The sequence below is a fragment of the Actinomyces sp. ZJ308 genome, from assembly GCF_011752065.1.
Taxonomy (GTDB): domain Bacteria; phylum Actinomycetota; class Actinomycetes; order Actinomycetales; family Actinomycetaceae; genus Actinomyces.
This window is the reverse complement of the sequence record NZ_JAAIJY010000012.1, coordinates 55,466-100,067: the sequence shown is the minus strand read 5'-3', so window position 1 is coordinate 100,067 and position 44,602 is coordinate 55,466. Positions and strand designations below refer to the sequence as shown.

40 protein-coding genes (1 of these 40 only partly in view) are annotated in these 44,602 nt (G+C 69.7%); 18 read left to right on the top strand and 22 right to left on the bottom strand.

All coding sequences use genetic code 11. The features are described from left to right. The first annotated feature begins 567 nt into the window (after positions 1-567). Positions 568-1,125 carry a DoxX family protein gene (locus HCR68_RS07030; RefSeq protein ID WP_167148049.1) on the top strand — a complete coding sequence of 186 codons (558 nt, stop codon included), beginning with the start codon at positions 568-570 and terminating at the stop codon, positions 1,123-1,125. A gap of 139 nt (positions 1,126-1,264) precedes the next feature. Here HCR68_RS07030 and HCR68_RS07025 read toward each other — a convergent pair whose 3' ends face one another. The 4 genes from HCR68_RS07025 to gatC all read right to left on the bottom strand — a co-directional run bounded on the left by HCR68_RS07025 (position 1,265) and on the right by gatC (position 6,318). Beyond that, positions 1,265-2,653, bottom strand: a complete 1,389-nt coding sequence (locus tag HCR68_RS07025; protein WP_167148047.1) for an NADP-dependent malic enzyme — start codon at positions 2,651-2,653, stop codon at positions 1,265-1,267. 328 nt (positions 2,654-2,981) lie between these two features. Continuing rightward, positions 2,982-4,478, bottom strand: coding sequence for an Asp-tRNA(Asn)/Glu-tRNA(Gln) amidotransferase subunit GatB (gene gatB / locus HCR68_RS07020; protein ID WP_167148045.1), 1,497 nt, complete (start codon positions 4,476-4,478; stop codon positions 2,982-2,984). Continuing rightward, positions 4,475-6,016 carry an Asp-tRNA(Asn)/Glu-tRNA(Gln) amidotransferase subunit GatA gene (gatA, locus tag HCR68_RS07015; protein WP_167148043.1) on the bottom strand — a complete coding sequence of 514 codons (1,542 nt, stop codon included), beginning with the start codon at positions 6,014-6,016 and terminating at the stop codon, positions 4,475-4,477. The genes gatB and gatA overlap by 4 nt, the downstream gene beginning before the upstream one ends. Further along, complete coding sequence (gene gatC / locus HCR68_RS07010; RefSeq protein ID WP_075248934.1) at positions 6,013-6,318, bottom strand: Asp-tRNA(Asn)/Glu-tRNA(Gln) amidotransferase subunit GatC; 306 nt, start codon at positions 6,316-6,318, stop codon at positions 6,013-6,015. Before gatC ends, gatA begins: the two co-directional genes overlap by 4 nt. Before the next feature lie 400 nt (positions 6,319-6,718). On the opposite strand from gatC, the gene HCR68_RS07005 reads away from it, so the two are divergent. Further along, positions 6,719-8,581, top strand: a complete 1,863-nt coding sequence (locus HCR68_RS07005; protein WP_167148041.1) for a L,D-transpeptidase — start codon at positions 6,719-6,721, stop codon at positions 8,579-8,581. A gap of 85 nt (positions 8,582-8,666) precedes the next feature. Here the strand turns inward: HCR68_RS07005 and ligA are convergent, their stop codons facing one another. Next, a complete protein-coding gene (gene ligA, locus HCR68_RS07000; protein WP_167148039.1) occupies positions 8,667-11,123 on the bottom strand; it encodes an NAD-dependent DNA ligase LigA in 2,457 nt (818 codons plus the stop codon). Positions 11,124-11,410: 287 nt separating this feature from the next. Between ligA and HCR68_RS14205 the strand changes: the two genes are divergently transcribed. The 3 genes from HCR68_RS14205 (at position 11,411) to HCR68_RS06990 (ending at position 15,420) form a co-directional block, all read left to right on the top strand. Next, positions 11,411-12,493: an FHA domain-containing protein gene (locus tag HCR68_RS14205; protein ID WP_243858975.1), complete on the top strand. Its 1,083-nt coding sequence runs from the start codon at positions 11,411-11,413 to the stop codon at positions 12,491-12,493. A gap of 240 nt (positions 12,494-12,733) precedes the next feature. Continuing rightward, a complete protein-coding gene (locus tag HCR68_RS14200) occupies positions 12,734-14,965 on the top strand; it encodes an ATP-binding protein (protein WP_243858974.1) in 2,232 nt (743 codons plus the stop codon). A 206-nt stretch (positions 14,966-15,171) separates the two neighbouring features. Continuing rightward, entirely contained in the window at positions 15,172-15,420 is a 249-nt protein-coding gene (locus tag HCR68_RS06990; protein ID WP_003779481.1) for a WhiB family transcriptional regulator, read from the top strand. A gap of 103 nt (positions 15,421-15,523) precedes the next feature. On the opposite strand, the gene HCR68_RS06985 is transcribed toward HCR68_RS06990, so the two are convergent. Continuing rightward, positions 15,524-16,999, bottom strand: coding sequence for a PAS domain-containing sensor histidine kinase (locus HCR68_RS06985; protein ID WP_167148037.1), 1,476 nt, complete (start codon positions 16,997-16,999; stop codon positions 15,524-15,526). Between the two features lie 242 nt (positions 17,000-17,241). On the opposite strand from HCR68_RS06985, the gene HCR68_RS06980 reads away from it, so the two are divergent. The 5 genes from HCR68_RS06980 to HCR68_RS06960 all read left to right on the top strand — a co-directional run bounded on the left by HCR68_RS06980 (position 17,242) and on the right by HCR68_RS06960 (position 20,642). Further along, positions 17,242-17,811 (top strand): DUF2505 domain-containing protein, encoded by a 570-nt coding sequence (locus HCR68_RS06980; protein ID WP_167148035.1) that lies wholly within the window; start codon positions 17,242-17,244, stop codon positions 17,809-17,811. 118 nt (positions 17,812-17,929) lie between these two features. Continuing rightward, on the top strand, positions 17,930-18,364 hold the full coding sequence (locus HCR68_RS06975; protein ID WP_167148033.1) for an OsmC family protein: 435 nt from the start codon (positions 17,930-17,932) through the stop codon (positions 18,362-18,364). Positions 18,365-18,448: 84 nt separating this feature from the next. After that, positions 18,449-19,156 carry a hypothetical protein gene (locus HCR68_RS06970; RefSeq protein WP_167148032.1) on the top strand — a complete coding sequence of 236 codons (708 nt, stop codon included), beginning with the start codon at positions 18,449-18,451 and terminating at the stop codon, positions 19,154-19,156. Further along, the gene (locus HCR68_RS06965) at positions 19,153-20,055 is read left to right on the top strand and encodes a thymidylate synthase (RefSeq protein ID WP_167148030.1); all 903 of its coding nucleotides are present in this window, start codon (positions 19,153-19,155) and stop codon (positions 20,053-20,055) included. Before HCR68_RS06970 ends, HCR68_RS06965 begins: the two co-directional genes overlap by 4 nt. Next, positions 20,052-20,642, top strand: coding sequence for a dihydrofolate reductase (locus HCR68_RS06960; protein WP_167148028.1), 591 nt, complete (start codon positions 20,052-20,054; stop codon positions 20,640-20,642). Before HCR68_RS06965 ends, HCR68_RS06960 begins: the two co-directional genes overlap by 4 nt. An 11-nt stretch (positions 20,643-20,653) precedes the next feature. Here the strand turns inward: HCR68_RS06960 and HCR68_RS06955 are convergent, their stop codons facing one another. Genes HCR68_RS06955 through HCR68_RS06940 form a run of 4 tightly spaced genes read right to left on the bottom strand, consistent with a single transcriptional unit; the run spans position 20,654 to position 23,980 of the window. Beyond that, complete coding sequence (locus HCR68_RS06955; protein WP_167148026.1) at positions 20,654-21,661, bottom strand: ABC transporter substrate-binding protein; 1,008 nt, start codon at positions 21,659-21,661, stop codon at positions 20,654-20,656. Continuing rightward, positions 21,658-22,338: an ABC transporter permease subunit gene (locus tag HCR68_RS06950; protein ID WP_167148024.1), complete on the bottom strand. Its 681-nt coding sequence runs from the start codon at positions 22,336-22,338 to the stop codon at positions 21,658-21,660. Before HCR68_RS06950 ends, HCR68_RS06955 begins: the two co-directional genes overlap by 4 nt. Continuing rightward, the gene (locus HCR68_RS06945; RefSeq protein ID WP_167148022.1) at positions 22,335-23,063 is read right to left on the bottom strand and encodes an ABC transporter permease subunit; all 729 of its coding nucleotides are present in this window, start codon (positions 23,061-23,063) and stop codon (positions 22,335-22,337) included. The genes HCR68_RS06950 and HCR68_RS06945 overlap by 4 nt, the downstream gene beginning before the upstream one ends. Further along, on the bottom strand, positions 23,060-23,980 hold the full coding sequence (locus tag HCR68_RS06940) for an ATP-binding cassette domain-containing protein (protein ID WP_243858973.1): 921 nt from the start codon (positions 23,978-23,980) through the stop codon (positions 23,060-23,062). Before HCR68_RS06940 ends, HCR68_RS06945 begins: the two co-directional genes overlap by 4 nt. 250 nt (positions 23,981-24,230) lie before the next feature. Between HCR68_RS06940 and HCR68_RS06935 the strand changes: the two genes are divergently transcribed. Further along, positions 24,231-25,202: a zinc-binding dehydrogenase gene (locus HCR68_RS06935; RefSeq protein WP_167148020.1), complete on the top strand. Its 972-nt coding sequence runs from the start codon at positions 24,231-24,233 to the stop codon at positions 25,200-25,202. A 37-nt stretch (positions 25,203-25,239) separates the two neighbouring features. Here HCR68_RS06935 and HCR68_RS06930 read toward each other — a convergent pair whose 3' ends face one another. Then, positions 25,240-25,680 (bottom strand): VOC family protein, encoded by a 441-nt coding sequence (locus HCR68_RS06930; protein WP_167148018.1) that lies wholly within the window; start codon positions 25,678-25,680, stop codon positions 25,240-25,242. Positions 25,681-25,875: 195 nt separating this feature from the next. Here HCR68_RS06930 and HCR68_RS06925 point away from each other — a divergent pair, with 195 nt between their 5' ends. Next, a complete protein-coding gene (locus HCR68_RS06925; protein ID WP_167148016.1) occupies positions 25,876-26,643 on the top strand; it encodes a DeoR/GlpR family DNA-binding transcription regulator in 768 nt (255 codons plus the stop codon). 26 nt (positions 26,644-26,669) lie between these two features. Here HCR68_RS06925 and HCR68_RS06920 read toward each other — a convergent pair whose 3' ends face one another. The 6 genes from HCR68_RS06920 to HCR68_RS06895 all read right to left on the bottom strand — a co-directional run bounded on the left by HCR68_RS06920 (position 26,670) and on the right by HCR68_RS06895 (position 33,844). Next, on the bottom strand, positions 26,670-27,056 hold the full coding sequence (locus HCR68_RS06920; RefSeq protein ID WP_167148014.1) for a DUF1304 family protein: 387 nt from the start codon (positions 27,054-27,056) through the stop codon (positions 26,670-26,672). Between the two features lie 94 nt (positions 27,057-27,150). After that, the gene (locus HCR68_RS06915) at positions 27,151-28,992 is read right to left on the bottom strand and encodes a subtype A tannase (RefSeq protein WP_167148012.1); all 1,842 of its coding nucleotides are present in this window, start codon (positions 28,990-28,992) and stop codon (positions 27,151-27,153) included. A 162-nt stretch (positions 28,993-29,154) separates the two neighbouring features. Continuing rightward, complete coding sequence (locus HCR68_RS06910; RefSeq protein WP_243858972.1) at positions 29,155-29,841, bottom strand: DUF1345 domain-containing protein; 687 nt, start codon at positions 29,839-29,841, stop codon at positions 29,155-29,157. Positions 29,842-29,979: 138 nt separating this feature from the next. Next, on the bottom strand, positions 29,980-31,416 hold the full coding sequence (gene fumC, locus HCR68_RS06905) for a class II fumarate hydratase (RefSeq protein ID WP_167148010.1): 1,437 nt from the start codon (positions 31,414-31,416) through the stop codon (positions 29,980-29,982). A 101-nt stretch (positions 31,417-31,517) separates the two neighbouring features. Beyond that, positions 31,518-32,399: a purine-nucleoside phosphorylase gene (locus HCR68_RS06900; RefSeq protein WP_167148008.1), complete on the bottom strand. Its 882-nt coding sequence runs from the start codon at positions 32,397-32,399 to the stop codon at positions 31,518-31,520. Continuing rightward, on the bottom strand, positions 32,396-33,844 hold the full coding sequence (locus tag HCR68_RS06895; protein ID WP_167148007.1) for a cytosine permease: 1,449 nt from the start codon (positions 33,842-33,844) through the stop codon (positions 32,396-32,398). Before HCR68_RS06895 ends, HCR68_RS06900 begins: the two co-directional genes overlap by 4 nt. A 301-nt stretch (positions 33,845-34,145) precedes the next feature. On the opposite strand from HCR68_RS06895, the gene HCR68_RS06890 reads away from it, so the two are divergent. Beyond that, positions 34,146-34,334 (top strand): CsbD family protein, encoded by a 189-nt coding sequence (locus HCR68_RS06890; RefSeq protein WP_167148005.1) that lies wholly within the window; start codon positions 34,146-34,148, stop codon positions 34,332-34,334. A 70-nt stretch (positions 34,335-34,404) separates the two neighbouring features. Here the strand turns inward: HCR68_RS06890 and HCR68_RS06885 are convergent, their stop codons facing one another. From HCR68_RS06885 to HCR68_RS06875, 3 genes are all read right to left on the bottom strand, one after another. Further along, the gene (locus HCR68_RS06885) at positions 34,405-35,586 is read right to left on the bottom strand and encodes a hypothetical protein (RefSeq protein ID WP_167148003.1); all 1,182 of its coding nucleotides are present in this window, start codon (positions 35,584-35,586) and stop codon (positions 34,405-34,407) included. Positions 35,587-35,624: 38 nt separating this feature from the next. Beyond that, on the bottom strand, positions 35,625-36,275 hold the full coding sequence (locus tag HCR68_RS06880) for a peptidase (protein WP_167148001.1): 651 nt from the start codon (positions 36,273-36,275) through the stop codon (positions 35,625-35,627). Between the two features lie 152 nt (positions 36,276-36,427). Next, positions 36,428-37,096 carry a ferritin-like fold-containing protein gene (locus tag HCR68_RS06875; protein WP_167147999.1) on the bottom strand — a complete coding sequence of 223 codons (669 nt, stop codon included), beginning with the start codon at positions 37,094-37,096 and terminating at the stop codon, positions 36,428-36,430. Between the two features lie 305 nt (positions 37,097-37,401). Here HCR68_RS06875 and HCR68_RS06870 point away from each other — a divergent pair, with 305 nt between their 5' ends. Then, entirely contained in the window at positions 37,402-39,090 is a 1,689-nt protein-coding gene (locus HCR68_RS06870) for a DEAD/DEAH box helicase (protein WP_167147997.1), read from the top strand. Between the two features lie 38 nt (positions 39,091-39,128). Here HCR68_RS06870 and HCR68_RS06865 read toward each other — a convergent pair whose 3' ends face one another. Together HCR68_RS06865 and HCR68_RS06860 are read right to left on the bottom strand one after the other, a co-directional pair. Then, positions 39,129-39,767 (bottom strand): MarC family protein, encoded by a 639-nt coding sequence (locus HCR68_RS06865; RefSeq protein WP_167147995.1) that lies wholly within the window; start codon positions 39,765-39,767, stop codon positions 39,129-39,131. A 31-nt stretch (positions 39,768-39,798) separates the two neighbouring features. Further along, entirely contained in the window at positions 39,799-40,644 is an 846-nt protein-coding gene (locus tag HCR68_RS06860) for a PHP domain-containing protein (RefSeq protein WP_167147993.1), read from the bottom strand. Between the two features lie 50 nt (positions 40,645-40,694). Here HCR68_RS06860 and HCR68_RS06855 point away from each other — a divergent pair, with 50 nt between their 5' ends. From HCR68_RS06855 to HCR68_RS06840, 4 genes are all read left to right on the top strand, one after another. Continuing rightward, complete coding sequence (locus HCR68_RS06855; protein ID WP_167147991.1) at positions 40,695-41,816, top strand: Gfo/Idh/MocA family oxidoreductase; 1,122 nt, start codon at positions 40,695-40,697, stop codon at positions 41,814-41,816. An 83-nt stretch (positions 41,817-41,899) separates the two neighbouring features. Further along, a complete protein-coding gene (locus tag HCR68_RS06850) occupies positions 41,900-43,534 on the top strand; it encodes an aminopeptidase P family protein (protein WP_167147989.1) in 1,635 nt (544 codons plus the stop codon). A 145-nt stretch (positions 43,535-43,679) separates the two neighbouring features. After that, the gene (locus tag HCR68_RS06845) at positions 43,680-44,078 is read left to right on the top strand and encodes a metalloregulator ArsR/SmtB family transcription factor (RefSeq protein WP_167147987.1); all 399 of its coding nucleotides are present in this window, start codon (positions 43,680-43,682) and stop codon (positions 44,076-44,078) included. Continuing rightward, positions 44,075-44,602, top strand: partial view of a cation diffusion facilitator family transporter gene (locus tag HCR68_RS06840; RefSeq protein ID WP_167147985.1) — the 5' portion only. Its footprint extends 465 nt past the window's final position; 528 of the gene's 993 nt are visible here — the first part of the coding sequence; it begins with the start codon at positions 44,075-44,077; the stop codon falls past the right edge of the window. The genes HCR68_RS06845 and HCR68_RS06840 overlap by 4 nt, the downstream gene beginning before the upstream one ends.

Sequence of the window (44,602 nt, the reverse complement as noted above, 5' to 3'; positions counted from 1 at the left end):
ACAAAACAAGCCCCAGAAACCACACACACCAAACCAAACCACCCACCAAACAAAAGCAGACAACCCAGCAAACATGCGCACAGCCCCCAGGACCCATGGCATAAAAAACATGACACACTATCGAGTTATCAAACAACACACCCAGCCAACTCTCACTCAAACCCGAAGGCTCGACCTCGCTCTGGCGAGCAACTCCGCTACTTTAGGAGACCTCGCGCTTCGATGTCAACCTCGAGAACATTGCTCTCGATCACATCTCGCAACTCTCTTATCGCAACGGATCGGCCGCCGGTAGGCCTCGCAGGAAGCTCAACCCGTTCGGCAGCGGACCGTACCTTAGGCAGGTCCACCCCCCGCCCGTCAAACCGAGCCCCCATGATCCAGGACACATCGAGTTATCGGCGCCATTGCAGCGATTTCTAGCCGACGTAAGCACATTGTGACAATCACCCTGCCAACCATCAGTTTTGAACGGAGGATCCGTGCACTATCGTCAACCGTTCAGTTCAATGTTCAACCTTCTGGTGATCGACTCCGCTCACCACGTGACCCTAAGGAGCACACCCCGTGCCTGCCTCCACTCGTGACGCCAAGCGTCTTCGTTCCGGATCCGACATCGTGACCAGTCCCTCGGCGCGCATCGTGCTGGCCATCTTGAGGATCGTCGTCGGTTTCTTCTTCCTGTGGGCCTTCCTGGACAAGACCTTCGGCCTCGGGTTCTCCACCTCTCCCCAGATGGCCTGGATCAACGGGGGCAAGCCCGCCCAGGGATTCATCAACGGCGTTGCGGCCAACAGCCCCTTCGGGGGTGCCTTCACGCTCTTCGCCAACCCGGTCGGCGACTGGCTGTTCATGGCCGGCATGCTCGGCGTCGGCGTCGCCCTTGTTCTCGGCATCGGGCTCAAGGTCAGCGCCATCGCCGCCTCAGTACTCATGGTGTCCATGTACCTCGCCCTGTGGCCCATCGGAACCGGGGGCACCGAGAACGCCGTCACCAACCCGCTGGTCGACCTCCACTGGGTCCTGGCACTGTCCACGGTCCTGTTCGCGCTGACCCGGGCCGGTGACACCCTCGGACTGGGCACATGGTGGTCTCGCCTGGTCGGGGACTCCTGGCTGCGCTGATCCCACCGACGTCCCGGTGACGATCGGCATCGAGGAGCGATCGACCGCCGGTGACAGAGGGGTGGGTGGTACCACCGGTCCGGTGGTACCACCCACCCCTCCGACGTCAGGCGTCAGACGCAGCGTTCCGGCCGTTTACTCATTCTGTTTCGGCGAACTTGCGCACGGCCTTGGCCACGGCATCGGCGACACGGGTGTCGAAGGCGCCGGGGATGATGTACACGGGGCTGATCTCGTCGTCGGCGATCACCGAGGCGATGCCGGTTGAGGCCGCCCGCAGCAGCTCGGTGGAGATGTCCGTGATGCCGGTGTCCAGCAGACCGCGGAAGAGTCCGGGGAAGGCCAACACGTTGTTGATCTGGTTGGGGAAGTCCGAGCGTCCGGTCGCCACGACGGCGGCGTAGTCGGCGGCGCGGATCGGGTCGACCTCGGGAACCGGGTTCGCCATGGCGAAGACGATGGCGCCGTCGTTCATGGCCGCCAGGTCCTCGGGCTCGAGCAGGTTGCCCGACGAGACGCCGATGAAGACGTCGGCGCCCTTGAGGCCCTCCTTGAGGGATCCGGTCACCTGACGCGGGTTGGTGTTCTCCGCGAGCCACTTGCGGTGCTCGTTCATGCCCTCGGTGTCCGCCGCGGACAGGGCACCGGTACGCCCGTAGCCGACGATGTCGGTGGCGCCGTGAGCCATGAGCAGCTTGGCGATGGCGTTGCCGGCCGCGCCGACACCGGACAGGACGATACGCACGTCCTCGATCTTCTTGCCCACGATCTTGAGGGCATTGATGAGAGCGGCCAGGGTCACGATGGCGGTGCCGTGCTGGTCGTCGTGGAAGACGGGGATGTCGAGCTCCTCGCGCAGACGCGCCTCGATGTCGAAGCACTTGGGCGCGGCGATGTCCTCCAGGTTGATGCCGCCGTAGGCCGGGGCGATGGCCTTGACGATGGAGATGATCTCCTCAGGGTCCTTGGTGTCCAGGGCCACGGGCCAGGCGTCGACGTTGCCGAACTGCTTGAACAGGACGGCCTTGCCCTCCATGACCGGCATGGCGGCCGAGGGACCGATGTCCCCCAGGCCCAGGACCGCGGTACCGTCAGTGACGACCGCGACGGTGTTCTTCTTGATCGTGAGCATCCGGGCGCGCTCGGGGTGGTCGTAGATGGCCTTGCAGACGCGGGCGACCCCGGGGGTGTAGACGCGCGCCAGGTCGCGACGGTTGTGGATCGGGTACTTGCCGGCCACCTCGATCTTGCCGCCGACGTGGGTCAGGAAGGTGGAGTCTCCGACGTTGCGGACGACGACGCCGTCGATCTCCTCGAGCTTGGCGACGAGCTCGCTGCGGTGCTTGGAGTCGCGGGTGTCCGCGGTGAGGTTGACGGTGAGCTTGTCGCCATCGGCGTCGGCCACGTCGACGCCGGTGACGATGGCGCCAGTCGCAGTGGCGGTGTCGACCAGGCGGGCCACCGCCTTCTGGGAGGCGGGCACCTCGAGGTACAGGGCGACGGTGTAGCTGGGACTGGGCAGAACCATGGGCACTCCTTGTGGGACTGGCGGGGTCTCGTGATAAGTGCTCTGAGCCTATCCCCCACGAGCCCTCTCCTAGCCGGATGACGGTCCCACGTCGACCGGATACTGAGACGCTGGCAAGCCATGACAAGCATTGAGAGCACTTGCTGGGAGGGGTATCACACCTACGAGACACCAGCACCCCATGCCTTTCACATGTCCTTCAGGCGTCTCGGCAACAGACGGTCCGGTTCGTCCCCATCCGCTTGCTGCACATGGGGACGAACCGGACTTATTCGGCTGCCCTCGGTACGAGTGGCAGTGTGGTCACGGTTGATCAGGGCAACCCGGATCAGCCCTGGACGCGTTCCATGACCAGCTCACGCACGCGCTTGGCGTCGGCCTGGCCCCGGGTCGCCTTCATGACGGCACCGACGATGGCGCCGGCAGCCTGGACCTTCCCACCACGGATCTTGTCCGCGACGTCAGGGTTCGCCGCCAGGGCCTCGTCCACGGCCGCCAACAGGGCCGAGTCGTCGGAGACGACCTCCAGACCGCGCGCGGCGGCCACGGCCTCGGGGTCACCCTCTCCGGCCAGGACCCCCTCAAGGACCTGTCGGGCCAGCTTGTCGGTGAGACGGCCGGAGTCCACCAGCCCCTGCAGCTCGGCGATCTGGGCCGGGGTGACGGCCATGTCCTCCAGGGCGACCTCCTGCTCCTTGGCGGTGCGGGAGAGCTCGCCCATCCACCACTTGCGGGCGGCCTGGCCGGTGGTTCCCGCCGCCGCGGTGGCCTCGATGAGCTCAAGGGCCCCGGCGTTGACGACATCGCGCATCTCGGTGTCGCTCAGGTCCCACTCGGCCTTGAGCCGACGGCGCTTGGCCGCCGGCATCTCCGGCAGGCCCTCGCGAATCTGCTCCACCCACTCACGGCTGGGGGCCACCGGCACGAGATCCGGCTCGGGGAAGTAGCGGTAGTCGTCGGCGTCGGACTTGACGCGACCGGCACGGGTGGTGCCGTCGGCCTGGCCGTGGCGAGTCTCCTGGAGAACCTCTCCCCCGGCGGCCAGGATGGCGGCCTGGCGCTGGATCTCGTAGCGGATGACCTGCTCGATGCCTCGGAAGGTGTTGACGTTCTTGGTCTCGGTGCGGGTGCCCAGCGGCGCGTCGGATGACTCGCGCAGGGAGACGTTGACGTCGGCGCGCACGTTGCCGCGCTCCATACGCGCCTCGGAGACGCCCAGGGCCCGGAAGATGTCACGCAGGGTGCGCACGTACGTGGCGGCCACCTGGGGCGCCCTGGCACCGGCTCCCTCAATGGGGCGGGTCACGATCTCCACCAGCGGCACGCCGGCCCGGTTGTAGTCCACCAGGGAGTAGCTGGCCCCCTCGATGCGGCCGTCGGCACCGCCGATGTGGGTGTTCTTCCCGGCGTCCTCCTCCATGTGGGCCCGCTCGATCGGGATGGTGAAGAAGGAACCGTCCTCCAGCTCGATCTCCAGGGCGCCGTCGTAGGCGATGGGCTCGTCGGACTGGGAGGTCTGGAAGTCCTTGGCCAGGTCCGGGTAGAAGTAGTTCTTCCGGGCGAAGCGGCAGGACTCGGCGATCTGGCAGCCCAGGGCCAGACCGATGCGGATGGCGTACTCCACCCCGCGGGCATTGACCACCGGCAGCGCACCGGGCAGTCCCACCGAGGTGGGGGTCACCATCGTGTTGGGCTGGGCGCCGAACACGTTGGGGGCGGCGTCGAACATCTTGGTGGCGGTTCCCAGCTCGACGTGGACCTCCAGGCCCAGGACCGGGTCGTAGCGGCGAACGGCCTCGTCGAAGTCCATCAGCGTGTCACTCATCGTGTCTCCTCCAGCTCGGGTGCGCGCGAGAGCAGCGGCGCCCCCCATGTCTCCTCCAGCGCGGCCTCCAGGACGGCTCCGGCGCGGTAGAGCCGGTCATCGGCCCGCTGCGGCGCCAGGATCTGGAAGCCCACCGGCAGTCCGTCGTCGCTCAGCCCCGAGGGCAGGCTCATGCCGGGCACCCCGGCGAGGTTGGCCGGGATCGTGGTCACGTCCAGCTTGTACATCGCCAGCGGGTCGTCCTTCTCCCCGAAGCGGTAGGCCGTCACCGGGGCCGTGGGCGAGACGAGGACGTCCGCCTTGTCCCAGGCGGCGGCGAAGTCGCGCTGCACGAGGGTGCGCACCTTCTGGGCCGAGCCGTAGTAGGCGTCGTAGTAACCGGCGGACAGCACGTGCGTGCCCAGGATGATGCGGCGCTTGACCTCGTCACCGAAGCCCGCCCCGCGGGTGGCCGCCATGACGGTCTCGGCGGTGACCGGGCCCGAGGCCGGCTCGACCCGCAGGCCGTAGCGCATCCCGTCGTAGCGGGCCAGGTTGGAGGAGGCCTCGGCGGGCATGATGAGGTAGTAGGCGTCCAGCGCGTACTCCAGGTGCGGCAGGGAGACGGTCTCCACCTGTGCGCCCGCCGCCTCCAGCAGCTCCAAAGCGGCGTGGAAGGAGGCGACGACTCCGTCGTGGTAGCCCTCGCCGCCGTCGAGCTCGGAGATGACACCGACCCGCAGACCGGTCAGGTCCCGCCCCTCCTGAGCGGCCCGCACGACCGCCGCCATGCCGCGCGGCGCATCCGGCAGCGAGGTCGAGTCCAGCGGGTCGTGGGAGGCGATGACGTCGTGCAGGAGAGCGGTGTCCAGCACCGTACGGGCCATGGGGCCGGGAGTGTCGAGGGAGGAGGCCATGGCGATGACGCCGAAGCGCGAGACTGTCCCATAGGTGGGCTTGACACCGACCGTACCGGTGACCGCCGCGGGCTGACGGATCGAGCCCCCCGTGTCGGTGCCGACGGCGACGGGTGCCTCGTAGGCGCCGACGGCGGCCGCGGAGCCGCCCGAGGACCCTCCGGGGATGCGTCCGAGGTCCCAGGGGTTGGCGGTGCGTCCGAAGGCCGAGTGCTCGGTGGAGCCGCCCATGGCGAACTCATCGAGGTTGGTCTTGCCCAGGATCGGGGTGCGGGCGGCGCGCAGGTTGCGCACGAGGGTGGCGTCGTAGGGCGGCACCCAGCCCTCGAGGATCCGTGAGGCGGCGGTGGTGACCTGACCGCGGGTGGCAATGAGGTCCTTGACGGCCACCGGCACGCCGGTCAGCTCACTGGTCGCCTGTCCCTCCTTGCGAGCGGTGTCGGCGGCGTCGGCCTGGCTCAGGGCGCGCTCGGCGTCGACACTGAGGAAGGCTCCCACGGCGCTGTCGACGGCGGCGATGCGGTCCAAGTGGGCCTGGGTGAGCTCGCGGGAGGACACCTCCCGGGCCGCCAGGGCCGCGGCCTGCTCGGCGGCGCTGCTCCTGATGAGGCCGGCCGGTCCAGTCTTGTCGGTACTGCTCATGAGGCGGAGTCCTCCCCCAGGATCTGCGGCACGAGGAACATGGAGTCCTCGGAGGCCGGCGCACCGGCCAGGAGCTCGTCGACGTCGAGCGTGGGAGCAGGAACGTCCTCGCGCAGTACGTTGGTCAGGGGCACGGGGTGGGAGGTGGCCGGAAGGTCCGGCGTGACCACGCTGGTGACCCGGGCGAAGGAGGAGGCGACCGCGTCCAGCTCCCCGGCCAGCCGCGTCACCTCCTCCTCGCTCAGAGCCACCCGAGCCAGCGCCGCAACCCGTGCGACCTCATCAGTGGAGATAGCAGACATGGTGTGGAGTCTAGCCGGGCCGACCGGGCCGACGTCACATGACGCCGGCGCAGGAGTCGATACAGGATCGGCAACGGGGACCGGTCCCCATGGACGATCCGGTCCGTGAGGCACACGCTGGACTCCAAACCCCGGGATTCCAGGGGAAACGAAACTGAGACCCGATTCGTGCGATCTCACAGCACTTCATCCCCGAGGATGATTGACATCCCCTCGTTTCACGGATGTCATGGTGGGCACTGGGTTGTTGACGGCCTTGCGGGAGCGGCGCTCCCCTGATGGATCGTGAGCAGCCCTTGGACCGGACCTCCAGGACGTTGGGCCACAGGGGGTCGGACGGACAACTGGATTCGACCGCGCTCCGCACTGTGCGGGGCAGCCGGTCGAGGGACGAGGACGCATGAGCAGCAACACTTCCCCCACTGGTGCTCAGCACCAGGGAGAAGCCTCATCGAGCAAGGCCACTGTGCTCAGCACACCCTACGGAGAGTCCGCAGGTGTGCGTCGTCAGTCTGTCTTCCAGGCGGCTGCGAACGGCACGGCACCGCATGCACGCTCTGCCAGCACCACCTCAAGCGATAACGAGGGCCTGGGCAGCACCGAGGAGATCGAGGTGGTCGCCCCGGCCGCGGTCGCTGCACCTGGCACCGACAACGAGCTGCACGACCAGCCGGGCACCGCCGGCGCCGAAGAGACTGGAATCACCGGCAGCACCGGCAGCGCTGACGGCATCGAGGACTCCGCCGCGGCCGCACCGGCGGGTCCCGCCCCGGTCTCCCCGGCCGCCCCCGCCTTCGCAGCAGCCACGCACCCGGACGAGGACTCCTACCTGGACGAGCCTAAGCGCCGGCGCCGCTGGCCGCTGGGTGTGGCAGCCGCCGCGCTCCTCCTGCTGAGCGTCGTCGGTGCGGGGGGCTATGCCTACGCCGCCCACTACGACGGCCGGGCCGTACCGGGGACGACAGTGGCCGGCACCGACGTCTCCGGCAAGAGCCGTGAGGAGGTGGTGGCCACCGTCGAGGACCTTGCGAAGAACGCCAAGGTCGACATCTCCGGGGACGTCACCGCCAGCGCCTCCCTGGCGGACCTGGGAACCACCGTGGACGCCCAGGCCACCGCCGACGCCGTCATGGCACGCGGTGACACGTTCGGCGAGAAGCTCCAGGCCCTGGTCTCCAAGGGCGAGGTCCCGGTGGCCGCCACCACCGACAAGACCACCGTGGACAGCTACGCCACCTCCCTCATCCCCGAGGACCGTGCCAAGGCGCGCAACGCCACCGTGGTACTCAGTGAGGACGGCACCACCTTCTCCACCACCAGCGCCTCCAAGGGCGCCGCACTGGACGCGGACGCCCTGGCGCAGGCCGCGCAGAAGGCCGCGACCTCCCTGGGCTCGTCATCGGTCTCCCTGACGATGACGAACGCCGACCCGAAGGTCTCCGACGACGACGCCCAGGAGGTTGCCGACAAGGCCAACAACTGGGTCTCGCAGGACGTGACCATCACCCTGGACGACGAGTCCTACACGGCGGAGGACACGGACAAGGCCTCGTGGATCACGGTGACCAACTCGGCCGACTCCGCCCCCACCATCGCCGTGGACTCCGCCAAAGTCTCGCAGTGGGTCCAGGCGCAGGCCGAGGAGGCCAACGTCGATCCCGTCACCGGTCAGCGCAACGTCAACGCCAGCGGGCAGGTCGTCTCCACCCCGACGGAGGCCAAGGACGGCAAGACCGTCAACAACGCTGATGCGGTCGCCACGTCGATCACCCAGTCACTCGGCAGCGACAAGGCCTATACCGGGTCCTTCGAGACGACGACGGTCAAGGCGGAGTGGAAGGAGCGCACCATCGCCGACGGTGCGGAGAACCTGCCCTACCAGGCCGCCCCGGGCGAGAAGTGGGTTGACCTCAACCTGTCGAGCAAGACGGTGACCGCCTATGAGGGTGCCACCGTCGTGCACGGTCCGGTCTCCATCGTCGACGGCGCCGCCGAGACCCCGACGGTGACCGGCACCTACAAGGTGTACCTGCAGTACGAGTCCCAGACGATGCGGGGTGAGAACGCCGACGGCTCGCCCTACGTCGCCGAGGACGTCCCGTGGGTGAGCTACTTCTACAGCGGCTACGCCTTCCACGGCGCGGCATGGCGCTCGAGCTTCGGCTACTCCGGCTCCCACGGCTGCGTCAACATGCCGGTCTCCGAGGCCCAGTGGATCTACAACTGGGTCGACACCAGCACCGTGGTCCAGAGCCACTACTGAATCGGAACCAGCGCCGAGATCGGCCGAACCGCATGAGGGCGGGGCACCTCCTGAAGAAGGAGGTGCCCCGCCCGGTCGCTGGCCCTCACGACACCGCCTGCGGTCCTCCTTCGAGGAGCGCCACGAAGCCGTCCTCATCGAGGATCGGCAGTCCCAGCTCGCGGGCCCTGACCTCCTTGGATCCGGCCTTGTCCCCGACGACGACGAAGCTCGTCTTCTTCGAGACGCTGCCCGAGGCCCTACCCCCTCGAGAGACGATGGCCTCCTTGGCGCTGTCCCGGGTGAATCCCTCCAGGGAGCCGGTGACGACGACGGTCAGCCCCTCCAGCGTCAGCGCCGGTTCCTCCTGGTGGTCCGCGCTCTCCTCGCGGGTGCGCACCCCGGCGGCCTCCCATCGGCTGAGGATCTCGCGGTGCCACTCGACGTCGCGCCACCGCGCCCAGGACTCGGCGATGGCGGGTCCTACGCCGTCGACCTCGGCCAGATCGGTGACGTCGGCCTGGCACAGGACCTCCAGGGACCTGAATCGTGTGGCCAGGGCCCGGGCGGCGGTCGGGCCGACGTGTCGCACGGACAGGGCCACCAGGATGCGCCACAGGGGCCGGGTGCGAGCGTCCCGGAGCTGGGCGAGCATGGCGGTCGCGTTCTTGCCGGGCGCCGTGGCCTTCTTGACCCGACCGTCGGCGTCGTAGGTCTGCTTGGTCCAGAAGAAGCGGCTCAGGCGCCAGTCACCTGTGGGAACCCCTCGGCGGGAGACGGGACGCCACACGAAGACCTCGCGCAGGTCGTCCTCGGTCAGATCGAACAGAGTGGCCTCGCCGGTGAGCACCGGCGTCTGCTCGGTGACTCCCGCCTGCTTCAGCATCTTTTCAACGGCCTCCACCCGCTGGGAGGCGTGCAGGGCGTCGAGCTCATCGGCAGGCAGGCTGAGCCGTCCGCGTTCCGTCTCCAGGCTCTGGCCCGCGGCGAGCGCGGTCAGGGCCTCGCGGCGTCCGGCGTCGGGCCGGGTGAGGGCGCCGGCGGCCTCGTCACCCAGACCCTCGACATCCAGTGCACCCCGGGAACCGATGTGGGCGATCCGCTCGGTCAGCTGGGCGGGGCAGGACCGGGTGTTGGGGCAGCGCAGGTCGACGTCTCCGTCCTTGGCCGGTGCCAGCTCCGTGCCGCAGGAGGGGCAGTGCGTCGGCATGACGAATTCCCGCTCGGTGCCGTCGCGCAGCTCGGCGACCGGTCCCAGGATCTCGGGGATGACGTCACCGGCCTTGCGCACGATGACCATGTCCCCGATGCGTACGCCCTTGCGCGCCACCTCGGTGGCGTTGTGAAGAGTGGCTCGCGACACCGTCGAACCGGCGACGAGAACCGGCTCCATCATGCCGAAGGGGGTGACGCGTCCGGTGCGCCCCACCTGGACGGCGATGTCCAGCAGCCGGGTGCGGACCTCCTCGGGCGGGTACTTGTAGGCCGCCGCCCAGCGAGGCACCCGGGAGGTGTGGCCGAGCCGACGCTGGAGGGAGTGGTCGTCGAGCTTGAAGACGATGCCGTCGATCTCGTGGAGGAGGTCGTGGCGGTGAGTGGCGTAGCGCTCGATGTAGGCCTCACGCTCGGCCCGTCCCCGTACCACGGTGTTGTAGGGGGATACCGGCAGGCCCCAGCCGGCCAGGAGCTCATACCACTCGTGCTGGCGGGTGGGGAGCTCCTCCCCCGGCGCCGGGGTGATCGCGCCGACCCCGTGGGCGATCATCGCCAGGGGCCGGGAGGCGGTGACGGCGGGGTTCTTCTGACGCAGGGAGCCTGCGGCAGCGTTGCGGGGGTTGGCGAAGACCTGCAGGAGCGGCGCGCCGTCGGCCTGCCTCTGCACGTTACGGGTGCGGCGGTCCTCGTTGAAGGCCTCGAACTCCTGGGTGGGGAAGTAGACCTCGCCACGCACCTCGAGCAGGGAGGGGTGGGCGTCGCCGGCCAGGACCAGCGGGACGGAGGCGATGGTGCGCACGTTGCCGGTGACGTCCTCGCCGGTGGTGCCGTCACCGCGGGTCGCGGCCCGGGTGAGGACCCCGTTCTCATAGGTGAGGGCCACGGCCAGGCCATCGATCTTGACCTCGGCGGTCATGGTGAGCTCGCCGTCGGCGACCCCGGTCTCAGCGCCCATGCGCTCGGCCCACTCCTGGACCTCGTCAAGGGAGAAGACGTCCTGCAGGGAGTACATGCGCTCGTGGTGAGGAGCAGGGGCGAAGTCGGTGACGGCACGGCCGCCCACGCTGCGGGTGGGTGATCCGGCCCGAGCCAGAAGGGGGTGGGCCGACTCCAGGTCCTCCAGCTCCCGGTAGAGGACGTCGTAGTCGGCATCGGACAGGGGGCTCTCGGCGTCGATCGCATTGTAGTAGGCGTCACGGGCAGCCTCGATGTCACGTACCAGCTCGCCCCAGCGTTCCCGGGCGCCGGCGGGGACGGTGCTCAGATCCGCAGCGCTCTGCCGGCTGGACGGCGCAGAGGACGAGACCGGCGTAGAAGCGGAACGGCGGGGGGCATCGGAGTCAGTCATGGGGCCATCCTTCCTCACCCGGGCGCGTCACGGTTTCAGGCGTCCCGGATCCGGAGGTCGGAGACGCTGGACAGTCGCACTGGACCATCACCCGGGCGTCGCCGGGATATCGGCGAGGCGTCGTCAGGGCGTCGTGAGAGCATCGTTGAGATGCCGCCAAGGCATCACAGCGCAATCGCGGTTCTTCGGGAGCCACAGCGATCACAGGCAACCGAGAACAGCGGAGTTGTCCACAACCGGGGTTGTCCGTCTGCGACGTCGGAGACTCCAGCGGTGATTCTGGAGCGGTGAGTACTACCGCTGATGTCCTGGTCCCTTGTCGGCTCCGCTCGGAGCGCGACGCCTCCTCGCTCTGCTCGCGCTCTGCAGGGGAGGCGGCGGCGGGGGCGGCGGTCGCCGCCCTGGCCGGCCCGTGGCACCTTGCGATCCTGTCCGGACCCGATCGTGGCCTGGTGATGGCCGTCAGGGACGGTGCCGTCCTGGGGCGGGGCGAGGTGCTGAGCGATCCACTGGTCTCACGCCGACATCTGCGCCTGCGGCTCCACGCCGGCCGCGTCCTGGTCCAGGACTGCGGTTCAGCCAATGGCAGCTACCGCTACTGGCACCTGGGTCTGTGGCTGCGCCTGCGCGGGGCGACCAGGCTGAGTGAGGGAGCGCTGGTGCGTCTGGGAGACAGCGTGCTCGAGCTGCGCCGGCGCCCGGCCAACCTTGTGGTTCCGGCTCCTCCCTCGGCCTCGTCGATGGCGTGGTCGATGGTGGGCTCTGTGGTCTGCGTCCTGGTCATGGCCGGCTCGGCGGCGATTGCGATCACGACGGGGAGCCGCGGTGCGATGGGCATGGTCATGGTGGCGCCGATGCTCGCCATGACGATCATGCGCCTGGTGCCGTTCCTGCAACGACGCCGGCAGGGCCGTACCAGGCACGCCGTCGGACCTCGATGGTGCGGTCTCCGGCGTCGCCGAGGATGCCATCCGGGATGGAGGCACGGCCGGCCGGATCCCGCGACGATGCTGCTGGCCCTGGCAGCGCGCTCCAGCGTGTTCCAGTCCACTCAGAGCGCCGAGGCCGACGGTTCGACGTCGTCCTCCCCAGAGACCCTGGCCGCCTGGAGCGCCGAGCGGCGACGACGGCGCGTCCTCTCGCTGACCGATGGAGACAGTCTGGCCCTGACGGGTGAGGACGCCGGGAGCACCCTGAGGTGGTGGTGCGCCCAGCTCATGGCCCGTAATGAGATCCGCTTGACCGAGCTGGAGGCTCCACCGAGCGACCAGCCGTCGGAACGAGCGGGTGACGCAGACCGCGAGTGTGACAGGGGACTGCACGGAGTCCGCCTCACCTGGGGGTCTCAGACACGCCCCCATACCGCTTAGGTACTGACCTGCTCCGGTGATCGGGTCCCACCGCAGGCGCTGAGCACGCGCCCGGATGCGGGCGGAGCGCCGTCGTGCTCACCGACCTGGTGGGACGCGATTCGCCACCTGTGCCGGTCCAGGATCACCCGACAGGCCGAACCGTCGTCACGGCTCGATGGCGTTCCCGACCTGGTTGTCCTCAGTGAGGTCACCGAGGACCTCGACGCGGACGAGCTGCGAGCACGGTGGGAGCAGCGGGTGCACGCACCGGCCTGCGGCGCGCCATCGCTGTCCGCGGTCCTGGGAGTCGGCCCACGGGGGCGGGTGAGCGCCGATCTGGTGGCCGACGGCCCGCACGCCCTGCTGGCCGGGACGACGGGATCGGGAAAGTCCGAGCTCCTCATCTCCTGGCTGGTGCAGCTGGCGCTGAGCCACCCACCGGACCGCCTCACGATGGTCCTCGTCGACTACAAGGGCGGGGCCGCCTTCAGTCCTCTTGCCGGCCTGCCGCACACGGCCGGGGTCCTCACCGACCTGGACCCGGCCGGCACCCGGCGGGCGCTGTCCTCCATGGAGAACGAGGTGCACCGGCGGGAGCGGATCCTGGCCGAGCACGGAGCCAAGGACGTCTCCTCCCTACCGCCGCGGGTCATCGTCCCCCATCTGGTGGTGGCGGTCGACGAGTTCGCCACCCTGGTCGGCGAGCACGCCGAGGTCCTGGAGACACTGGTGCGCATCGCCGCGCAGGGACGCAGCCTGGGGATTCACCTCATTCTGGCCACTCAGCGCCCTCAGGGAGCCGTCTCCCCCGCGATCCGAGCCAATACCTCCCTGCGGGTGTGTCTACGCGTGCTCGACGCCGCCGACTCCAGAGACGTCCTGGGACACGACGGCGCCGCCCGGCTCAGCCGTCATCCCGGACGAGTTCTGGTCAGCGGCGCCGGCGGGGACGATCCCGGCTCTCAGGACCGTGGTGGCGAGCTCGGCGACCAGGTGCTTCAGGCGCCCTGGTGCGGTTCGGCGCACGACGTCCGGGAGATCGTCGACCTCGTCTCGGCCGCCGCCCGGGGGCACGTCTCTCCATGGCGTCCGTGGGCACCCGCCCTGCCCGATGTCGTCGATGAGGCCACGGCGCTCGAGCTGGGCAGGCCCCGGGCTCCGCAGGCACCCGGAGATCACGAGGCGGACGGAGCGATCGACCGCGGGGAGCAGATGGGGCCCGGTCGAGGGGAGGCGGGAGAACAGGTTCTTCTGGCCCTGACCGACCTTCCTCGCAAGCAGAGACTGGGACTGTGGCGCTGGCCGGTCACCCGACCGCTGCTGGCGCTCGGGGCACCCGGGTCGGGACGCTCCACCCTGGTCATCTCGGCCGCGACGGCGGCGCTGGCCTCAGGACGAGGAGTGCACCTGTGCGGAGTCACTCCCCCGCCCCCAGGCGGCTCCGGTGAGGTGGCGGGCACTGCCGCGGGCCTGCGAAGGATTCTCACGCATCCCGGGACGGGCACCGTTGTCGACGCGCAGGACCCGCGGCGTCTGGCCCGGTTGTGGGGACTCGCTGCCGGTGGACGCCTGGGTGGGGACCTGCTGTGCCTCGATAACGCCGACGAGCTCATCCCTGCCGTTGACGAGGTGCTGGGCCCCGGACAGGGCCATGCTCTGCTGGAAGCCATCATTCGTACCGCGTCGGCAACGGGCATGCCTGTGCTGGTGACCGCTCCACTGGCCGCATCCACCTCCCGGTGGGCGGCGGCCGTGGGTCTGAGGCTGGTCCTGGGCGCAGCCACGAGCACCCAGGCCGCGCTGGCCGGTCTTCCACGAGGGGTGGTCACCGGTGGACTCCCGGGGCGGGGCGTCATCCTGGACGGGGCGGAGACGACCGCCTGCCAGATCGTGCTGCGCGAGGGACCTCCAGCAGTCGGGCCCGACCGTGGACACCGTGGGCGCGGCGCCGTGCTACGGCTCGAGCAGCTGCCGACGCGAGTCACCTGGGCCCAGGTCCCGGACGGCACCTGGGCGGTGGGAGGGGATGCGGCTGCCCCTGTCGCGCTACCGGCGCGCACCAGCGTCCTGGTCATCGGGCCGCCCGGGTCGGGGCGCTCCACGGCACTGCGAGCACTGGCTCAGGCACTCGGCCCAGGGTGTCTCGTCGTCGACGACCTGGACCTGGCGGACCCGGCCACCACCGGTCGGGTGGAGTCCGCGCTGGCACGCTCGGAGACGGTCCTGGCCGCAGCCTCGACGGAGAAGGTCGCCGCCACCTTCCGGGGCGCGATCGCGATGTTGCGCGAGCGCGAGGCGCTCGTCGTGCTGTGGCCGGGTCTGCGGCATGCCGATCAGGCCGCGGGAATCTCCTTGAGAGCCGTCACCGACCCGAGGGCGATGACGCTTCCTGGACGCGGCGCGCTCGTCTATCGCGGAACGTGCCTACCGATTCAGATCGTGCTGCCTCGAGCTGAAGACGATGACATTCCTATTGAACACGCTGTTTAACAAGCATTCTCAATGGCGGAAAGTGGCGTTATCTCAGTATCTCAGCACCCTGTGAGGATCACGACAGAGTATCGGCGCAGGTCTCACGATCGAGGTCTTGCCCACCGCCCCCCATCATGTGAAAGTTGTTCTCAGACGTGGCCGCCATCCCCTGTCAAGCCGGACTGGCGATAGCCGCATGACCGATGACCTTGAAGGGGGCCCTTATGGACTGGCGCAGCCAAGCCGCATGTCTCACCGTCGACCCAGAGCTCTTCTTCCCCGTGGGAAACACCGGCCCCGCCATTGCCCAGATCGCCAAGGCCAAAGAGGTGTGCGGCCGCTGCGAGGTGGTGGACACCTGCCTGAAGTGGGCGCTGGAGAACGGTCAGGACGCCGGCGTCTGGGGAGGCATGAGCGAGGACGAGCGCCGTTCCCTCAAGCGTCGCGCAGCTCGCGCTCGGCGCTCGTCCTGAAAGCCGATCGAGCTCTTCACGCCATGGCGTTCGCACGATTATTCGTGCGAACGCCGTTTTGTTTGTTGATACCGATGCTTTCGATAGCCGGGTATCTGGACGGTCAGGTTTCACTCCTGGCGGCCCGCTGGTTAAGACGAGCGTGAATGACGACGTCGGTACCTCCGCCGCTCAGAGGCTGCCAATCAATGCTCCCCCGCAGCTCTCCGCGCACGAGCGTGGTGACGATCCGTGTCCCCAGACCAGTCATCAGGGTGTCCGGAGCCAGGCCGGAACCATTGTCCGTGACGTGGACCTCGAGCCGGTCCTCATCGCGGCAGGCCGTCACCGTCACGCGACCGTCCCGTCCGTCGAGCCCGTGCTCGACGGCATTGGTGACCAGCTCGGCCAGCACGGTGGCCAGCGCCTGGGCCGTGTCCGCGTCGACAACGCCGAAGGAGCCCTCCAGCGCGGTACTGACCTGACCGGTGGGCGTGGCCACGACCGCTGCCATGCGCAGGATGGAGGAGAAGACGTCGTCGAAGTCCACGCGCTCATTGACGTTGTGACTCAGGGCGTCGTGAACGGTGGCGATCGTGGTCACCCTCCGCTCGGCCTCCGACAGGGCCTGTCTGGTCTCCTCGTTCGAGGCGCGGCGGGCCTGCATGCGCAGCAGCGCCGAGACGGTCTGCAGGTTGTTCTTGACCCGATGGTGGACCTCGCGGATGGTGGCGTCCTTGTTGAGCAGGACCTGCTCACGCCGGCGCACCTCGGTGACGTCACGGACCAGGAGCGCGGCTCCGGAACGGTGTCCGTTGACCGTCAGGGGGATGGAGCGCAATGAGAGGAACACTCCCCCGACCTCGACCTCGGTGAGCCAGGCCTGCCGTCCCATGAGGACAACGGCCAGGGTCTCGTCCACGGGGGTGCGGGCGGGAATGATCGAGGTGACGGCCTCGGCCAGCTGGATGCCCTCGAGCTCACCCTCGATGCCCAGACGGTGGAAGCAGGAGCGCCCGTTGGGGCTGACGTAGACGATCCGCCCCTCCTCGTCCAGGCGCAGGACGCCGTCGGCCACGCGCGGGGTGCCGTGGCGGATCGTGGTGCCGGCGCCCTGGATGGGGAAGTCGCCCGTTGCGGTCATGTGGCACAGGACCTCGGCGATCTCCTCCATCTCCCGCTCGATGATGCGCCCGCCCCGGATGACGCCCACCGAGGTCTCCCGGGTGACGACGGCGATCGGCGTGCCGGCGTGGACGACCGGGATGTACTCCTCCTGGACCGCGGCGGTCCCGGTCCAGTAGGGCTCGGCGGCGTCCTGGATCTGAGCGGTGGACAGCGACTCCATGGCCATGGCCTCACGCGAGGCCGGCATGCGCCGCCCGATGACGTCCTCGAGGTGGACGGTGGTTCCACCCGAGGGGCGGGTATGTCCGGCCGCGATGAAGCGCCCTGCACGGGTGCGCACCCACAGGACCAGGTCCGAGGTGGACAGGTCCGCGATCAGCTGCCAGTCGGCCACCAGCTGGTGGATCCAGTCGAGGTCGGCCTCGGCGAGGTCGACTGCGTCTCTGAGGGCGCTAGGCAGAAGATTAGGCACCTCTCAAGGTTATCGGCAGTGGGCGAACCCGGCTCGTTGAGCCGGCTAATTGCCAAGCAGGACACATCGGCGGGCACCGTTCACGTCGCCGTCATCGATCCTCGGCCCGTCGGACCCCCTGGACCCCCATGCGCCCCGACCCGGCAGAGCGTGGGCAGCGCGTGGGCGGAACTTGAGCGAAACGCGGACGGAACGTGGACGAACATGACTAGAGCTTGGCCAGAGCATGGCAGGATCGCGCCATGAGGAAGACCATCACCATCACCTATCCCGCCGACCCGGCGCGCACCGCTCAGATGCTGGCCAGCACCGCCTACCAGGAGGAGCGGGTGGCGCGAGCCGGGCTCGACGACGCCTCGGTCGACGTCGCTCAGCGCGGTCAGGGATTCGTCTCCACCATCTCCGGGAGCGTCCAGCCCTCTCAGCTGCCCTCGGTCGCCTCACGGTTCGTGCGCTCCGCGGTGTCCTTCTCCATAGCCGAGTCCTGGGGCGAGCCGAAGGAGGACGGCTCACGCTCCGGCGGCTACGACGTGACGATCAAGGGCGCCCCGGTCAGGGTCAGCGCCACCTCGACGATGGCTCCGGCCTCGAGCAACGCTGACGACGCAGACAGCGCAGTCAGCGTTGAGGGCACCGACGCCTCCGTCCCGCCCCAGGCCACCACGGTCACCGTCGACATCGACCTCAAGGTCACGGTGCCCCTGGTGGGCAAGACCATTGAGGAGAAGGCGATGAGCATGGTGGGGCGGGTCGTGGCCGACGAGGAGCGCCGCGCCGCCGCCTGGCTCGCCGAGCACGGGGACGAGCACTGAGACGCCGACCATGACGCGCTCCTATTCCCGCGCTGCGCCCTGTCCGCCAGGCGCGCAGCGCGGGCCCGTGAGCGGGGCCGACGCCGGCTCCCGTCCCGATTCATGGCACGATCAGGCCATGAGCACATCAAGCACCCCCGCCCCCAGCGCCGTGTGGGCCGAGCGCACGGGCACCCGCCAGTACATTGGTCGCAACTCCGCCGGCGCCGAGGTGCGCATCGGCATGGGACCGGGCGAGTTCTCCCCCGGCGAGCTGATGAAGATCGCGCTGGCGACCTGCAACACCCTCTCGGCGGACCACCGTCTGGCCAAGGCCCTGGGTGAGGACTTCGAGGCCACGGTGGGCTGCTCGTCGGTCAAGAACGATGCCGAGGAGCGCTACGAGTCCTTTCAGGTCGAGATCGTCACCGACCTGTCCTCGCTCGACGCCGACCAGCGAGAGCTGCTGAGCCAGCGGGTCGCCGCCGCCGTCGACCGTCACTGCACCGTGGGTCACACCATCGAGCACGGCGCCCCCTACACGACGACGATCGTCGACCCCGACGAGGACTGAATGAGGACTGAGCGCCCCGGTTCCGGTCACCGGACCGCACGCCTTCCCCGCCGTCCCCTGTGACACTCATGTGAGGAGACAACCGTGAACACCTCCCGCTCTGGGCGCCCGACCGCATTGGAACGCGCCCTGGACAAGGCCATCGCCATCCCCGCGGCCCGTATCGAGGAGCGGGTGGCACGGATGCGCCGGGACCGTCCCGGGGCTGATGCCGCCGAGCTCGTCGAGATGGCCGCCTCCCGATTCCGGCGGGATGCGGGACTCTCCTCGGGCGCGGTCGGGGCCTCCGCCGCGCTGCCTGCGATCAGCACCGGTGCGGCGGCCGCCCTGACCGTGGGGCAGAGCGCCGCCTTCATCGCCTCGGCCGTCGCCTACGTCCTCACCGTCGCGGAGATTCAGGGAGTCCACGTGGTTGATGCCGAGCGCCGCCGGGCCCTGGTCCTCTCCGCCCTCCTGGGCAAGGAGGGTTCCGAGGCGGTTCAGGGGCAGCTGGGCCTGTCCTCGATGTTCTGGGCCGCGCAGGTGCTGATGCAGATGCCGCTGCCGACGGTGAAGTCGATCAACGCGCGCCTCATCAAGCGGGTGGCCAGGCGTTCGGCCGCCAAGGGCGGGGCGCTGGCGCTGGGGCGCCTCATCCCCTTCGGGATCGGGGCCGCCATCGGCTGGTCCGGTGGCCGGGCCCTGGCCAACCAGGTGATCGAGGGGGCGCAGGCGGCGCTCGGGCCCCAGCTCGTCCTGAGCGGTCACGCCGGCCACCTGAACGACCCTCACGTCGAGGTGATCGACGTATGAGCGGCGTCGGTGCCGCCGAGCAGACGCCGGTGCCCGCCGATGAGGCCGTCCGGTACCCGGCGCTGACCCGGATGGGCCTCGTCCCCCCACCGGGAGTCGACGTCGCCTACGAGAACCTGCTGGCTGAGGTCCTGACCAGCGGCACCCCGAAGTCCGACCGCACCGGCACCGGCACGCGCTCGCTCTTCGCCCGCCAGCTGCGCTACGACCTGGCCCGGGGCTTCCCCCGTATCACCACGAAGTTCGTGGCCATGAAGGCGGTCAAGGGCGAACTGCTGTGGTTCCTGCGGGGCGGCACGAACGTGCGCTGGCTCCAGGAGCGGGGCATCACGATCTGGGACGAGTGGGCCGACGAGGCCGGCGACCTGGGGCCGGTCTACGGCTCCCAGTGGCGTTCCTGGCCCACGCGCGACGGGGACGCCATCGACCAGATCGCCGGGCTCATCGACACTCTGCGCACCGAGCCGGACTCGCGACGCATGCTGGTGTCCGCCTGGAACGTCTCCGACCTGGGCACGATGGCGCTGGCGCCCTGCCACGCCTTCTTCCAGTGCTACGTGGCCGGTGGCCGCCTGAGCCTGCAGATCTACCAGCGCAGCGCGGACCTGTTCCTGGGGGTGCCCTTCAACATCGCCTCCTACGCGCTGCTGACGCACATGCTCGCCCAGCAGGCTCACCTGGAGCCCGGTGAGCTCATCTGGACCGGCGGGGACTGCCACATCTACGACAACCACGTCGACCAGGTCCGCACCCAGCTCTCCCGGGTGCCGAGCGCCCACCCCTTCCCGACGCTGCGCCTGGAGCGGGCCGAGTCCATCGACGCCTACGGCATGGATGACATCGACGCCTCCCAGGGCTACGAGCACCACCCCACGATCAAGGCCCCGGTCGCGGTATGAGCGGTCTGGGGATGATCTGGGCCCAGGACGTCACCGGACTCCTGGGAGCCGACGGCGACATGCTGTGGCGCGTGCCGGCCGACTTCGCCCACTTCAAGGCCACGACCATGGGCTGCGGCCTGGTCATGGGGCGCACCACCTGGGAGTCCCTGGGCGGTGCCCTGCCCGGCCGGCGCAACGTGGTTCTCACTCGCGACCGCTTCTGGCAGGCCGAGGGCGCGATCCGTGCCGGCTCGCTGCGTGAGGGGCTCTCGGTGGCGGCACGGGGCCTGGCCGCGGACCTGGGGCCCGACTCCCGGCAGGGCACCGCGGCGGGTCTGCCCCGCCTGTGGGTCATCGGCGGCGGAAGCGTCTACGAGCAGGCGCTGGCCCAGGGCCTGCCCGACGTGCTCGTCGTCAGCGTCCTGGATCTTGATGCGACGTCGCGAGCCCGCGAGCGCGGTCTGCCCGACTCGGCGCTGGTGCACGCACCGGGGATCAGCAGCCAGGAGTGGGTCATCGACCCGGCCCGGTCCGATTCGCGGGGTCGGTGGCGGCCGGCCTCCGGGGACGCTCGCTGGCGGGTGGAGACCTGGCGGCACCTGTAGGCGGAGTCCCCTTAGAGCAGCTTCTTGGCCGTGAGCCAGTCGGTGGCGATGACCTTGGAGCTCAGTCCCTCGCCGGTGGAGCGCTGATTGAGGGAACGAAGCTCGTCGGGGGTCAGCAGCGCCGAGACCCGGTTGATGGCGGTCACCGCGATGGCCGGCAACGTGGCCGACACCAACGGGGTGACGTTCTGCGGGAGGATGAGCATCCGAGGATCGGACAGGACGACGAGGTCCTGCGTCTGGATGGCGGGGTCCGAGGAGTAGATGTCGGCGACGTCGACGGTTCCGTCGGTGAGTGCCTTGACGGTCAGGGGACCGCCTGAGTCCTCCACCGGCGTGACGGAGGCCTCGATGCCGTACACGGCCTTGAGCCCCTCAGGCCCGTAGGGACGGGTGGTGAACTCCGAGTTCGCGGCGATCGTGATGGGCCGTCCCAGGGAGGTCAGGTCGGCGATGGAGGTCAGTGAGTGGGCCTGGGCGGTGGCCCGGGTGACGGCCAGGGAGTCCTGATCCGTGGCCTCGGCCGGGGTCAGGACGGTCAGGGAGCGCGGCAGGATCGTCAGCAGGGTGTCCTGAATCGAGGCGGTGTCGCTGGCGCTGCGGGAGGGGGTGGCTGAGCCGCTGGAGCTGGAAGCGCCAGTGGGGCCCGCCGTGCCGCTGGTCCTGCTGTAGTACTCCAGCAGGTTGCCACCGTACTCGGGGATGACGTGGATCCTGCCGGACTCGAGCTCGGGCAGGTAGACCTCGCGCTGGCCGATCTGGTACTCGCGGGTGACGGTCAGGTCGGCCTTCTCCAACATCTGGGCGTAGAGCTCGGCGATGATCTCGTTGGAGTAGTACTGCTGGCTGCCGATGATGATGGGGCCGCCGGTGTAGCCCGCCCCGGCCCGGTCGATGGCGAAGGGATCGGTGTTGGAGCAGGCGCTGAGCACGGTGAGGCCGCTCAGTGCACCGACGCCGGCCAGCAGGCCGCGTCGTGTCAACGGCCTTGCGGAGCGCGGGCTGGAATGTGCGGTCATGCTGGTTCCTTCCGGTGCTGCCGGGCGCCCGGGGGCGTGACGGCCCGTTGGGCGAGAGCGAAGAGGGCCTCGGAGGCCAGAGCGAGGGCGATGACCAGGAGCGCCGAGGCGAGCATCATGACGTAGTCCTGGGTCTTGAGCCCCAGGAACATGAGTCGGCCCAGACCGCCGGCGCCGGTGTAGGCGGCCAGTGTGGCGGTGGAGATGACCTGGAGGCTGGCCGAGCGCAGCCCTCCGATGAGCAGTGGGGCGCCCAGGGGGATCTCCACCCGCCGGAGGACCTGGAGCTCGCTCATGCCACTGGCCCGGGCCCCGTCCACTGCCATGACCGAGGCCGCCCGTACGCCGCTCATGGATCCGGCCAGGACACTGGGCAGGGCCAGGATGACGAAGGCGATCATGGGGGCGCTCAGGCCGACCCCGAGCGCCAGTCCGAACAGGGTGATGAGTCCGAGGGTGGGCAGGGAGCGGGCCGCGCCGCTGAGTGGCTGCACCCAGGTGCGCCCACGCCCGGTGTGGCCCACCCACCAACCGGCAGGCACTCCGATGAGGGCCGCGATGAGGACCCCGGCCAGGGAGTACAGGACGTGCTGGGCCAGCAGTGGGCCGATCCCCATGGCACCGCCCCAGTGGGCGGGGTCGGCGATGTAGGCCAGTGCGGCCAGGACGAATCTCATGCGTCGTCCTCCTGGTCCTTGCGGCCGTTACCCTCGTGACCGCCGGCTGCGGGAGCCTCGGCGGCCCCGGGCACCTGCCCGGCAGCGCCGGCGCGTTTCCAGGTCCAGGGAAGGCACAGGCGGCCCAGGGCCAGGACGAGCCCGTCCAGCACGAGGGCCAGGGCCGCGGTGGCCACCAGGCCGGTGACGATCTCCGCGGTGATGCCGCGCTGGAATCCATCGGTGAACAGCCAGCCCAGGCTGCGCACGCCCAGCACGGCTCCGACGGTGGTCAGTGAGATCGTTGAGACCGTCACCACGCGCAGTCCGGTGAGGATCGCTGGGCCCGCCAGGGGCAGCTCGACGGTGAGGAAGCACCGGATGCGTCCCATGCCCATGGCGGTGGCGGCGTCCAGGACGCGGGCGTCGACGGCGTCGAGGGCGTCAGCGGTGGCCGGCACCAGGAGCGCCAGGCCGTAGAGGGTCAGGGCCACGATGACGTTGAGCGGGTCCCGGATACCGGTGGCCAGGATGATCGGCAGGATGACGAACAGCGCCAGGGACGGCACGGCGTAGAGCAGGGAGGAGCCGGTCACCAGTACGGCGCGCAGCGGGCGGGATGCACGGGCCAGCCTGGCGATGGGGATCGCCAGGACGAAGGCGGCGATGATCGCCGGAACCGCCTGGAGCAGATGGGCCAGCAGGTGCCCGGCGATGGTGGACAGGTTGGCCAGGACCCAGCTCATGCCGGCGTCTCCCCAGCCTGAGGCGTCTGAATCCTCACGGTCCTGACGCCCGGGGCCTTGTCCGCCTCCGGGTCCGGGCCGGCTGCCAGGCGCCCGACGGCGCGGCCGGCCCGGTCCAGGACGATCCGGGCGTCGGCGACGTCCTCCAGTCGCAGCTGGCGCGCGGCGTCGTCGAGCCCGAGGAAACGGGCCACGAAGTCGTCGGCGGGTTCGGCGAGCAGCTCCGGGCCACTGCCGCGCTGGGCGACCTGGGCGCCCTCGCGCAGAAGGATGATCTCGTCCCCCAGGGCCAGGGCCTCGTCGACGTCGTGGGTCACGAAGATGATCGTCTTGCCCAGCTCGGCCTGGATCCGGACCATCTCCCGTTGGAGCTCGCGACGCACCAGGGGGTCGACGGCGCCGAAGGGCTCATCCATGAGCAGCACCTCGGGGTCCGCGGCCAGCGCCCGGGCCACGCCGACCCGCTGGGCCTGACCGCCGGAGAGCTGGTGGGGGTAGCGCCCGGCCAGGTCGTGATCGAGGTCGAGCAGTTCCATGAGCTCGAGGGCCCGCTGCCGGGACTCGCCGCGCCCCACGCCCTGCAAGCGGGGCACGAGGGTGATGTTGTCGATGACGCGACGGTGCGGCAGCAGACCGGCGTTCTGCATGACGTAGCCGATGGAGCGACGCAGGGCCACGGCGTCACGGGTGGCGACATCCTCGTCGTCGATGAGTACCGCACCACTGGTGGGCTCCACCATGCGGTTGACCATGCGCAGCAGGGTGGTCTTGCCGCAGCCGGAGGAGCCCAGCAGCACGGTGGTGGTACCGGCCTCGATACAGGCTGAGAAGGAGTCGACGGCGGGCGCCCCGGATCCGGCGCCCCTCCCTGCCGGGTACAGCTTGGTGACGGCATCGAAGGTGATGGTGCTGCTCATAGAAGGTGCCGGATGTCCTCTCCTGGCCGTGGACGACACGACCGCATGGCGTCCGGCAACCGTATCAGCCGTCCTCTGCCGATATTCCAACAGGCAGGCTTTACCAAGACGATTGGTGCAGGATTGAGAGCAAACACCCAGGTAGTCACCAACTGTTCCCCCTGGAGGTACGGAAATGCCAAGCGATCTCGATAACGCTACTCCCACTGCCACTCCCCCAACCACGGCCGCCGCCTCGAGTCCATCGACCATGCTGGCTGCCCGGCTCGACGAGCCGGGCAGCATTGACAACCTTCGCATCGTCAGGCTCCCGGTACCGGTTCCTCCGAAGGACTGGGTGCGTCTGAGGGTCATGGCCTTCGGCCTCAACCGCAGCGAGTACCACTCCGTGCACGGCATGGCCGAGGGGATGACCTTCCCTCGCGTCCTGGGGATCGAGGCGACCGGGGTCATTGACCTCGACCCCCAGGGATCTCTGGCGCCCGGCACCCAGGCGGTCACCATGATGGGCGGGATGGGGCGGCTCTTCGACGGCGGCTACGCGCAGTACGTCGTCGTACCGCGCTCACAGGTCATCACCTTCCACTCCGACCTCCCGTGGGAGGTCCTCGGCTCCGTGCCGGAGACGCTGCAGACGGCCCACGGAGCCCTGAGGACCGGCCTGGACCTGCAACCCGGGCAGAGCCTGCTGGTCCGTGGAGGAACCTCGGCACTGGGACTGGCCGCCGCCGCACTCGCGCTGGACGCGGGCTGTCGGGTCTACGCGACCTCTCGGCGTGAGGCCGGGCTGGAGCTTCTACGAGCCCGAGGCGTCGCCCCGATCCTGGACGACGGCGACGTCGCCTCGCGACTGCGCCAGGAGCAGCCGGACGGGGTCGACGCCGTCCTCGAGCTGGTGGGAGTACCGACGCTGCGGGACTCGCTGGCGGCCACGGCGGTGCACGGGACGGTGTGCTTCTCGGGGATGCTGTCGGACTCGTGGACGATCAGGGACTTCTACCCCATGGACTGGATTCCGAACGGAGTGCGGCTGACGACCTACGCGGGCGAGGCCGATGACCTGCCCGCCGAGGTGCTTCAGCGCGTCCTGGAGCGGATCGAGTCGGGAGACCTTGATCTCTTTCCCGTCCACTCCTACCCCCTGTCCGAGATCGCCCGGGCGCATGAGGACATGGCCTCGGGGCGCCACCAGGGCAAGCTCGTGGGCCTGCCCTGGGCCTAGAACCCCGCCGTACGCCTCATTTCCGGAGCCTCCGCCTTCAGAAGGTCGGGCGCAGGGCGACGTCGTCGGAGTAGTCGGCGGCGACGAGCTCGATGCGGTTGCCCTCGGGGTCGAGCACGGCAGCCTCGTAGTAGCCGTCGCCGGTCCGACGCGGTCCGTCGACGACGGGCACCCCGGCCTCACGCATGTCGGCCGCCAGCCGATCGACGTCGTCGCGCCCCGGCAGACTGAAGGAGACGTGCGCCCATCCCAGCCCCTCGGCCTCGCGACGTCCTTCGAGCCCCGGTCGGGTCATGACCTCCAGCCTGGTGCGCCGCCCCTCGGACGGGGTGTCGGTGAAGTGGAGGATGTGGGTGCGCAGCCCGGTCCTGGGGTTCTCATAGAGGCCGTTGGCGTGGCCGTTGAACCAGTGGGAGTAGAAGTCGCGGGCGGCGTCGAGATCGGCGACCCAGATGGCGACGTGGTCGAGGTGCGGCATGATCTTTCCCTTTCTGATGAGTCAGAGGCGCCGTCGATGATCGAACGATCACAAACGAAAGGCGACTTTCCTCTATTGTTTCAACGGTTAAGACATCGTCCTGCCGTTGACCTCAACAGTAGAAGAGCATACGATCATTGTCATCGATCGTTATGACGTAAAACGATCATCTCGGTGCTCGTATTGCGAGGAAGAATGACTGGCACACCAAGCGAGAGACGTCGCGCCATCCTGCGGGTCCTGAGCCCCACCACGCCCCACAGCGTCCAAGCGCTCTCCCGCCTGACCGGAGTCTCGGTGGTGACCATCCGACGGGACCTGACCGAGCTCGCCCACGAGGGGCTGGTCACCCGGGTCCACGGCGGGGCCCTGCGCGCCCCTCGACGCGGCGCGGCCCGCCCGGTCGCGATGCGCCGCAGGCAGGACGTGGAGATCAAGCGCCGCCTGGCGCAGGCCACCGCCGAGCTCATCGAGGACGGGGAGGCGGTCATCATCGACTCCGGCACGACCTGCGAGATGGTGGCCGAGCAGCTGGCCGGACGCGACATCCGCGTCCTGTGCCTGTCCCTGGGCGCAGGAGCCGCACTCGCCTTGGTGCGCGGTGCGACCGTCACGATCGCAGGTGGCCCGATCGATCCCGAGTCGCTCTCCCTGTTCTCCGCCGAGGCGGTCGATGCCGTACGGGCCTTTCGGGCCGACGTCGCCGTGCTGTCGACCTGCGCCGTCTCGGCCCGTGACGGCCTGACGGTCATGGAGTCCGACGACGCCATGGTCAAGCGCGCCATCATGGCCTCCTCGACCCGGCGGATCCTTCCCACCGCCCCCAGCAAGATCACCCAGACCAATACCCACCGTTTCGGCCGCCTCGAGGACCTCGACACGCTGCTGACGACGAGCCGGATCGACCCCGACACCCTCGACGAGCTGCGAGGGGCCGGGGTCGACGTCGTGCTGTGCGACTAGGCTCGGCCAGCCGCGCTGAGATCGGCTCAGGCGAGAAGCGCTGCAACGGTGAGGACGACGGCCAGCAGCGGGAAGACCCCCTGCTTGGCGGCGGCAGCGCGGTGCGGCGCTGACGCCAGGGCCAGAACCACTGCCGCCGCCAGCATCGCACCGGTGCCGGCCAGCACGAGGGCGGCACCGACCGCCACGTACCCCATGGCGACCAGGACCACCCCGATGAGCGCCTGGAGCGCGAGGAAGAGGTTGTAGAAGCCCTGGTTGAAGGCGTAGAAGGCGTGGGGCCGGGCCTCCTCGGCAGTGCCGCCGAAGGTCTTGCGGGCAAGCTCCCCCTCCCAGGCGATGGACTCCATGTAGAAGATGAGGACGTGGAGGGCGGCGGCCAGGACGGTGAAGACCATGGCGACAGTCAGCATGGGTGCTCGATTCGTGAGGACGGATGGAAACCGGCCCCTCAACCGATCTGGCGCCGCCGTTATTCCCCGGGATCGTTCCCGGGCCCTGCCCCGCTCAGGCTCCGGCCTGCTGGGTGACCCAGGCGATGAAGTTCTCCTCCCCGGTGCCGGTCAGCTCGGCCATCGTGTGCCCCTGGCCCCAGATGGTCGCGAAGTCGACGTTGTCGGCTCCGGCCTGCTGGAGCGCCAGGGCGAGGTTGAGCTCCACGGTGGAGGCGGTGTCGCCCTGAGTGATGCCGGTGCGGATGCGCCAGGACGGGGCGATGGTGGAGGTGCCGTGTCCCTTGGAGTCCTGGGTGAGGTAATAGAGGGGGTCGTACATCGATACTCGCGTCACCATGTCCGTACCGACCGAGTCCTTCGTCGCCAGGTCCGTCTCGTAGGCGGAGATGCCGTAGTCCTCACTCCAACCGCTCAGGGACGAGTACCTCGACTGCCCCTTGGAGATGACCTCGCGACTGGAGGAGGAGAAGTGCAGCTTGTTCTCGCCCGAGCCCATGACGAGGTTCTCGGTCTGGGCACGGTCGACGCCGTCGAATGCCCCCACGTCCTTGGAGGCGTTCTTCTGGGAGGTGACGAAGCCCTCGAGCCCGGTGATCGTCGCGGTGTTCGTGGAGGCGTCGTAGGTGACCCACTGCGCGGAGGAGTTGAGGGAGGCGATGTACTCCTCCACCGTGTTGTAGGTGGTGGACTCACTGCTGGACTGACCATCCGCTGCGCCACCAGCGGGTGCGCTGCCGGAGGGGGGTGTCCCGCCGTCGCCCGCGTCACCGGGTGCGCCGCCGGAGGGTGCGCCACCGCCGCCGGGTCCCATCCCCGCCATCTCGGTGGACGAGGGCGTGTAGGGGAAGGTGGTGGCCGCTAGGAAGTCGTTGAGGGACTTCTGGATGAGCGCCACGAGGTGGTCGTAGTAGGAGCCGGCGAGGTAGGTGCCCTGGGAGGAGGACTCCAGGCTCAGGGGCTTGCCGCTGGAGTCGGTGAGCTTCAGCGCGTTGAGGTAGGTCGGGAAGGCGGCCGCGAGGTCCTGGGAGTAGGCCTTCGTCCAGGTGCCCTCGGCCCGGGTGCCGGAGGAGGCGAACTGTCCCATGTTCCACTCGTAGGCGGCGTTGGCGCTGTCCAGGGTGGTGATGGGGCACCAGCACATGGCCCCGGCGACGGCGTCGGACAGGGCCTTGCCGTCCGAGTCGGTGGTGGCGGCGCCCAGGGCGGCCAGGTAGGGGGCGAACAGCCCGCTGTCGCCCGAGGCCCCGGCGACGGCGCTCTGGGCCCCTCCCCCGCTGTGCCCGAAGACGTAGACCTTGGCGGCGTCGCCGGGGACCGAGGCCGCGTTGTAGCGCCGGTAGCGCACGGCGGCCTTGAGGTCGGTGACGCCCCAGGGCGCGTTGCCGGAGTAGGTCTGGGAGTTGGAGTCCTTGCCGCGCAGGCCCGCGTGGACGTAGATGAAGCCGGCCTCCATGTAGGCCTTGACGGTGTCGTAGGAGTACTCGGTGGGCGGCTTCTGGGCGGAGTAGCCCGGGGTGTTGACCGGGAAGACGGTCGGTGCGGTGGCGGCCGTGAAACCGCCGACGGCGCCGGAGGCGTTGATGGTGGCGGTGTAGGTGCCGTTGCCGTTGTCGGTCGCCGAGAGGTAGGCGCCGGGCACGTAGATGCCCAGGGTCTCGTAGTCGGAGGCCTGGGGCGTGGCCACATAGCTCAGGCCCAGCTGGTAGTAGACGTCGCCCGTGGCGTCGTAGCGCCAGGCGGCGTTATCCAGGGCCAGCTTCGGGTCGGTGGGGGCCTGCGACGAGGACGCGACGGAGGCCTGCGAGGCGGCTCCCCCGGCGGAGCAGGCGCCCAGTCCCAGGAGCCCCGCCGTGGCGGGCAGGGTGGTCAGGATGGTGCGTCGTGGCAGGTTCATGGCATCTCCCTCCGGCGCACCTCCTGGCGCGCCTGGGTCGGGTGTCGTCGTACGCGGCTAGCACATCACTCTAAGGCGAGGAGTGCCCCATGGCGCGTCTGTGCCGCCTCTGTGAGTCGAGAGCGTCATCGACGCTGGTGTGGCGTCAGGGACTGCAGGAGCCTAGCCGTTGCTGGTGATGATCTTGAAGGCGACCGCCATGACGATGGCGTTGTAGAAGAAGGCAAGAATGGAGTGCACCGTCACTGTCCACCGCATGCGCCTCGAGGTGATGGTGACGTCCGAGGTGGCGAAGGTGGTCCCGATGGTCATGGCGAAGTAGACGTAGTCGGTGAGCTCCGGGTCCTTCGCACCGGGGAAGGAGAGGGTCGGACCGTAGAGCTGATCAAGACGCTCGTAGTGGCGGGCATAGCTCAGGTGGAGGAGGAGCCATCCCAGGATGGCCATCAGCACCGTCACCACGTTGAACACGGACCGGACGAGCATCAGGATCGTGGCCCTGTCGGTCTCAAGAATCTCGGGAAGACGATCCACGATCCCCTGAGGCACGCTCAGCTCGATGACTCCTCCGATCAGCCCCATGAAGGCGGCGGCCACCGGAGTCCACCCCAGGAGGAAGACCATCCAGTAGTGCAGGTTCAAGGCGGGCTCCCGGGTGACGTCCTCGTCAGGGACCAGGCGTCCACGCCAGGCGGACCACAGCGTGACGAGCACATAGATGAGCGTCAGAAGGGTCCAGGCCAGCATCGAGGAGAAAGCGATCCGGGTCTCTCCTCCGACGATGGACGCCAGGCCCAGGATGACGAGGAGCGCCTCAATGAGGAGCCCCATGGTGCTCGAACGGGTCATGGTCGCCAGTGTGCCATCTACGGCCGCGCGGTCCCGCGACTCGAGCAATGCGAGTAGAACGCGACGGCGCCACTGCCTGCTTCTCGCACGGCAGCGGCGCCGTCGTCCAGATGGAGACCTGCGATGGCCTGGCTGAGATCAGTCCTCAGCGGCGCTGGGGTGCGTCATGTCCATGGGCACGACCCACTTGTCGAACTCCTCGGCGGTGACGAAGCCGAGCTCGAGGGCGGACTCGCGCAGGGACAGGCCCTTGTGGTGCGCGTTCTTGGCGATCTTGGAGGCCTTGTCGTAGCCGATGTGGCGGTTGAGGGCGGTGACCTGCATGAGGTTGGTCTCCAGGTTGGCCTCGATCCGCTCGGTGTTGGGCTCGATGCCGTAGGCGCAGTTGGTGTCGAAGGAGACGCAGGCGTCGCCCAGGAGCTGGATGGACTCCAGGACGCACCAGGCCATGACCGGCTTGAAGACATTGAGCTGGAAGTTGCCCTGGGAGCCCGCGAAGCCGACGGTGGCGTCGTTGCCGAAGACCTTCGTGGCCACCATGGTCATGGCCTCGCACTGGGTGGGGTTGACCTTGCCGGGCATGATGGAGCTGCCGGGCTCGTTCTCCGGGATGATGAGCTCGCCGATGCCGTTGCGTGGGCCGGATGCGTACCAACGCACGTCGTTGGCGATCTTCATCAGGGCGTCGCCCAGGACGCGCAGGGAGCCGGAGACCTGGACCAGGGCGTCGTGGGCGCCCAGGGCGGCGAAGAGGTTGTCCGCCTGGGTGAACTCGATGCCGGTCTCCTCGCTGATCTTGGCCGCGCACAGTGCGCCGAACCTCGGGTGGGCGTTGAGACCGGTGCCCACGGCGGTCCCGCCGATGGCCAGCTCGCGGGCGCGGGAGTCGGCGTAGCGGATGCCGTCGAGGGCGAAGTCGATCTGGGCGACCCAGCCGCTGATGACCTGTCCCAGGGTGATGGGGGTGGCGTCCTGCAGGTGGGTGCGCCCCACCATGACGACGTCGGCGTAGGCCTTGGCCTTGGCGTCCAGGGTGTCGCGCAGCTGCTGGACGCGCGGGTACATGGCGGCCAGCTCGTTGACGACGGCGATATGCATGGCCGTGGGGAAGGTGTCGTTGGAGGACTGGCCGCGGTTGACGTGGTCGTTGGGGTGGACCGGGGTCTTGGAGCCCCGCTCGCCGCCGGCCAGCTCGATGGCCCGGTTGGAGATGACCTCGTTGGAGTTCATGTTGGACTGGGTGCCCGAGCCGGTCTGGAAGACCACGAGCGGGAACTCCGCGTCGAGGTCGCCGGCGATGACCTCGTCGCCGGCCTTGGCGATGAGGTCGGCGACGTCTGCGGGGAGCTCTCCGAGTTCGGCATTGGCCAGGGCGGCGGACTTCTTGAGGATGCCGAGGGCCTTGATCATGGGGCGGCCCCACACGAAGGTCTCGCGACCGATGTCGAAGTTGTGCAGGCTCCGCTCGGTCTGGGCCCCCCAGTAGCGGTTGGCGTCCACCTCGATGGTGCCCATGGAGTCGGATTCGGTACGGGTCGTGACAGCCTGGTCGGGCGTCTTTGCATCAGTTGTCATAGGTGCAAGGTTAGGTGCTCACGGTCGCTGAGGTGCGAGGACGGGTGTCCCAGACGCGTCTCAGATCGCTACGGGCCAACGACGCCGGGCACCGACGCCTGTCATGGCATTGCCGCCAGCACCGCTTCGATGCCGGCGGCGACCGTCGTGCGCGCGGCGGCCGCGAGGCGGACGACCTCGTCGGGGTCGGTGGGCTCCTGCGCGAAGGACAGGTCGGAGACGATGCTCATGCCGGCCACGCGCACACCGACCTGGTGCAGGACGATGGCCTCCATGACAGTGGACATGCCCACGCAGTCCGCGCCAAGGGCCTCCAGCATCCGGGTCTCCGCCATGGTCTGGTACTCCGGGCCGCGCAGGGCGGCATAGACCCCGGAGCGCTCAGTCACGGCGCCTACCGCCTCGACGAGCCCGGCGTCCCACACCCCACGCACGTCAACGAAGACCGGGCCGGTCAGGGGCGAGGAGCCGGTGAGGTTGAGGTGGTCGGCGATGGTCATGACCTCACCGATCCTCCAGCTGCGCAGGCAGCCGCCGGCGTTGACTAGGACCGCCGCGCGCACCCCGGCGGCGGCCGCGATCCGGGCCAGGGCGACCACCGGCCCGGGACCGTGTCCCTCGTAGAGGTGGGTGCGCCCCCGGGCCACGAGCACGCGCACCTGTCCCCCACCGTCCTGCTCATAGCGGTCGACGACGTAGGAGTCGAGACGGTCCTCATGACCCGGTGCGACCGGGGCGAGGACTCCCGGCAGGTCGGACAGGGGCAGGCTTTCCGCCGGCTCGCCCCAGGCGGCCAGGGCGCCGGCGACACCGGATCCCAGGACCACCAGGAGGTCGTGGCCAGGGGCGCCGGTGCGCCGGGCGATCTGATGAGCTCCCTCCAGGGCGGGCCCCGGACCGTCAGGCCCCGCGGAGGCGCACAGGGCCGTCATGCGCTCAGAACCGATGGCTGTACCGGGAACGGCGGACACGTCGTCGTTCATGAGCGGGCCTCCTGCCGGGCCACTCGACCCCGTCCCAGGGCGAGGTGCCCGAGCAGGCCGATGAGCAGGGCCACCAGCACACCGAGGTTGGCGCCGGCCCAGGCCCCCTCGCGGCCGCCCAGCGGCCCGAGCAGGTAGCCCTGCCAGGACAGCCAGGAGGCGGCCGAGTTGACCACGAGCCCCCATCCGACGACGGAGCCCACCGCCACCAGGCCGATCGCCTCCCAGTTGACCGAGCCGTAGACGCCGTCGGGCGTGAAGAGGGCCTCCTCGTCGTAGTCGCGGCGGCGCAGGATGACCTCGGCGACCATGACGCCGGCCCAGGCGGCGATGGCCACCCCCAGGGTGGTCAGGAAGCCCTGGAAGGGGCCGAGGAAGTCGTCGGCGCCGAAGATGACGGCGATGGTGCCCACGGTCATGATGGTGGCGTCGATCGAGGTGGCCACGTGCCGGCGCACAGGTAGGCCGGTGGCCAGCAGAGACAGGCCCGATGAGTACAGATCCATGATGATGCCCCCGGCGAGCCCCAGGATGGCGACGATCGCGAAGGGGACGAGGAACCAGGTGGGCAGGATCGTGGTGAGGGCGCCGATGGGGTCGGCGTTGATGGCCTCGCCGAGGGCGGCGTCGGAACCCACCAGGAGGATGCCGAAGAAGACGAGGACCACGCACGGCAGCGCCGAGCCCAGCGTCGTCCAGCCGATGACGCCGGCCGTCGAGGCCTTGCGGGGCAGATAGCGGGAGTAGTCGGCGGCGGCGTTGACCCACCCCAGGCCGAAGCCGGTGGCCACCATGACCAGGGCGCCGGTGAAGGCGGCGGGGCCACCGGAGGGCAGCGCCAGGAGCGTGCGGAAGCTGATCTGGGGTGCGACGAGCACCAGGTAGACGACTGTCAGGATGCCGGTGGCCCAGGTGATCCAGGTCTGCACCTTCATGATGGCCTCGAAGCCGAGGATGCCTGCGCTGGCCGCCAGACCGACGGTGAGCAGGAATCCCAGGACCTGGGCGCCGACCTGGTTGTGCCATCCCAGTGCCTGAAGCACCGTTGCCGAGGCCAGGGTGGCCGAGACGCACAGAACGGTCTCCCAGCCCACGGTGAGGATCCAGGACAGGGCGGCGGACAGGCGGTTGCCGTTGTAGCCGAAGGCGGCCCGGGACAGGGCCAGGGTGGGAGCGCTGCCCCGCTTGCCCAGGACGGCGATGACGCCGCACAGGAGGAACGACAGGACGACGCCGACGCTACCGGCCACCACCGCCTGCCAGAACGACAGGCCGAAGCCCAGGACCCAGGCACCCCAGGACAGACCCAGCACGGAGATGTTGGCGGCGAACCAGGGCATGAACAGGTCGCTGGGGCGACCCTTTCGATCAGTCTCGGCGATGACGTCAAGACCGGCGTTCTCAACTCGGGAGGCGGAGGGGGGCTCCGCAGGTGCAGTGCTCATGGACGATCGACCTCGGTGTCGGAATCGGGGCGCCTGCGGGGACGGACGCCGCACGGAAGAACGGCCACTGGACGTAGTGAGGCGTTCAGGACGAAGTGTACGGCCACAGCAGACGGACGGTCGCGGCGGAGTGGTACTCCGAGCACCCCTCCACCTCAGAGAATAAGAACAACCGAGGTTTCTCCCTGTTTCTATAGAAACTCCCATCGGATACCGGGCAACATCTCAGAGGACGACGTGTAGGGTCGAAGACTGAAACCCGGTCTCCGCCTCAGGAGGCCCGTCACAGAAAGGAGCTCATATGGGCGACAACGGAACCTTCGACAGGATCGCGGGCAAGGCCAAGGAGGCTGCCGGCAAGGTCACTGGCAGCAAGGAGACCGAGACCGAGGGCAAGCTCCAGCACGCTGAGGGCAAGGTCAAGGAGGTCGCAGAGGACGCCAAGGACGCCGTCAAGGGCGCGGTCAACCGCCTCAAGGGCGACAAGTAGGACGGCCTCGAACGAACGGCGCCCGACCCCCTTCGCGGGGGTCGGGCGCCGTCTGGTTGTCGATACGGGTTCAGCCGTCTGCGGGAATGAGAGTCGGTGCCACGTTGACCACGCTCTGCGAGGGGTCGGCCTGCCCCCAGGAGTTGTTCCCCCAGGTCCAGGTCCCCTCGTCGACCGTGGCCCACGTGTCGTAGCCGGAGGTACCGATCCGGCTCACGCCATCGACCTTGTCGACCTGAACCAGTCCGGACGGGGAGTCCGAGACAGCGCCGTTGACCTGCCCGTAGCGGTTGGAGCCGAAGCACCACACCTTGCCTTCGGTCAGTGCGCAGGTGTGCTCGTAGCCCGAGACGAGCTCGGTGGGGACAGCCGGGAGCTTGCCGACCTCGAGGGCCTGGTTGACGAGCGCCTCGTCAGTCTTCTTGCCGAGCTGACCGACCTCGTTGGCGCCCCAGGCGTAGACGGTGCCCGATTCGTCCACGGCCACGGCGAAGCCCTTCCCCACGCTCAGTGCGGAGATCTTGACCTTCTCAAGCCCGGGCACCGCCGTCGGCGACACGCGCGCGCCCTGAGTGTTGGCCTGCGCATCGGCACCCCAGCAGGAGACTCCGGTGCCGTTGGAGGAGCAGACGAAGGATCCGCTGCCGGCACGCAGGAAGGCCGGTTTCGTGGCGGCTGGGGCGGCAGCGGACGGGCCGGAGGCCGCCGACTGCGTTCCGGGCCAGAGCCAGTGCCCACCCAGGGCCCCCGCCACCAGTCCGACGACGAGGACGCCGACCGCGACGACCGGCAGGACCCAGCCACGGCGCGGAACACCGTCCGAGTACTGGGGCGCGGCCTGACTCGACTGCATCTCGGTCACGACGGGCAGCGGCTGCAGCCGATAGCCCTGCGGCTGCGGCTGCGTCGGCGTCACCGCCTGCGGCTGAGGCGGCTCGGCAGCAGCCGACTGCGACGCACCGTAGTCCACGGTCGACTCGTCAGCATAAGGACCCCCATAGGCGCCGTCGGAGGCGAAGACGCTTCCTGGTGCCCCGTAAGGGGGCATGGGCTGCTGCTCGGGTGACTGCTGCTGCGCAGGCGGGTAGCCGGTGGACTGGGGGGAGTATCCGGCGGACGAAGCGATCTGTTCGAGCTGCGCACGTTGCTCAGGCGTCCAGGCATGACCGGCGACGAGAGCCTCCCGAGCACGCTCAGGACTGCCACCGATGAACCACAGCACCCTGTCCCCGTCGAGCATCCGGTCATCCATGGGCCAGACCTCTCCTCAACGTGAAGGAACGATATGCGTCAGTACGTCAGCCTGCGGCGCGCCATGAGCATGGCAGCGCCCGTGGCACCGGCTCCCACGGCCATCCAGGCGGCGGTTGTCCCCGCACCGGTCTGCGCGAGTGCGGGGCGGCCGGCACTGGCGGTACCGCCCTGGCGAGGGGCCGCGGCCTGCTCGCGCGGAGTGTCAGCGGAGCCCTGGGCATCGGCGGAGCCCTGGTTGGAACCCTCACCGGAAGCGGCCGGAGCCGCCTCAGAGGACTCCTCGGGAGCCGCCTCGCCCTGGGGGGCCTGCTGCTCAGGAGCACCCTCGGAGCCGGCGGGGCCACCCTGACCCTGCTCACCCTGGCCCTGTTCGGCAGGAGCGGCCGTCTTGTTCTGCTGCGCAGCGGCGTTGTCGGCGCCGGGCGCCTGCTGGTCGGCCTTGCCCGCGTCGTCCGCGGGGGCAGGGGCCGGGGCCGGGGCGGGCTCCGGAGCAGGCGCAGGCTTACCGCCCTCGGGATCGGGGACAGCGGGGGCGGGCGTCTTGGGCTCAGGGTTAGCAGGAGAGTCGGCCTGCGGCGCAGCCTGCTCGGCCGCCGGAGCAGGATCCGACTCGGCAGCGGCCGCACCGACCGGGACGACGGACAGGGCAACGGCCGCGGACGCGGCCATCCACACACTTCGCTTCATGGGAACTCCTTCAGCGCCGAGAATCGCGGTTCTCAAGGCTGGTCATAGGGCTTGGATGCCGACACTTTACCCAGCAGCACCCCGGTCATGTCACGTTGCCGACACGGGCACCACTTCCACTGTTAGATACCCCACATTATGGTGGTGCATCATCAGACCCTCAGCCCCAACCCCCTCATCCGAGAGACGGCCCCCTGCGACAGCACCGTGTGGAGCTGCTCGGGAGCCAAGGATCCGAGCAGCTCGGGGAACTGCCCGAGCAGCCTCTGGAAGGTTCCGATCTCCTCGCCGACGACGCGCCTGCCCCACAGCCCCAGGCGTGCGGCCAGCTGGGGGTCGACGGCGATGACGGCCTCCAGCTCGGCGACGGCGTAGGAGCCGATCGGGTCCTGGCTGAGCTCATCAATGAGCCCGCTGCGCAGAGGCTCGGTCAGCGAGTCACTCAGCGCCATACCGAAGTCGATGAGCAGGCCGAAGGCGATATAGGTCTTGAGAAGTCGCTCGGCCCAGTCCAGGGGGCGCAGGCGCTCGTCGAAGTCCCCCAGGACGTCCGTGAAGCGCTCGGCAGCCCCGGCGGCGTCGATGCCGTGCGCCGAGGCCAGCGCCACGACCCGATCGAAGGACCCGACCTCCCAGGCACTCATGCGCAGCAGGTCGACTCGGGCACCCATCCGAGGAGCCCGGTCGGCGTCCTTGGCGTAGCGAGTGCAGGCAGCCGTCCTGGAGATGGCGACGACACCGACGACCGACAGCTCATGGGGGCCGACCCGCATCGGGGTGGAGGCGCTGGGCTGCGGTGACGACGTCGGCTCCTGAGTCATGGCCCCATCGTAGCCGGGTCCTTGCACGCACGAACCAACCACGAACCATCCGCGCACAAGCCACTGACCGACACAGTGACATCAGACACGCCGCGGCACGTTTCCTCACCGGGGGGCGCCATCGCGACGTTTTCCCGCTACGCTGACGGCGTCCACGGTTGCCCGGTCGTCAGATGGACTCAGATATGACTCGCGATCGGCTGCCACACCCGACGGCGCCACCGCCCACGCAGCGCACATGAGCCGTGCGCGCGAGCGACAGCCGCGCCGGACCGGATCAACCTGACCAGAAGACAAGGAACCTCGTGAGCAACGAGCAGCACGGGGCCGACGCCGTCGAGCCCGCCAACAACTCCACAGACGAGCAGACCACCACCAACGCCACCGACTCCACCGACGCCTCCACCTCAGGGATCATCGAGACGGCCGGCGCCCACGCCCCCGTCCTGGACGAGGCCACTCCCGACATCACCGACGAGGGCGACCAGGTCGACCTGACCCGCAGAACCTTCGCCGACTTCGGCGTCGAGCCGGAGATCTGCGAGGCCCTGGCCGCCAAGGGCATCACCCACCCCTTCCCCATCCAGGCCCTCACCCTGCCGGTGGCCCTGGAGGGCCAGGACATCATCGGCCAGGCCAAGACCGGCACCGGCAAGACCCTGGGCTTCGGCATCCCCCTGCTCATGGACACCCTGGGTCCCGGGGAGGAGGGATGGGACGAGGACCCCGCCTCCGGCAGCCCGCAGGGCCTGGTCATCCTGCCCACCCGAGAGCTCGCCAAGCAGGTCGCCGAGGAGCTGGCAACCGCCGCCGCCAAGCGCACCGTGCGCATCGTCCAGGTCTACGGCGGGCGCGCCTACGAGCCCCAGATCGAGGACCTCGAGCGGGGCGCCGAGGTCGTGGTGGGAACACCCGGTCGTCTCATCGACCTCATGGACCGCGGCGTGCTGGACCTGGCCCACGTGACCACCGTCGTCCTGGACGAGGCCGACGAGATGCTGGACCTGGGCTTCCTGCCTGACGTGGAGAAGATCCTGTCCCGCACCCGCGCCGACCGGCACACGATGCTGTTCAGCGCCACGATGCCCGGCGCCGTGGTCGCCCTGGCACGCCGTTACATGACCCGCCCCACCCACATCCGTGCCCAGGACCCGGGTGATGAGGGCATGACCGTGCAGACCGTTCAGCAGGTCGTCTACCGCACCCACTCGATGAACAAGGTGGAGGTCGTCGCCCGGATCCTGCAGGCCGAGGGACGCGGACGCACCATCATCTTCGCGCGCACCAAGCGCACGGCGGCCCGGGTGGCCGACGACCTGCGCGCGCGCGGCTTCGCCACCGCCGCCCTCCACGGCGACCTCGGTCAGGGGGCGCGGGAGCAGGCCCTGCGCGCCTTCCGCAACGGCAAGGTGGACGTACTCGTGGCCACCGACGTGGCCGCCCGCGGAATCGACGTCGACGACGTCACCCATGTCATCAACTACCAGTGCCCTGAGGACGAGAAGATCTACGTCCACCGCATCGGACGCACCGGTCGCGCCGGCAACTCCGGCACAGCGGTCACCTTCGTGGACTGGGACGACGTGCAGCGCTGGCGGATCATCGCCAAGGCCCTGGGCCTGCCCATCGAGGAGCCGGTGGAGACCTACCACACCAGCGAGCACCTCTTCACCGACCTGTCGATCCCCGAGAAGGTCACCGGCCGCCTTCCCCGCCACAAGCGCACCCTGGAGGGCCTGGACGCCGAGGAGATCGAGGACCTGGGCGAGACCGGCAGGCGCGGTCGCAAGCAGTCCGGCCGGCAGGACGGTCGCGGTGGACGCGACGACCGCGGCCGACGGGGCCACGGCGGCAGGGACACCAAGCGCGGCGAGCGCTCGCGCTCCCGGCGCTCGGCCGACGGCGAGGCGAAGCCCCGGCGCAAGCGCACCCGCAAGCGCACTCGCGGCGGCCGTCCCATTGGCGGGCCGACTGACGGGGCCGCCGGCGAGTGATCTCTACTCACCCGGAACTCACCTGACCGACCCGGGTCTCACTCGGGCTGGAGGCGGGTCTCCAGGAAGGCGAAGACGCCGTCGGCCATGATCTGGACGGCGATCGCCGCCAGGAGCAGCCCCATGACCCGGGTGAGGATCCGGATGCCGGAGGTACCCAGCACCCGGTTGAGGCCCAGGGAGAAGCGCAGCGCGATCCAGACGACGACGTGCGTGCCGATGATCGCCGCCGTCACGGAGACCCATCCGGCCAGGCCGCCACCGGTGGCGTCCACGGCGACCATCGCCGCCACGATCGCCCCGGGGCCGGCCAGCAGAGGCGTGCCCAGGGGGACGAGGGCGGCGTTGGAGGTGACGGCGTCGGGGTCGGGGCTCTCATCGGCCTTGTCGGTCAGCAGCTCAAGGGCCACCAGGAGCAGGAGCAGTCCGCCGGCCACCTGGAGAGCCGGCACCGAGATGCCCAGGAACTTCAGGATGTAGCGGCCGAAGACCGCGAAGAGCAGGATGACGCCGAAGGAGACGACCGTGGCCTGGCGGGCGGAGGCGGCGCGCTCAGCCCGGTTCTGCCGCGAGGTCAGCGATAGGAAGATCGGGATGGCCCCCAGAGGGTCCTGGATGACCAGGAGCGTCATGAAGGTCGTGGCGAAGACCGTGGGCTCGAAGACGGACTGCAGCATGATGGCTTTCTATCACCGGAGTCGCCAGGAGTCAGGGCGTGACGAGGCCGAGGGCGCCCTCGTCGACGATCCGCTCCAGAAGCTCCGGTGACATGAGGTTCTCCCCCAGGCGGTTGGGCTTGCCGGCGCCGTGGTAGTCCGAGGCCCCCGACAGCCCCAGGCCCAGGCGCTGAGCCAGGAGGCGGACCTGCTCGCGCTGCTCGGGGCCCTGGTCGCGGTGGTCGACCTCCAGGGCGGCCAGCCCGGCCTCGGCCATCTCGGCGAAGACCTCGTCGGGCACGAGGTAGCGCTGGCGCGAGGAGGCGCGCGGGTGGGCCGCCACCGGAACCCCGCCGGCTTCCCGCACCAGCAGACAGGCCTCGACCGGGTCCAGCGCCCAGTGAATGACGTAGTAGGGGGAGTCGGTGGCCAGCGGTCCGGCGAAGGCCTCGTTGCGGTCGGGGAAGGACCCGGCCGCAACGAGGGCGTCGGCGATGTGGGGCCTGCCGATCGTGTGGGAGCCGGAGGAGTGGGCGACGACGTCCTCCCAGGTGATCGGGTAGTCCTCGCTGAGGCGTTCGACCATCCGCTGGGCGCGGGTGTCCCGGGAGGAGCGGGCACGGGCGAAGGCCTCGTTCAGGGCGGGGTCGTCGCCACGGTGCAGGTAGGACAGCAGGTGGAGGGTGATGCCGCCGGCGGCGCAGGAGATCTCGGTGCCGCGCAGGAGGGCGACGCCGGTGACCGGTACGGCCGAGGCCGCCTCGTCCCAGCCGGCAGTCGTGTCGTGATCGGTCAGTCCGACGACGTCGAGTCCGGCTCCGGCCGCCTGGGCCATGAGCCCGGCGGGTGAGTCCGTGCCGTCGGAGCAGGACGAGTGGGTGTGGGGGTCGATACGCACCGGGACAGTGTAGGGATGCGCGAGAAGGGAGGCGTGACAGACTGGACGGCATGAGTGAACCGAGCCGCAGTATCCGCAGCACGAGTACCGCACCGCATACCGAGGACGCCGACGACGCACCGGTCCGCTTCGGGCTGATCGGGGCCGGTTTCATCGCCGGATGGTTCGCCGAGGCGGTCTCCCGGGAGCCGGCCGCACGGATCGTCGCTGTCACCTCCGCACGCCGCGAGCGCGCCGCCGCCTTCGCCGAGGGGCACGCGGTCCCTCACGCCTACGCCTCCTTGGAGGAGATGCTCGCGGCCCACGGATCCGGCTCCGAGGCGCCGATCGACGTCGTCTACGTGGGCTCCCCCAACTCCTTGCACGCGAGCCAGGCGATCGCGGCGCTGGAGGCCGGTTTCCACGTGCTGGTGGAGAAGCCCTTCGCCCTGACCCTCGCGCAGGCCGAGGCGATGGTGGAGGCGGCCGGGAGGGCCGACCGCTTCCTCATGGAGGGGTGGCTGTCCGCCTTCGAGCCGGGTGTGGCACGGGTGCGCGAGACGCTGCCGAGGCTGGGGCGGCTGCACCGGGCACTGCTGTCCAAGGAGCAGTTCTCCTCCCGGATGGAGGCCTACCGGGCCGGGTCCCTGCCTCCGGCCTTCGACCCGGCCCTGGGCGGAGGCTCCCTCATGGACCTGGGCATCTACCCGGTCAGCCTGGCCATCCGCCTCTTCGGGGAGCCGGACCGGGTGACGGCCACGGGGGAGCTGCTGGACTCCGGCGCCGACGTACGGGGCACGGTCATCCTGTCCTACGACTCCGGCGAGCACGCCGGGCTGGAGGTCATCTGCCTGCACTCCAAGACCTCTCCGGGGACGGAGTCGACCTTCGCCTCGGACCAGGACGTGCTGAGTATTGACGACTGCCAGTGGCCCCGGCGCATCGAGCTGCGCGGTCCGGCCGCGAGCAGGAGCTCGGACGAGGGAGCGCGCGAGGACCTGTCGGTCGAGCGCGGCGCTCAGCTGCCCGGCCATCAGCTCGCCTACGAGCTGGCCGAGGTGTGCCGCCTGGTGCGCGCCGGAGCGAGGGAGTCCGAGCTGCACCCCCTGGAGCACTCGGTGGCCGCGGTCAGGGTCCTGGAGGAGGCCCGCCGCCAGGTGGGGGTGCGCTTCCCGGCCGACGAACGGGGCTGAGGCCCCTGGACCGCCGCGGGCCGAGGTCCCTCAGCCGTTGCTGCAGCACCCCGACGACGGCTCGACGGTGAGATGATGCCCCTATGACATCGACTTCCCCCGCAGACGGCGCCCCGTCAGACCACGCCTCCTCGTCCGCGTCAGACCCCGCGCAGGAGGCCCCCCAGTCCCTGGCGGCGCGCGGGTCCAACCGGTCCCGCCAACCCGACAACCAGGCCTTCAGGGACTTCATCGGCTCGGGCTGGGGGCCTCGCCCCGAGGCTCTGCCCTCCCGCAGCGAGGCGGCTCCGTGGGCGGCGGCCCGTCGGGAGGCCCTCGGGCGGCTCTTCCCCGGCGAGCGCCTGGTGCTGCCCGCAGGGGCGCTCAAGGTGCGCAACAACGACTGCGACTACCGCTTCCGGCCGCACAGCGCCTTCGCCCACCTGGCGGGGACCGGTACGGACTTCGAGCCCGACGCCGTCCTCGTCCTGGAGCCCCTCACCCCACCCGTCCCGGAGACGGGCGCCCCGGACTCCTCGGCGGACCCGGGCGATGCCGCCCCGACCCATGAGGCGGTCCTCTACTTCCGCCCCCGAGCCTCGCGCTCCAGCCGGGAGTTCTACGGGGACCCCCGCTACGGTGAGCTGTGGGTGGGGGTGCGCCCGTCCTTGGAGGAGGTCGAGTCGGCCACCGGTATGCGCTGCGTCCATATCGACTCCCTGTCCGATGCCCTGGCCAAGGACGCCGGTCCCGGCGCGGTCCGGCTGCGCGTCGTCGCCGAGGCCGATGAGGCGGTCACCGCGCTGGTGACCAGCACCCGCCAGAAGGTCGGGCTGGAGACCGGCGAGGCCGCCGCCGAGGTCGATGCCGGCCTGGCCGAGGCCACCAGCGAGCTGCGCCTGATCAAGGACCCCTGGGAGATCGACCAGCTGCGCGCCGCCGTGGCCGCCACCAAGGAGGGCTTCGACGACCTCATCCGCTCCATCCCGCGGGCCCGCGGCCACTGGCGCGGCGAGCGGGTCCTGGAGGGGGCCTTCGGGGCCAAGGCCCGGGAGGAGGGCAACGGCCTGGGCTACGACACGATCGCCGCGGCCGGCGACCACGCCAACACCCTGCACTGGATCAACAACGACGGCGCCGTCGAGCCCGGCCAGCTGGTCCTGGTCGACGCCGGTGTGGAGGTCGACTCCCTCTACACCGCCGACGTCACCCGCACGATTCCGGTCGACGGCCGCTTCACCGAGGCCCAGCGCAGGATCTACCAGGCGGTGCTCGATGCCGCCGACGCCGCCTTCGCCCGGGCGGGTACGCCGGGATGCCGCTTCAAGGACGTCCACGCGGCCGCCATGGAGGTGATCGCCGCCCGCCTGGAGGAGTGGGGGATGCTGCCCGAGGGGGTGAGCGCCGCCGACTCGCTGGCGCCCGAGGGCCAGTTCCACCGGCGCTGGATGGTCCACGGCACCAGTCACCACCTGGGCCTGGACGTCCACGACTGCGCCCAGGCGCGCCGCGAGATGTACATGGACGCCGAGCTCAGGCCCGGCATGTGCTTCACCATCGAGCCGGGCCTGTACTTCCGTGAGGACGACCTGCTCGTGCCCGCCGAGATGCGCGGCACCGGCGTACGCATCGAGGACGACGTCGTCGTGCGCGAGGACGGCGGTGTGGAGCGGCTGACCCAGGACGTGCCCCGCACCGTGGAGGAGGTCGAGGCCTGGGTGAGCGGCCTCATCGCCTGAGCCTGCCCGCCCCTGGGACGTGCTCGCACGGGCCGGGTCGGCTGCCGCGGTGGCAGCCGACCCGGCCCGTCACATGGGGCGGCCCTCAGGTCGGTGGATCAGCTCTCCCTTGCACATCATCGGCATTTGCGAATAGCATCGTCGCATGACGATGAAACATGGACTGCTCCCCGAGGACCGATCCCAGGATCATGGCGCCGTGCACGAGGCCTCCACCGTGGCCTCCCTGCTCGATGTCCTGGGGGACGCCACCCGTCTGGCGATCCTGCGCCACCTTCACGGCGGCGAGCACCGGGTGGTGGAGCTGACCGAGCACCTGGGCCTGGCCCAGTCGACCGTCTCCCAGCACCTGGCGATCCTGCGCAGCGCCGGTCTCATCTCCAGCCACTCCCACGGGCGGGCCAACGTCAGCCGGATCGAGAATCCCGAGGCCATTGAGCAGGTCCTGGCCGCGGCCGAGTCACTGTCCGCCATCATCGCCTCCGACTCCTCAGGCCCCTCGGGCCAGGACGGCCGGGACGGCCGGGACAAGGAGCCGCTGTGAGCGCCTCGGACAGCCACGAGCACGACGACCACTCCCCCACCTCTGAGCACGCCCACGAGCACACCCACGGACACTCGCACAACCACGGCGCGGGGGCCTCGCGGGGCCGGCTGTTGGTCGCCCTGTGCCTGTCGGCCACCGTCCTGGTGGCCGAGATCGTCACGGCACTGCTGACCGGATCACTGGCGCTGCTGGCCGATGCCGGGCACATGCTCACCGACGTCGCCGGCCTGGTCATGGCCCTGACGGCCGCGCACCTGTCCGCGCGGCCGGCCACGGACCGCTCCACCTGGGGCATGCGCCGGGCCGAGGTCATCGGGGCCGCGCTCCAGGCGGGCATGCTCGCCGTCGTCGGCGTCTTCGTGGCCTTCAAGGCGGTTCACAACCTGCTGGTGGCCCCACGGGTCGAGGCCTCCGGCATGCTCGTCATGGGCGTCATCGGACTGGCCGCCAACGTCATCGCCCTGCTGGTCCTCTCCGGCGGGCGTGGTGGCGACGGGCACGGCGAGAACCTCAATATGAAA

Excerpts from the sequence above, each read along its gene's own strand:
- HCR68_RS07025 (WP_167148047.1), bottom strand. The coding sequence starts at position 2,653 with ATGGTTCTGCCCAGTCCCAGCTACACCGTCGCCCTGTACCTCGAGGTG.
- gatB (WP_167148045.1), bottom strand. The coding sequence starts at position 4,478 with ATGAGTGACACGCTGATGGACTTCGACGAGGCCGTTCGCCGCTACGAC.
- gatA (WP_167148043.1), bottom strand. The coding sequence starts at position 6,016 with ATGAGCAGTACCGACAAGACTGGACCGGCCGGCCTCATCAGGAGCAGC.
- gatC (WP_075248934.1), bottom strand. The coding sequence starts at position 6,318 with ATGTCTGCTATCTCCACTGATGAGGTCGCACGGGTTGCGGCGCTGGCT.
- HCR68_RS07005 (WP_167148041.1), top strand. The coding sequence starts at position 6,719 with ATGAGCAGCAACACTTCCCCCACTGGTGCTCAGCACCAGGGAGAAGCC.
- ligA (WP_167148039.1), bottom strand. The coding sequence starts at position 11,123 with ATGACTGACTCCGATGCCCCCCGCCGTTCCGCTTCTACGCCGGTCTCG.
- HCR68_RS06990 (WP_003779481.1), top strand. The coding sequence starts at position 15,172 with ATGGACTGGCGCAGCCAAGCCGCATGTCTCACCGTCGACCCAGAGCTC.
- HCR68_RS06980 (WP_167148035.1), top strand. The coding sequence starts at position 17,242 with ATGAGGAAGACCATCACCATCACCTATCCCGCCGACCCGGCGCGCACC.
- HCR68_RS06975 (WP_167148033.1), top strand. The coding sequence starts at position 17,930 with ATGAGCACATCAAGCACCCCCGCCCCCAGCGCCGTGTGGGCCGAGCGC.
- HCR68_RS06965 (WP_167148030.1), top strand. The coding sequence starts at position 19,153 with ATGAGCGGCGTCGGTGCCGCCGAGCAGACGCCGGTGCCCGCCGATGAG.
- HCR68_RS06960 (WP_167148028.1), top strand. The coding sequence starts at position 20,052 with ATGAGCGGTCTGGGGATGATCTGGGCCCAGGACGTCACCGGACTCCTG.
- HCR68_RS06955 (WP_167148026.1), bottom strand. The coding sequence starts at position 21,661 with ATGACCGCACATTCCAGCCCGCGCTCCGCAAGGCCGTTGACACGACGC.
- HCR68_RS06950 (WP_167148024.1), bottom strand. The coding sequence starts at position 22,338 with ATGAGATTCGTCCTGGCCGCACTGGCCTACATCGCCGACCCCGCCCAC.
- HCR68_RS06945 (WP_167148022.1), bottom strand. The coding sequence starts at position 23,063 with ATGAGCTGGGTCCTGGCCAACCTGTCCACCATCGCCGGGCACCTGCTG.
- HCR68_RS06940 (WP_243858973.1), bottom strand. The coding sequence starts at position 23,980 with ATGAGCAGCACCATCACCTTCGATGCCGTCACCAAGCTGTACCCGGCA.
- HCR68_RS06935 (WP_167148020.1), top strand. The coding sequence starts at position 24,231 with ATGCTGGCTGCCCGGCTCGACGAGCCGGGCAGCATTGACAACCTTCGC.
- HCR68_RS06930 (WP_167148018.1), bottom strand. The coding sequence starts at position 25,680 with ATGCCGCACCTCGACCACGTCGCCATCTGGGTCGCCGATCTCGACGCC.
- HCR68_RS06925 (WP_167148016.1), top strand. The coding sequence starts at position 25,876 with ATGACTGGCACACCAAGCGAGAGACGTCGCGCCATCCTGCGGGTCCTG.
- HCR68_RS06920 (WP_167148014.1), bottom strand. The coding sequence starts at position 27,056 with ATGCTGACTGTCGCCATGGTCTTCACCGTCCTGGCCGCCGCCCTCCAC.
- HCR68_RS06915 (WP_167148012.1), bottom strand. The coding sequence starts at position 28,992 with ATGAACCTGCCACGACGCACCATCCTGACCACCCTGCCCGCCACGGCG.
- HCR68_RS06910 (WP_243858972.1), bottom strand. The coding sequence starts at position 29,841 with ATGACCCGTTCGAGCACCATGGGGCTCCTCATTGAGGCGCTCCTCGTC.
- fumC (WP_167148010.1), bottom strand. The coding sequence starts at position 31,416 with ATGACAACTGATGCAAAGACGCCCGACCAGGCTGTCACGACCCGTACC.
- HCR68_RS06900 (WP_167148008.1), bottom strand. The coding sequence starts at position 32,399 with ATGAACGACGACGTGTCCGCCGTTCCCGGTACAGCCATCGGTTCTGAG.
- HCR68_RS06895 (WP_167148007.1), bottom strand. The coding sequence starts at position 33,844 with ATGAGCACTGCACCTGCGGAGCCCCCCTCCGCCTCCCGAGTTGAGAAC.
- HCR68_RS06890 (WP_167148005.1), top strand. The coding sequence starts at position 34,146 with ATGGGCGACAACGGAACCTTCGACAGGATCGCGGGCAAGGCCAAGGAG.
- HCR68_RS06885 (WP_167148003.1), bottom strand. The coding sequence starts at position 35,586 with ATGGATGACCGGATGCTCGACGGGGACAGGGTGCTGTGGTTCATCGGT.
- HCR68_RS06880 (WP_167148001.1), bottom strand. The coding sequence starts at position 36,275 with ATGAAGCGAAGTGTGTGGATGGCCGCGTCCGCGGCCGTTGCCCTGTCC.
- HCR68_RS06875 (WP_167147999.1), bottom strand. The coding sequence starts at position 37,096 with ATGACTCAGGAGCCGACGTCGTCACCGCAGCCCAGCGCCTCCACCCCG.
- HCR68_RS06865 (WP_167147995.1), bottom strand. The coding sequence starts at position 39,767 with ATGCTGCAGTCCGTCTTCGAGCCCACGGTCTTCGCCACGACCTTCATG.
- HCR68_RS06855 (WP_167147991.1), top strand. The coding sequence starts at position 40,695 with ATGAGTGAACCGAGCCGCAGTATCCGCAGCACGAGTACCGCACCGCAT.
- HCR68_RS06850 (WP_167147989.1), top strand. The coding sequence starts at position 41,900 with ATGACATCGACTTCCCCCGCAGACGGCGCCCCGTCAGACCACGCCTCC.
- HCR68_RS06845 (WP_167147987.1), top strand. The coding sequence starts at position 43,680 with ATGACGATGAAACATGGACTGCTCCCCGAGGACCGATCCCAGGATCAT.